Source organism: Saccharothrix luteola (genome assembly GCF_020859565.1).
GTDB lineage: Bacteria > Actinomycetota > Actinomycetes > Mycobacteriales > Pseudonocardiaceae > Actinosynnema > Actinosynnema luteola.
This window is the reverse complement of sequence record NZ_JAJHUO010000023.1, coordinates 1-56,324: the sequence shown is the minus strand read 5'-3', so window position 1 is coordinate 56,324 and position 56,324 is coordinate 1. Positions and strand designations below refer to the sequence as shown.

At 71.4% G+C, this 56,324-nt stretch carries 56 protein-coding genes and 1 riboswitch (1 of these 57 running past the window's edge); of the genes, 36 read left to right on the top strand and 20 right to left on the bottom strand.

Features of this window, described 5'->3' with window-relative positions; genetic code table 11:
* A protein-coding gene (murD, locus tag LNK82_RS29900) for a UDP-N-acetylmuramoyl-L-alanine--D-glutamate ligase (protein ID WP_230570220.1) crosses the window boundary here: on the top strand, positions 1-896 show its 3' portion. Its footprint begins 484 nt before the window's first position; 896 of the gene's 1,380 nt are visible here — the last part of the coding sequence; the start codon falls outside the window, past its left edge; the stop codon is at positions 894-896.
* Here murD and LNK82_RS29895 read toward each other — a convergent pair.
* The gene (locus tag LNK82_RS29895; RefSeq protein WP_230570219.1) at positions 848-1,204 is read right to left on the bottom strand and encodes a hypothetical protein; all 357 of its coding nucleotides are present in this window, start codon (positions 1,202-1,204) and stop codon (positions 848-850) included. The genes murD and LNK82_RS29895 overlap by 49 nt on opposite strands.
* A 103-nt stretch (positions 1,205-1,307) precedes the next feature.
* Between LNK82_RS29895 and LNK82_RS29890 the strand changes: the two genes are divergently transcribed.
* Positions 1,308-2,153 (top strand): helix-turn-helix domain-containing protein, encoded by an 846-nt coding sequence (locus LNK82_RS29890; RefSeq protein ID WP_230570218.1) that lies wholly within the window; start codon positions 1,308-1,310, stop codon positions 2,151-2,153.
* Entirely contained in the window at positions 2,143-2,406 is a 264-nt protein-coding gene (locus LNK82_RS29885) for a DUF397 domain-containing protein (protein WP_230570217.1), read from the top strand. Before LNK82_RS29890 ends, LNK82_RS29885 begins: the two co-directional genes overlap by 11 nt.
* Positions 2,407-2,771: 365 nt before the next feature.
* On the opposite strand, the gene LNK82_RS29880 is transcribed toward LNK82_RS29885, so the two are convergent.
* Positions 2,772-3,260, bottom strand: a complete 489-nt coding sequence (locus LNK82_RS29880) for a hypothetical protein (protein WP_230570216.1) — start codon at positions 3,258-3,260, stop codon at positions 2,772-2,774.
* A 125-nt stretch (positions 3,261-3,385) separates the two neighbouring features.
* Between LNK82_RS29880 and ftsW the strand changes: the two genes are divergently transcribed.
* The 13 genes from ftsW (at position 3,386) to ileS (ending at position 17,774) form a co-directional block, all read left to right on the top strand.
* Positions 3,386-4,837, top strand: a complete 1,452-nt coding sequence (gene ftsW / locus LNK82_RS29875; protein ID WP_230570215.1) for a putative lipid II flippase FtsW — start codon at positions 3,386-3,388, stop codon at positions 4,835-4,837.
* Between the two features lie 42 nt (positions 4,838-4,879).
* Complete coding sequence (gene murG / locus LNK82_RS29870; protein WP_372470684.1) at positions 4,880-5,983, top strand: undecaprenyldiphospho-muramoylpentapeptide beta-N-acetylglucosaminyltransferase; 1,104 nt, start codon at positions 4,880-4,882, stop codon at positions 5,981-5,983.
* Positions 5,980-7,377 (top strand): UDP-N-acetylmuramate--L-alanine ligase, encoded by a 1,398-nt coding sequence (gene murC, locus LNK82_RS29865; protein ID WP_308257311.1) that lies wholly within the window; start codon positions 5,980-5,982, stop codon positions 7,375-7,377. Before murG ends, murC begins: the two co-directional genes overlap by 4 nt.
* A 75-nt stretch (positions 7,378-7,452) precedes the next feature.
* Positions 7,453-8,214, top strand: a complete 762-nt coding sequence (locus tag LNK82_RS29860; RefSeq protein WP_230570214.1) for a cell division protein FtsQ/DivIB — start codon at positions 7,453-7,455, stop codon at positions 8,212-8,214.
* Positions 8,215-8,298: 84 nt separating this feature from the next.
* Entirely contained in the window at positions 8,299-8,811 is a 513-nt protein-coding gene (locus LNK82_RS29855; RefSeq protein ID WP_230570213.1) for a DinB family protein, read from the top strand.
* Between the two features lie 209 nt (positions 8,812-9,020).
* Positions 9,021-10,364 carry a cell division protein FtsZ gene (ftsZ, locus tag LNK82_RS29850; protein ID WP_230570212.1) on the top strand — a complete coding sequence of 448 codons (1,344 nt, stop codon included), beginning with the start codon at positions 9,021-9,023 and terminating at the stop codon, positions 10,362-10,364.
* 231 nt (positions 10,365-10,595) lie between these two features.
* A complete protein-coding gene (gene pgeF / locus LNK82_RS29845) occupies positions 10,596-11,300 on the top strand; it encodes a peptidoglycan editing factor PgeF (RefSeq protein WP_230570211.1) in 705 nt (234 codons plus the stop codon).
* The gene (locus tag LNK82_RS29840; RefSeq protein WP_230570210.1) at positions 11,297-11,995 is read left to right on the top strand and encodes a YggS family pyridoxal phosphate-dependent enzyme; all 699 of its coding nucleotides are present in this window, start codon (positions 11,297-11,299) and stop codon (positions 11,993-11,995) included. Before pgeF ends, LNK82_RS29840 begins: the two co-directional genes overlap by 4 nt.
* 70 nt (positions 11,996-12,065) lie before the next feature.
* Positions 12,066-12,683, top strand: coding sequence for a cell division protein SepF (locus LNK82_RS29835; protein ID WP_230570209.1), 618 nt, complete (start codon positions 12,066-12,068; stop codon positions 12,681-12,683).
* 20 nt (positions 12,684-12,703) lie between these two features.
* The gene (locus LNK82_RS29830) at positions 12,704-12,988 is read left to right on the top strand and encodes a YggT family protein (RefSeq protein ID WP_033437765.1); all 285 of its coding nucleotides are present in this window, start codon (positions 12,704-12,706) and stop codon (positions 12,986-12,988) included.
* A gap of 45 nt (positions 12,989-13,033) precedes the next feature.
* A complete protein-coding gene (gene wag31, locus LNK82_RS29825; protein ID WP_106613404.1) occupies positions 13,034-13,849 on the top strand; it encodes a DivIVA-like cell division protein Wag31 in 816 nt (271 codons plus the stop codon).
* A 52-nt stretch (positions 13,850-13,901) separates the two neighbouring features.
* Positions 13,902-14,402, top strand: coding sequence for a hypothetical protein (locus LNK82_RS29820; RefSeq protein WP_308257333.1), 501 nt, complete (start codon positions 13,902-13,904; stop codon positions 14,400-14,402).
* A 264-nt stretch (positions 14,403-14,666) separates the two neighbouring features.
* Positions 14,667-17,774 carry an isoleucine--tRNA ligase gene (ileS, locus tag LNK82_RS29815; RefSeq protein ID WP_230570207.1) on the top strand — a complete coding sequence of 1,036 codons (3,108 nt, stop codon included), beginning with the start codon at positions 14,667-14,669 and terminating at the stop codon, positions 17,772-17,774.
* A 781-nt stretch (positions 17,775-18,555) separates the two neighbouring features.
* Here the strand turns inward: ileS and LNK82_RS29810 are convergent.
* From LNK82_RS29810 to LNK82_RS29800, 3 genes are all read right to left on the bottom strand, one after another.
* A complete protein-coding gene (locus LNK82_RS29810) occupies positions 18,556-19,122 on the bottom strand; it encodes an RNA polymerase sigma factor (RefSeq protein WP_230570348.1) in 567 nt (188 codons plus the stop codon).
* A 98-nt stretch (positions 19,123-19,220) separates the two neighbouring features.
* Positions 19,221-19,781, bottom strand: coding sequence for an RNA polymerase sigma factor (locus LNK82_RS29805; protein ID WP_230570206.1), 561 nt, complete (start codon positions 19,779-19,781; stop codon positions 19,221-19,223).
* Positions 19,782-19,849: 68 nt separating this feature from the next.
* Complete coding sequence (locus LNK82_RS29800; protein ID WP_230570205.1) at positions 19,850-20,311, bottom strand: SRPBCC family protein; 462 nt, start codon at positions 20,309-20,311, stop codon at positions 19,850-19,852.
* A gap of 58 nt (positions 20,312-20,369) precedes the next feature.
* Between LNK82_RS29800 and LNK82_RS29795 the strand changes: the two genes are divergently transcribed.
* Positions 20,370-20,918 (top strand): TetR/AcrR family transcriptional regulator, encoded by a 549-nt coding sequence (locus LNK82_RS29795; RefSeq protein WP_230570204.1) that lies wholly within the window; start codon positions 20,370-20,372, stop codon positions 20,916-20,918.
* On the top strand, positions 20,911-21,192 hold the full coding sequence (locus LNK82_RS29790) for a DUF167 domain-containing protein (protein WP_230570203.1): 282 nt from the start codon (positions 20,911-20,913) through the stop codon (positions 21,190-21,192). Before LNK82_RS29795 ends, LNK82_RS29790 begins: the two co-directional genes overlap by 8 nt.
* Here LNK82_RS29790 and LNK82_RS29785 read toward each other — a convergent pair.
* The gene (locus tag LNK82_RS29785; RefSeq protein ID WP_230570202.1) at positions 21,189-22,136 is read right to left on the bottom strand and encodes a M28 family metallopeptidase; all 948 of its coding nucleotides are present in this window, start codon (positions 22,134-22,136) and stop codon (positions 21,189-21,191) included. The two genes, LNK82_RS29790 and LNK82_RS29785, sit on opposite strands and share 4 nt — an antisense overlap.
* Positions 22,137-22,334: 198 nt before the next feature.
* On the opposite strand from LNK82_RS29785, the gene LNK82_RS29780 reads away from it, so the two are divergent.
* The 5 genes from LNK82_RS29780 to LNK82_RS29760 all read left to right on the top strand — a co-directional run bounded on the left by LNK82_RS29780 (position 22,335) and on the right by LNK82_RS29760 (position 28,240).
* On the top strand, positions 22,335-23,816 hold the full coding sequence (locus tag LNK82_RS29780) for a potassium/proton antiporter (protein WP_230570201.1): 1,482 nt from the start codon (positions 22,335-22,337) through the stop codon (positions 23,814-23,816).
* Between the two features lie 86 nt (positions 23,817-23,902).
* Positions 23,903-24,017: riboswitch (SAM riboswitch) on the top strand.
* Positions 24,018-24,057: 40 nt separating this feature from the next.
* The gene (locus LNK82_RS29775; RefSeq protein WP_230570200.1) at positions 24,058-25,377 is read left to right on the top strand and encodes an aminotransferase class V-fold PLP-dependent enzyme; all 1,320 of its coding nucleotides are present in this window, start codon (positions 24,058-24,060) and stop codon (positions 25,375-25,377) included.
* 23 nt (positions 25,378-25,400) lie between these two features.
* Positions 25,401-25,985 carry a signal peptidase II gene (lspA, locus tag LNK82_RS29770; protein ID WP_230570199.1) on the top strand — a complete coding sequence of 195 codons (585 nt, stop codon included), beginning with the start codon at positions 25,401-25,403 and terminating at the stop codon, positions 25,983-25,985.
* Positions 25,982-26,917, top strand: coding sequence for an RluA family pseudouridine synthase (locus tag LNK82_RS29765; RefSeq protein ID WP_230570198.1), 936 nt, complete (start codon positions 25,982-25,984; stop codon positions 26,915-26,917). Before lspA ends, LNK82_RS29765 begins: the two co-directional genes overlap by 4 nt.
* 108 nt (positions 26,918-27,025) lie before the next feature.
* Positions 27,026-28,240: a multidrug effflux MFS transporter gene (locus LNK82_RS29760; protein WP_230570197.1), complete on the top strand. Its 1,215-nt coding sequence runs from the start codon at positions 27,026-27,028 to the stop codon at positions 28,238-28,240.
* A gap of 64 nt (positions 28,241-28,304) precedes the next feature.
* On the opposite strand, the gene LNK82_RS29755 is transcribed toward LNK82_RS29760, so the two are convergent.
* Positions 28,305-29,177, bottom strand: coding sequence for an oxidoreductase (locus LNK82_RS29755; RefSeq protein WP_230570196.1), 873 nt, complete (start codon positions 29,175-29,177; stop codon positions 28,305-28,307).
* Between the two features lie 97 nt (positions 29,178-29,274).
* Between LNK82_RS29755 and LNK82_RS29750 the strand changes: the two genes are divergently transcribed.
* Positions 29,275-29,838, top strand: coding sequence for a TetR family transcriptional regulator (locus tag LNK82_RS29750; protein ID WP_230570195.1), 564 nt, complete (start codon positions 29,275-29,277; stop codon positions 29,836-29,838).
* A gap of 6 nt (positions 29,839-29,844) precedes the next feature.
* On the opposite strand, the gene LNK82_RS29745 is transcribed toward LNK82_RS29750, so the two are convergent.
* Complete coding sequence (locus LNK82_RS29745) at positions 29,845-30,756, bottom strand: AsnC family protein (protein ID WP_230570194.1); 912 nt, start codon at positions 30,754-30,756, stop codon at positions 29,845-29,847.
* Positions 30,757-30,911: 155 nt separating this feature from the next.
* Between LNK82_RS29745 and dnaE the strand changes: the two genes are divergently transcribed.
* The 3 genes from dnaE (at position 30,912) to LNK82_RS29730 (ending at position 37,016) form a co-directional block, all read left to right on the top strand.
* The gene (gene dnaE / locus LNK82_RS29740) at positions 30,912-34,442 is read left to right on the top strand and encodes a DNA polymerase III subunit alpha (RefSeq protein WP_230570193.1); all 3,531 of its coding nucleotides are present in this window, start codon (positions 30,912-30,914) and stop codon (positions 34,440-34,442) included.
* Positions 34,443-34,531: 89 nt separating this feature from the next.
* Positions 34,532-35,761: a cytochrome P450 family protein gene (locus LNK82_RS29735; RefSeq protein ID WP_230570192.1), complete on the top strand. Its 1,230-nt coding sequence runs from the start codon at positions 34,532-34,534 to the stop codon at positions 35,759-35,761.
* Positions 35,748-37,016 carry an adenosylmethionine--8-amino-7-oxononanoate transaminase gene (locus LNK82_RS29730; RefSeq protein WP_230570191.1) on the top strand — a complete coding sequence of 423 codons (1,269 nt, stop codon included), beginning with the start codon at positions 35,748-35,750 and terminating at the stop codon, positions 37,014-37,016. Before LNK82_RS29735 ends, LNK82_RS29730 begins: the two co-directional genes overlap by 14 nt.
* Here LNK82_RS29730 and LNK82_RS29725 read toward each other — a convergent pair.
* On the bottom strand, positions 36,996-37,613 hold the full coding sequence (locus LNK82_RS29725) for a hypothetical protein (protein ID WP_230570190.1): 618 nt from the start codon (positions 37,611-37,613) through the stop codon (positions 36,996-36,998). The two genes, LNK82_RS29730 and LNK82_RS29725, sit on opposite strands and share 21 nt — an antisense overlap.
* A complete protein-coding gene (locus LNK82_RS29720; RefSeq protein ID WP_230570189.1) occupies positions 37,614-37,859 on the bottom strand; it encodes a glutaredoxin family protein in 246 nt (81 codons plus the stop codon).
* 60 nt (positions 37,860-37,919) lie between these two features.
* On the opposite strand from LNK82_RS29720, the gene bioD reads away from it, so the two are divergent.
* The 4 genes from bioD to LNK82_RS29700 all read left to right on the top strand — a co-directional run bounded on the left by bioD (position 37,920) and on the right by LNK82_RS29700 (position 40,601).
* Positions 37,920-38,636: a dethiobiotin synthase gene (bioD, locus tag LNK82_RS29715; protein WP_230570188.1), complete on the top strand. Its 717-nt coding sequence runs from the start codon at positions 37,920-37,922 to the stop codon at positions 38,634-38,636.
* A gap of 105 nt (positions 38,637-38,741) precedes the next feature.
* Complete coding sequence (gene bioB / locus LNK82_RS29710) at positions 38,742-39,758, top strand: biotin synthase BioB (protein ID WP_230570187.1); 1,017 nt, start codon at positions 38,742-38,744, stop codon at positions 39,756-39,758.
* Positions 39,755-39,964 (top strand): biotin synthase auxiliary protein BsaP, encoded by a 210-nt coding sequence (gene bsaP / locus LNK82_RS29705; RefSeq protein WP_230570186.1) that lies wholly within the window; start codon positions 39,755-39,757, stop codon positions 39,962-39,964. The genes bioB and bsaP overlap by 4 nt, the downstream gene beginning before the upstream one ends.
* 40 nt (positions 39,965-40,004) lie before the next feature.
* On the top strand, positions 40,005-40,601 hold the full coding sequence (locus tag LNK82_RS29700; RefSeq protein WP_230570185.1) for a DUF2567 domain-containing protein: 597 nt from the start codon (positions 40,005-40,007) through the stop codon (positions 40,599-40,601).
* A 6-nt stretch (positions 40,602-40,607) separates the two neighbouring features.
* On the opposite strand, the gene LNK82_RS29695 is transcribed toward LNK82_RS29700, so the two are convergent.
* The 6 genes from LNK82_RS29695 to LNK82_RS29670 all read right to left on the bottom strand — a co-directional run bounded on the left by LNK82_RS29695 (position 40,608) and on the right by LNK82_RS29670 (position 46,374).
* Complete coding sequence (locus LNK82_RS29695) at positions 40,608-41,360, bottom strand: putative hydro-lyase (RefSeq protein ID WP_230570347.1); 753 nt, start codon at positions 41,358-41,360, stop codon at positions 40,608-40,610.
* A gap of 2 nt (positions 41,361-41,362) precedes the next feature.
* On the bottom strand, positions 41,363-42,622 hold the full coding sequence (locus tag LNK82_RS29690) for an MFS transporter (protein ID WP_230570184.1): 1,260 nt from the start codon (positions 42,620-42,622) through the stop codon (positions 41,363-41,365).
* A 196-nt stretch (positions 42,623-42,818) separates the two neighbouring features.
* Entirely contained in the window at positions 42,819-44,138 is a 1,320-nt protein-coding gene (locus LNK82_RS29685; RefSeq protein WP_308257308.1) for a cation:proton antiporter, read from the bottom strand.
* A 136-nt stretch (positions 44,139-44,274) separates the two neighbouring features.
* Positions 44,275-44,961: a type I 3-dehydroquinate dehydratase gene (gene aroD / locus LNK82_RS29680; RefSeq protein ID WP_230570183.1), complete on the bottom strand. Its 687-nt coding sequence runs from the start codon at positions 44,959-44,961 to the stop codon at positions 44,275-44,277.
* Between the two features lie 79 nt (positions 44,962-45,040).
* Positions 45,041-45,721 carry an LON peptidase substrate-binding domain-containing protein gene (locus tag LNK82_RS29675; protein WP_230570182.1) on the bottom strand — a complete coding sequence of 227 codons (681 nt, stop codon included), beginning with the start codon at positions 45,719-45,721 and terminating at the stop codon, positions 45,041-45,043.
* On the bottom strand, positions 45,718-46,374 hold the full coding sequence (locus LNK82_RS29670; RefSeq protein WP_308257306.1) for an NUDIX hydrolase: 657 nt from the start codon (positions 46,372-46,374) through the stop codon (positions 45,718-45,720). The genes LNK82_RS29675 and LNK82_RS29670 overlap by 4 nt, the downstream gene beginning before the upstream one ends.
* 97 nt (positions 46,375-46,471) lie before the next feature.
* Here LNK82_RS29670 and nadA point away from each other — a divergent pair, with 97 nt between their 5' ends.
* The 3 genes from nadA to nadC are packed head-to-tail and all read left to right on the top strand — an operon-like array spanning position 46,472 to position 49,970.
* Entirely contained in the window at positions 46,472-47,491 is a 1,020-nt protein-coding gene (gene nadA / locus LNK82_RS29665; RefSeq protein ID WP_230570181.1) for a quinolinate synthase NadA, read from the top strand.
* On the top strand, positions 47,488-49,110 hold the full coding sequence (locus LNK82_RS29660; RefSeq protein ID WP_230570180.1) for an L-aspartate oxidase: 1,623 nt from the start codon (positions 47,488-47,490) through the stop codon (positions 49,108-49,110). The genes nadA and LNK82_RS29660 overlap by 4 nt, the downstream gene beginning before the upstream one ends.
* Positions 49,107-49,970 (top strand): carboxylating nicotinate-nucleotide diphosphorylase, encoded by an 864-nt coding sequence (gene nadC, locus LNK82_RS29655; RefSeq protein WP_230570179.1) that lies wholly within the window; start codon positions 49,107-49,109, stop codon positions 49,968-49,970. The genes LNK82_RS29660 and nadC overlap by 4 nt, the downstream gene beginning before the upstream one ends.
* A 59-nt stretch (positions 49,971-50,029) precedes the next feature.
* On the opposite strand, the gene LNK82_RS29650 is transcribed toward nadC, so the two are convergent.
* Positions 50,030-50,965, bottom strand: a complete 936-nt coding sequence (locus tag LNK82_RS29650; RefSeq protein WP_230570178.1) for a DUF2382 domain-containing protein — start codon at positions 50,963-50,965, stop codon at positions 50,030-50,032.
* Between the two features lie 113 nt (positions 50,966-51,078).
* Positions 51,079-51,858 (bottom strand): carbon-nitrogen hydrolase family protein, encoded by a 780-nt coding sequence (locus LNK82_RS29645; protein WP_230570177.1) that lies wholly within the window; start codon positions 51,856-51,858, stop codon positions 51,079-51,081.
* A gap of 29 nt (positions 51,859-51,887) precedes the next feature.
* On the opposite strand from LNK82_RS29645, the gene LNK82_RS29640 reads away from it, so the two are divergent.
* A complete protein-coding gene (locus LNK82_RS29640; protein ID WP_230570176.1) occupies positions 51,888-53,432 on the top strand; it encodes an ABC transporter substrate-binding protein in 1,545 nt (514 codons plus the stop codon).
* Between the two features lie 64 nt (positions 53,433-53,496).
* Positions 53,497-54,627 (top strand): aminotransferase class V-fold PLP-dependent enzyme, encoded by a 1,131-nt coding sequence (locus LNK82_RS29635; protein ID WP_230570175.1) that lies wholly within the window; start codon positions 53,497-53,499, stop codon positions 54,625-54,627.
* Positions 54,628-54,669: 42 nt separating this feature from the next.
* On the opposite strand, the gene LNK82_RS29630 is transcribed toward LNK82_RS29635, so the two are convergent.
* Both LNK82_RS29630 and LNK82_RS29625 read right to left on the bottom strand, forming a co-directional pair.
* Entirely contained in the window at positions 54,670-55,665 is a 996-nt protein-coding gene (locus LNK82_RS29630) for a hypothetical protein (RefSeq protein WP_230570174.1), read from the bottom strand.
* Positions 55,662-56,270 carry an RNA polymerase sigma factor gene (locus tag LNK82_RS29625; RefSeq protein WP_230570173.1) on the bottom strand — a complete coding sequence of 203 codons (609 nt, stop codon included), beginning with the start codon at positions 56,268-56,270 and terminating at the stop codon, positions 55,662-55,664. The genes LNK82_RS29630 and LNK82_RS29625 overlap by 4 nt, the downstream gene beginning before the upstream one ends.
* Between the last annotated feature and the right edge of the window lie 54 nt (positions 56,271-56,324).

Below are 56,324 nucleotides of genomic sequence, written 5' to 3'. Positions count from 1 at the left end.
AGCTGTCGAGCTTCCAGCTGCACTGGTCGCCGTCCGTGCGGCCGTTCGCCGGGGTGCTGTTGAACCTGGCCGAGGACCACTTGGACTGGCACGGCACGTTCGAGGCGTACGCGTCGGCGAAGGCCGGTGTGCTGACCGGTGAGGTCGCCGTCGGCGGGGTGGACGACCCCGTGGTGGCGCGGCTCCTGGCCTCGTCGCCGGCCGCCGCGCACGTCGGGTTCACGCTCGGGTCGCCGGAGGAAGGGCAGCTCGGCGTCCACGACGGGCAGTTGGTCGACCGGGCGTTCGGGCCTGCCGACGAGGTGTTGTTGCCGGTCGCCGACGTCCACCCCGGTGGGCCTCCCGGGATCGCCGACGCTCTGGCGGCGGCGGCGCTGGCCCGTGCGCACGGCGTGTCCGCGGCGGCGGTGGCTCAGGGTCTGCGCGACTTCACGCCGGGGGCGCACCGGGCCGTGCTGGTGACGACGGTCGACGGGATCGCCTACGTCAACGACTCCAAGGCCACGAACCCCCACGCGGCGGCGGCGTCGTTGCGGTCGCACGAGAGCGTGGTGTGGGTGGCCGGCGGGTTGCTCAAGGGCGCGTCGGTGGACGAGCTGGTGCGCGAGGAGGCGCACCGGCTGCGCGGGGCGGTGGTGATCGGGGCCGACCGCGAGGTGATCGCTTCGGCGTTGGCCCGGCACGCGCCGTCGGTGCCCGTGACGGTGTTGGACCCTGGCGAGGACGCCGCCGCGTCCATGGAGGACGCCGTGCGCGCCGCGCGTTCGATGGCGCGGCCGGGTGATGCCGTCGTGCTGGCGCCGGCGGCGGCGTCGATGGACATGTTCAGCGACTACGCGCACCGTGGTCAGGCGTTCGCCGACGCGGTGGTGGGGTTGGTCGGCCAGCGCGGGTAGATGCTGTCCGGGTCCTTCAGGTAGGTGTGGGCGGCGTCGACCACCGGGCACGGCCACGGCGTGCGCGTGAAGCGGCCGTCGTGCCAGGTCGGCGCGCAGCCGAGGCAGAGCCCGAAGGCGTCGGCCTGGTGGTTGCCGAGCGTGCCGCGCAGGGCCGCGACCAGGCGCGGGACTTCCGTGCGTGCGATGGCGCGGACGGTTTCGTCGTCGGTTTCGTGCTCGTTGGTCAGGAGTTCGACGGCGTCCAGGTAGCCGAGCATGTCCTGGTCGAGCAGGTGGAAGGCGCGGGCGAGCGCATCGGAGATCATGGGCCCAAAGGTGCACTTCAGGCGCTTTTGATGCAACACGGCATAGTGCGTATCGGCAGAAGTTCACCCGATCAGTGGTCCGGTTTCCCGCTAATGTCGCACCATGCCGCAGAACCAAGGCCCGGGAGTCCGGCGGCGCGTCCTGGCGAGCGCGCTGACCCGACTCCGCGAGGAGGCAGGGCTCGACTTCGACGACGTGGTCGAGAACCTTGGCTACTCGAAGTCGAAGATCAGTCGCATCGAGTCGGCGTACACCGGTGTGTCCATAGTAGACACCCGGGCGCTGGCCGAACTGTACGGGGCCGCACCCGATAAGACGGCCTGGTTGCTGCGGTTGGCGAAGGTCGCCAAGAAGCGCGGCTGGTGGCACGTGTACGGCGATGTCCTGTTCGACTGGTTCTCCGAGTACGTGGTCCTGGAGTCCGAGGCCACGGCGGTCAACATCTTCGAGATCGACCTCATCCCCGGCCTGTTCCAAACCCCGGCCTACTCGTATTGGTCGATGCGCGCGTATGCGCCGGATGCGTCGGATGAGGTGATCAACAAACGCGCTGAGCTGCGTCAGACCCGGCAGCGCCGAGTGGAGGACGGGTCGCTGTCGGTGTGGGCGATCGTCGACGAGGCTGCCCTGCGCCGGGCGGTCGGCGGCCGAGAGGTGCATCTGGAACAGTTGAACCACCTGTCGAAGGTGGTCGAGCGGCCCAATGTGACACTCCAGGTGTTGCCCTTCGGCAAGGGTCAGCACATGGCGATGGGCACCGCGTTCCGCCTGTTGAAGTTCTTGGACTTCCCGAGCGTGGTCTACATGGAGAACCTGACCGGCGGCCTGTATTTGGATGAAGAGGCAGAGGTCGAGCGGTATAGCCTGGTGTTGGATCACCTGCGAGCCACAGCGCTGGACCCGCAGGAATCGATCGCGCTGATCAGGCGGGTGATCGGTGACCTCTAGCTCGGCCGAGGAGAACGCGATGTGGTCGGAGTGGCGTAAGAGCAGTCGCAGTAACGGCGGTGGCGAGTGCATCGAGCTGTCGGTCTGGCGCAAGAGCAGTCGCAGCGACGGCACCGGCGCGTGCGTCGAGGTGGCCGTGTCGGCTGACGCGTTCCGGGTCCGGGACAGCAAGAACACCGCCGGCCCGACCTTGGAGTTCGGTGGCCGGGCCATGGCGATCTTCCTCGCCGGTGTCAAGCGGGACGCCGTCTAGCGTTCAGGGTCTAGTCGGTGGCCTTGGGGTGGCCGCCGCCGTACTCGACCCACACCGTGTGCCTGTCCACGTCCAGCAGGTACCAGATGCGATCTCCGCCGGTCACATCGATCTGCCAGCGGGGCATGAGGTGTCCGCCCTGTGTGCCGTTGGCCAGACCGCCCTTGAGTTGGTGGTGGCGGTTGGTGGGTTTGCCGGGTCCCGGGCCGGGGGTCGTTGCGCATGACCTCCCAGGCCTTGCGCAAGTTCTCCGCCGCCCGCGTCTCCAGGTCCCTGCCAACCCTTGATCGCCTCGTTGGTGCAGTACCGAACGCGCCACTCCGCGCCCACGGCCGGTGGTGCGACCGGGTCGCCCTTCTTCGGGCTCACGCGGTGGTCGCTCCAGGTTCGGGGACGTCACCCAGGTCCTCGCCGTCCTGCTGGAGGATCGCGAGGAGCCGTGGATCAGCGTGGACCTCGGCTGTGCGCTGCCACTCGCTGATGAGCTGCGTGACCGGGGCCGGCGTGCCCAGGGAGTCGGCGGCCTCCAACGTCTCCACGAGTTCCACGACGAACGCCTGCATGTCCTCGCGCGGCAGGAACCGGACCCACGGGAGCGCCTTGGGCATCACGGCGGTCACCAGGTCCCGGACGCTTTCGCTGTGCTGCATCAGAGCCACCAAGAGGGCGGTCGTGGTCGAGATGACCTCGCGCACCTCCTCGGCTCTGCTCACGGTGGTGAGCACCAGGTCTTCCTCGTCGCCGCGCCGGTGCACGAGCAGCGTCCGGCTCGGCGACTCCTGGAGCTTGCGGACCGAGTCGGCCGGCTTGTTCGACAGGTCGCTGAAGTTGATCTCGGACGCCGAGATGCCCATAGTTGCAAAGTAACTTGAAACTCGCGGGAGTGTCATCCGGGCCACCGGGCAGTGATCGCGGTCGCGTCGCGCGACACGCGGCCGATTGGCGGCGTTCGCCGGGCCGCGCGGGAGACGATGGGCGCATGACTGCGGTGGACCGGAAGCCGGTGGGGGAGCGACCGCCCAGAGCCCCGCGCGCCAAGCGCGTGGTCGCGGTGCGGACGTCGTTGACCGCTTGGCTCGGCCGTCCCCTGGCGGACTTCCACCTGCTGCTCGCGATCTTCGGCATGCTCACCGTGCTCGGGCTGATCATGGTGCTGTCCGCGTCCGCGCCGGGCGAGGTCGCCGAGGGCGCGTCGGCCTACAGCGTGTTCAAGAAGCAACTGCTGTACGTGGGCGTCGGCGCCATCGTCTTCCTGATCGTCCTGCGCATACCGCTGCGCACGATCCGGCACGGCAGCACGATGGCGATGCTCGTCTGCGTGATCCTGCTCGTCCTCGTGCTGACCCCGCTCGGCTCGGTGCTGGGCGGCGCGCAGTCGTGGTTCACCATCGGACCCGTCTCGTTCCAGCCGATCGAACCCGCGAAGCTCGCCCTGGCGCTGTGGGGAGCGCACGTCCTGGTGACCAAGCGCGCCCTCCTCGACCAGTACCGGCACCTGCTGGTCCCGGTCGTCCCCGTGGCGATGCTGGTGTTCGCGCTGGTGATGCTGCAACCCGACCTCGGCGGCACGATCACGCTGGGTGTCGTGCTGATGAGCCTGCTCTGGTTCGTCGGCGCGCCCATGCGGATCTTCGGGATCATCGCGATCGGCGCGGTGACCGGCGCGTTGGTGCTCGCGCTCGGCTCGGACTACCGGTTCAAGCGCGTGCAGACGTTCCTGAACCCCGCCGCCGACCCGCAGGGCGACGGGCTCCAGGCGTTGCAGGCGCTGTACGCGTTGGCGGAGGGCGGGTTCCTCGGCAAGGGCCTCACCAACGGCAGCTCGAAGTGGCGCTATTTGCCGAACGTGCACAGCGACTTCATCTTCGCCGTGATCGGCGAGGAGCTGGGCTTCATCGGCTGCGTGCTGGTGCTCGGCCTGTTCGTCCTGCTCGCGGTGGTCGGCCTGCGGATCGCGGCGCGCAACACCGACCCGTGGATCCGCATGGTGTCCGCGACGCTGACGGTGTGGCTGGTCGCGCAGGCCGCGATCAACATCGGCTACGTCGTGCAGCTGCTGCCGGTCACCGGCATCACGCTGCCGATGATCTCCTCCGGCGGCACGTCGGTCGTCACGACGATGTTCGTGTTCGGCATCCTCGCCAACTGCGCACGTCACGAGCCCGACGCGGTCTCGGCGTTGCGGTCGCTGGGCCCCGGCCGGGTCGGCGGTGTGCTGAAGCTGCCCGCGCCCGTGGTCTACAAGCCGCCGCCGAAGCGCCGCCCCGTGCGGCCGTCGCCGCCTCCCCGCGGTCGCAAGGCCGCGCCGCCTCCCGTGGACGAGCGGAGGATGGCCGGTCGTCACGCTCCGCCGTCGGAGTACCGTCGTCGCGAATCCCGAAAGGCCGGCCAGGACCGGGACGCGCGGTCCAGGCGGCGTGACGGGCGTTAGCGGTACCGGACACAGCGGTACACCGACGCGAGGAGGATATGCGTGACCGGGGTTCCCCAGCAGGCCGGACCGTGCGTGGTGGTCGCCGGAGGCGGCACCGCCGGGCACATCGAGCCAGCCCTGGCCCTGGCCGACGCGGTCATGCGGCTTCGGCCCGACGCGCGGGTCGTCGCGCTCGGCACAGAGCGCGGTCTGGAGAGCAGACTCGTGCCGGCCCGCGGCTACCCGCTGGAGCTGATCCCGCCGGTGCCGATGCCGCGCAAGCCGACGCCCGACCTGCTCAAGCTGCCCCTGCGCGTGCGCGGCGCCGTGAAGCACACCCGTGAGGTGCTCGAACGGGTCGGCGCCGACGTCGTGGTGGGTTTCGGCGGCTACGTCGCGCTGCCCGCCTACCTCGCCGCGCGCGGCCGGGTGCCGATCGTCGTGCACGAGGCCAACGCCAAGGCGGGCCTGGCCAACAAGGTCGGCGCGAAGTTCGCCGAACGGGTCGCCGCCGCGGTGCCCGACTCGGGCCTGACCGACGCCGAGATCATCGGCATCCCGCTGCGCTACTCGATCACCTCCCTCAAGCGCGCCGAGCTGCGGCAGCAGGCCCGCGCCCACTTCGGCCTGCACCCGACCGCGCCGACGCTGCTGGTGTTCGGCGGCTCGCAGGGCGCGCGGTCGATCAACAACGCGGTGTCCGGCGCGGCGTCCGCGTTCGCGCAGGCCGGTATCGGGGTGCTGCACGCGCACGGCCCCAAGAACACCGTCGCGGTGCAGTCGGTGCCGGGCGCGCCGCCGTACGTGCCGGTGCCGTACCTGGACCGGATGGACCTCGCCTACGCGGCGGCGGACGCGGTGCTGTGCCGGTCCGGCGCGATGACGGTGGCAGAGGTGTCCGCCGTGGGTCTGCCCGCGGTGTTCGTGCCCCTGCCGATCGGCAACGGCGAGCAGTCGCTCAACGCGGGCGCGGTCGTCGCCGCCGGCGGCGGCCTGCTGGTGCCCGACGACCAGCTGACGCCGGAGTGGATCGCGGCGAACGTGGTCCCGCTGGTCTCCGACCGCGCCCGGCTGGCCGCGATGACCACGGCCACGCTGAGCACCGGACACCGCGAGGCGGACGAGGTGCTGGCCCGCATCGTGCTCGAGGTGATCAAGAAGTGAGCGACGTCCTGGACCGCGTGCACCTCGTCGGCATCGGCGGGGCGGGCATGAGCGGCATCGCCCGGATCCTCCTCGCCCGCGGGGCCCAGGTGTCCGGCTCGGACGCCAAGGACTCGCGCACCGTGCTGGCGCTGCGCGCGCAGGGCGCGGCGATCGCGGTCGGCCACGCCGGCGCGAACCTCGACCAGCTGCCCGACGGGCCCACGGCGGTCGTGGTGTCCACCGCGATCCGCGAGGACAACCCGGAGCTGGTGGAAGCCCGCGCCCGCGGCACGGTCGTGCTGCGGCGGGCCGAGGCGCTGGCCGCGCTGATGCTCGACCACCGGGTGGCGTGCGTCGCCGGCACGCACGGCAAGACGTCGACCACGTCCATGCTCACGGTCGCCCTGCAGCACTGCCGGATGGACCCGTCGTTCGCGATCGGCGGCGACCTCAACGAGTCCGGCGCGAACGCGCACCAGGGCACGGGCGGCGTGTTCGTCGCCGAGGCCGACGAGAGCGACGGCTCGTTCCTCTACTTCTCGCCGTCGGTCGCGGTCGTGACCAACGTCGAGGCCGACCACCTCGACCACCACGGCACCGTCGAGGCGTACGTCGCGGTGTTCGACTCGTTCCTGGAGCGCATCCAGCCCGACGGCGTGCTGATCGCGTGCGCGGACGACCCGGGTTCGGCGGCGTTGGCGGAACGGGCCGCGAAGCTCGGCATCCGGGTCCGCACGTACGGCCGCACGGCCACCGGCGACGGCTCGGTCCGCGTGGTCGACTACCGGCCCGCCGACTCCGGCGGCGTCGCCCGGGTCGAGCTGGACGGCGACGTCGTGGACGTGCGCGTGGCCGTGCCGGGCGAGCACATGGCGGGCAACGCCATCGCCGCCCTGATCGCCGCGCTGGAGCTGGGCGCGGACCGCCAGGGCGTGCTGATCGGGCTGGCCGCGTTCGGCGGGGTCCGGCGGCGGTTCGAGTTCAAGGGCCAGGCCAGGGGGGTGCGGGTCTACGACGACTACGCCCACCACCCCACCGAGGTCGCCGCCCAGATCGCCGCCGCCCGGCCGGTCGCCGGCGACGGCAAGCTGGTCGTGGTGTTCCAGCCGCACCTGTACTCGCGGACGCGGTTGTTCGCCGAGGAGTTCGCCGCCGCGCTCGGCACGGCCGACGGCGTCGTCGTGCTCGACGTCTACGGCGCGCGGGAGGAGCCGGAGCCCGGCGTCACCGGCGCGCTGGTCTCCGGCCTGGTGCCGCTCGACGTCGGCAAGGTGGTCTACGAGCCGTCGTTCGACCGGGTGCCCGCGCTGGTCGCGAGCATGGTCGGCGAGGGCGACCTGGTGGTGACCATGGGCGCCGGTGACGTGACCATGCTCGGGCCGGAGATCGTCGGCGAGCTGGACCGGGCATGAGCGGGCTCGCGAGCGCGTCGTGCGCCGGGGTGCCCGGCGCCCTGGCCACGTCGTCGAGCGCCGGCGAGGCGTGACATGAGCACACAGGCGGCGCGTCGTCGGCCGGGCGCTTCCCCCGGCCCGGGTTCCCGGCCGTCGGCGCGCCGTCGTCCCAACCGACGTCCGACGCGGGCGCAGCTGTACCGGCGCAAGGTGGTCCGCCGCCGGGTCGGCGCGATCCTCGCGATGCTCGTGGTGACCGTCGTCGTCTGCACGGTCTGGTTCACGCCCGCGCTCGGCGTCCGCGAGGTCGAGGTGCGCGGCATCGCCAACCTGACCGGTGACGAGGTCCGCACGGCCGCCGCGATCGAGCCGGGCACGCCGCTGGTGCGGCTGGACGTCGACGCGGTCGCCGCGCGGGTCCGGGAACTGCCGCGCGTCGCCGGCGTCGAGGTCGAGCGGGTCGTGCCCGGCACCGTGCGGCTGACCGTGGACGAGCGGGAGCCGGTCGCGGTGATCATCGCGCCCGACGGCGCGCACCTGGTCGACGTGACCGGCAAGGACTACGCGACCGTCGTGCAGCCGCCGGCCGGCCTGCCGGAGCTGAAGGTGTCGTCGGACGCGGTCGCCGCGGCGGTGTCCGTGCTCACGCAGGTGCCCGGGGCGTTGCGGGAGGACGTGCTCAGCGTCGCCGCGGACTCGCCGTCGGACATCCGGCTGATGCTGAGCGGCGGCCGTGAGGCCCGCTGGGGCTCACCCGTCGACACCGTGCGCAAGGCCGCCGTGCTCGACGTGCTGATGACCCGCAAGGGCACCGTGTTCGACGTGTCCAGCCCCGAGCTGCCGACCGTCTCCTAAACACCGCGACGTGGTGAAACCCGCCACAGGGCGGATCCGCGGAAGTCGATCGTCCGGTGGTCGTCGTCCAGTGATACTTCGGGTATGACGCAGACGCCGGTGGACAACCGGATCGAACTCCCGTACACCGGCGACGAACGCGCCCTGCTGTCCGGTTTCCTCGACTTCCTGCGCGGGACGATCGAGTTCAAGTGCGCCGGGCTGTCCGACGAAGACGCGGCCCGCTCGGTGCTCCCGTCGCAGCTCAACACGGCCGCGGGCATCGTCAAGCACCTGCGGTGGGTGGAGCACTACTGGTTCGAGGTGGCGCTGTCCGGCCGGCCTTCGCGCGCGCCCTACACCCGTGAGGACCCGGACGCCGATTGGCGCGTCGAGCCGGGCGAGACGATCTCGGGATTGATCGCCGACTACGCTGAGCAGTGCACGGTGAGCCGGGAAGTGCTCGCGGGCCTCGACCTCGACCACGAGGTGGCGTTCCGCGGGGACAAGCGGCTTTCCGCGCGCTGGGTGCTGATCCACATGATCGAGGAAACGGGTCGGCACGCGGGGCACCTGGACGTGGTGCGGGAGCTGCTCGACGGGATGACCGGCGAGTAGGGACCGCTCACCCGGTCAGGACACAACACGGCGTGGCTGCTGGACCGAGGCATTCGCGATGCATAACGTCCAGCAGGAACATACGGGGTTGACATAACTCTGAACCTCTGGTTGAGAGTTTCAATCCGGGTGGAGATCCGTCCGGGCTGTGACACCGGTGGTCATCCACTCCAGCACATGAGCACGGACACGATCAGGAAGGCGGACCGATGACGCCCCCGCACAACTACCTCGCGGTGATAAAGGTCGTCGGCATCGGCGGTGGCGGTGTCAACGCCGTCAACCGCATGATCGAGGTCGGGCTCAAGGGCGTCGAGTTCATCGCGGTGAACACCGACGCCCAGGCGCTGCTCATGTCGGATGCCGACGTGAAGCTCGACATCGGCCGCGAACTCACCCGCGGCCTCGGTGCAGGCGCCAACCCGGAAGTCGGCCACAAGGCCGCCGAAGACCACCGCGAAGAGATCGAAGAAGTCCTCAAGGGCGCGGACATGGTGTTCGTGACCGCCGGCGAGGGCGGTGGCACGGGCACCGGAGGCGCGCCCGTGGTCGCCTCGATCGCCCGCAAGCTCGGCGCGCTGACCATCGGTGTGGTCACGCGACCGTTCTCGTTCGAGGGCAAGCGCCGCGCCAAGCAGGCCGAGGAGGGCATCCAGGCCCTGCGCAACGAGTGCGACACCCTCATCGTGATCCCGAACGACCGGCTGCTGCAGCTCGGCGACATCGGCGTCTCGCTGATGGACGCGTTCCGCTCCGCGGACGAGGTGCTGCTGTCCGGTGTCCAGGGCATCACCGACCTGATCACCACGCCCGGTCTGATCAACCTCGACTTCGCCGACGTCAAGTCGGTCATGTCCGGCGCGGGCAGCGCGTTGATGGGCATCGGCTCCGCGCGAGGCGAGGGCAGAGCGGTCCAAGCGGCCCAGAAGGCGATCAACTCGCCGTTGCTGGAAGCCTCGATGGAGGGTGCGCACGGCGTGCTGCTCTCGATCGCCGGTGGCAGCGACCTCGGGCTGTTCGAGATCAACGAGTCGGCTTCGCTGGTGCAGGAAGCCGCGCACCCCGACGCGAACATCATCTTCGGCACGGTCATCGACGACTCGCTCGGTGACGAGGTCCGGGTGACGGTGATCGCGGCGGGTTTTGACAGTGGCGGGCCGACGCACAAGAAGCTGGAGCCGCAGGCTCTGTCCAGCCCGCCGCGTGGCACGCCCGTGGCCTCGGCCACCGCGGGTCAGGTGAACCACAACCCGCAGCCGGTGCAGCAGGTGCAGCAGCCTCCGCCCGTGCAGCACCAACCGCAGCACCAACCGCAGCCCCAGCCCGTGCAGCAGGTGGAGCAGCCGGTCCCGCCGCGGCCGACCGTGCCGCAGCAGCCGCAGCCCGGCCAGGGCAACGGCCAGTCCCCGTACGCCACGCCGCAGCCGACCATGCCGAGGTCGCTGTCGCCGGGCGTGCCGGGGAACACCAGCGGTTCGTTGCCGAACCGGGCCGTGCCGGTGACGGACGACCCCGACGACGAGGTGGACGTCCCTCCCTTCATGCGCCGCTAACCCGCGAGAGTCCTACCTTCAGCACGCGAGAGTCCTACGTTCACAGCGCGAGAGTCCTACGTTCAGGACCCCCGAGTTCAACACTCAGCAGCCGACCGGTCGGCCTGAGGACCGAGCTCGGGGGTCCTGAGCGTTGAATTCAGGTGTTCTGAACGTAGGACACGCGCGTTCCGAACGTAGGACTCTCGCGGCGTGAACGTAGGACTCTCGCGGGTCTGGGAAGCTTGGGGGGTGCGCATCCGTCGTGTCCTGACCACCCGCGAAGGCGGAGTGTCGAAGCCTCCCTACGACTCCTTCAACCTCGGCGACCACGTCGGGGACGACCCGGCGGCCGTCGAGGCCAACCGGAAGCGGCTCGCCGAGGGCATCGGGCTCGAACCCGAACGGCTGGTCTGGATGGAACAGGTGCACGGCCGGACGGTCGGGGTGGTCGACGGGCCGGTGAGCGAGCCGCTGGAGGCCACGGACGCCGTGGTGACGAAGCAGGAACGGCTCGGGCTCGTCGTGCTCACGGCGGACTGCGTGCCGGTGCTGCTGGGCGACCCGGAAGCCGGGGTGATCGCCGCGGTCCACGCCGGACGCGTCGGCGCACGGGTCGGCGTCATCCCGGCCACCCTGGACCGCATGGTCGAACTGGGTGCGCACGAGGAGCACGTCGAGGTACTGCTCGGCCCGGCCGTCTGCGGCCAGTGCTACGAGGTGCCCGCCGCGATGCGCGACGACGTCGAGAAGCACCTGCCCGGCAGCGCGTCCAAGACCCGCGCCGGCAAGCCCGCCCTCGACCTGCGCGCCGGCATCTGGCAGCAGCTCGCCGACGCGGGCGTCGGCAGGATCGGGGTCGACCCCCGCTGCACGGTCGAGGAGAAGTCCCTGTTCAGCCACCGCCGCGACCCGGGAACGGGACGGCTGGCGGGCGTCGTCTGGATGGAGCCGTGAACCGGCGCGACGAGCTGGCCCTGTCACTCGCCGAGGTGAGGGAACGCATCGCCAAGGCGTGCGCGGCCGTCGGAAGATCACCCGATGAGGTCGACTTGCTGGCCGTCACCAAGACCTTCCCGGCGGAGGACGTGGCCATCCTCAGCGACCTCGGCCTCACCGCCTTCGCCGAGAACCGCGACCAGGAGGCGAGCCGCAAGACCGCCGAGTTCGCCGAACTGCGCCCGGACGCCGAGGCGAAGTGGCACATGGTCGGCTCGCTCCAGCGGAACAAGGCCAAGTCCGTCCTCCGCTGGGCCGACCGGATCGACACCGTCGACTCGGTCCGGCTCGCCGACGCCATCGCCAAGGCCGCGACCGAGCCGACCGAGGTCCTGGTCCAGGTCAGCATCGACGGTGACGTGGCACGCGGCGGTCACCCGATCGGTGACCTACCGCGACTGGCCGATCACGTAGCACGTTCAGGTGAACTTATTTTTAGGGGTGTGATGACCGTCGCACCCCTTGGGATGTCTCCACAGCAGGCGTTTGCCGCTCTATACGAAGCGGTAACCCGCTTGCGGGTCGATCATCCCGATGCCACCGTGATCTCGGCGGGGATGAGCGGTGACCTGGAGGATGCGATAGCGCACGGATCCACGTGCGTGCGTGTCGGAACAGCGTTGCTGGGCAGCCGGAGACTAGCCTCGCCGTAACTGTCTGGAACCTCTGGGACGGCCGCGACGTCCTTCGGGTAGGGATCTCGGCGGAGGAAGGGCTCGAGCCATGAGCGGGTTTCACAAGCTGAAGGCCTACTTCGGGATGGTTCCCGCCGAGTACGCCGACGACCCGGCCGCCTACGACGACGACCGGCGCTACGCGGACTACCGGTCCGAGTACGCCGACCCGGAAGAGTACGAGGCCTACCCGGAGCAGCGCACCGCCCGTCGCCGCTCGTTCAACGGCTACCGGGCCGAACTGGACGATTCGGACGACTTCGAGCCCGATCGCGGAGCCCGCCCGCGTCGGCCGTGGAGCCCGGACACACACGGTGCACTGGCCGTGGAGCCGCAGCGCGAGCCCGTCGGCAGGCTGCGGCCCGCCCCGGAGCCCGCGGTCAACCCGCTCGCCCGCATCACCACGCTGCACCCGCGCAGCTACAACGAGGCGCGGACGATCGGGGAGCACTACCGCGACGGCACGCCGGTGATCATGAACCTCACCGACATGAACGACGCGGACGCCAAGCGGCTGGTCGACTTCGCGGCCGGGTTGGCGTTCGCGCTGCGCGGCTCGATCGACAAGGTCACCAACAAGGTGTTCCTTCTCTCACCCCCGAACATCGACGTCACGGCGGAGGACCGTAGGCGACTCGCGGAGGGCGGGTTCCTCAACCAGGGCTGAGTGGTGGCACAGTTGAGCATGTGGATGCCCTCTGGCTCGTGGTCTACTACGTGTTGTTCTCGTTCTGGCTGCTGCTCACGGCGCGTGTCGTCGTGGAGCTCGTCCGTAGTTTCGCCAGGGGATGGCGGCCTGCGGGCGGGGTCGCGGTGGCGCTCGAGACCGTCTACACCGTGACCGATCCTCCGGTCCGCTTGCTGCGTCGGATCATCCCGACCGTGCGGATCGGCGGCATCGGTCTGGACTTGTCCATTATTGTGCTGTTGCTGGTCGTTATCATTCTGATGCGAGTAGCCGATCCCAGGTGAGGGGACCAGGGATGTCCACAGCCCAGGAGTGCGTGAGGTGATCTGATGCCGTTGACCCCCGCGGACGTGCACAACGTCGCGTTCAGCAAGCCGCCGATTGGCAAGCGGGGCTACAACGAGGACGAGGTGGACGCGTTCCTCGACCTGGTTGAGGGCGAACTGGCCCGCCTGATCGAGGAGAACAACGACCTGCGCCAGCAGGTCGAGCAGCTCGACCAGCAGGTCGAGACCGCGCGTGCCGACCTCGAAGACGCCCGGGCGAAGGTTGCCGCGGGTGTCGGCCCGAGCCGCGTCGTGGACGAGCCCCGCAGGCTCGCTCCGGTGCCGCCCCCTTCGGCGCTGGAGCAGACATCGCCCGGCGGTGGTGGTGACCACCACGTCCAGGCGGCCAAGGTGCTCGGCCTGGCCCAGGAGATGGCCGACCGGCTCACCGGCGAGGCCAAGGCCGAAGCCGACGGGATGCTGTCGGAGGCCAGGACCAAGTCGGAGCAGTTGTTGTCCGAGGCGCGGTCCAAGGCCGACACGATGGTCAACGAGGCGCGCACGCGTGCCGAGACCATGCTGAACGACGCGCGGACCCGCGCCGAGACGTTGGAGCGGCAGGCCCGTGAGAAGGCCAGCGCGCTCGACCGGGACGCGCAGCGCAAGCACGCCGAGGTGATGGGCAACATCACCCAGGAGAAGAACACGCTCGAGAAGCAGATCGACAAGCTGCAGACCTTCGAGCGCGAGTACCGGACGAGGCTCAAGACGATGCTCGAGTCGTCGCTGCGCGACCTGCAGGACCGCGGCCCCGCCGCGCCGTCCGACGGCCGTCAGCAGGGTGGGTACTCGTTCGGGGCGCGCGCCGAAGCCGGCTGATCGGCGTTGCTGATCTAGTCTGCTGGACGTGCTCTACACAGTCCTGCTGTTGGTGCTGGCAGCCCTGGGGTTGCTCGTGCCCGCGCTCACCAGCGCCCAGACGCACTGGGCCTGGTTGTCCGTGGGTGCGAGCGGGGCCGCTGCCGTGGTCCTGGTGCTCGACTGGTGGCTTCGCCGCCGGTCGGGCACCCAGGCTGCCGGCACCGCGGTTGTTGATCACCAGGTTAGCGCCGGCGATCAACGGTCGGTGCCCGGGGGCGCCGGGGACGAAGCTCCCGAAAGTCCACCCGATCAGGCACATCTCGAACCTGGCGAGGAGGACACGGACGCGGCCGACGCCTTGATCGTGAGCGAACTCACGGACGAGGTTCGGGTGCTGGACGAGCGTCCTCGCTACCACCTCGCCGACTGCTCCTGGCTCGCCGCACGGGCGTCGCTGGGCCTGCCGGTCGACGAGGCGCGCCAACTGGGCTTCACGCCGTGCGCGGTGTGCCGCCCGGACGCCGGCCTCGCGGACCGCAAGCGGACCGCGGACCGGTCGGAAGCCGACTGAGCCCTCGCCGCCCGGAGGGAACCGGTCAAAGTGGTTTGCGCGGTTCGGCTACCCTGGGTGGTAGCACGGCGTTGATCCGGCCATCACCGGGGAGCCTCCGGAAGAACGGGCGCGAGCCCCAGTAGAACCGGACGGGAGCGGCCCGTCACAGCCGTCGAAGAGAGGCCAGTGCCTTCGCGCCCTGGCAAGCGGGGTGGTACCGCGGTGCGCCTGACCGGCGCGTCGTCCCCGTGAGCCGGTTGGACGCACGCGAGGAGCAGCACGATGGCCTACCCGAAGGCAGGCGAGGGTTCCGTTCCCTCCCAGCCGTCCTTCCCCGCCCTCGAGGAGGGTGTCCTCGACTTCTGGAAGTCCGACCGGACGTTCCAGGCCTCGATCGACGCCCGCCCGGCCGGGGACAACGGGGCGAACGAGTTCGTCTTCTACGACGGCCCGCCGTTCGCCAACGGCCTGCCGCACTACGGCCACCTGCTCACCGGCTACGTCAAGGACGTCGTCCCGCGCTACCAGACCATGCGCGGCAAGCACGTCGAGCGCCGCTTCGGCTGGGACACCCACGGCCTGCCCGCCGAGGTCGAGGCGGAGAAGCAGCTCGGGTTCTCGTCCAAGAGCGAGATCGAGGCGTTCGGGATCGAGAAGTTCAACGAGGCCTGCCGCACCTCGGTGCTGCGCTACACCGACCAGTGGCGCGAGTACGTGACCCGGCAGGCCCGCTGGGTGGACTTCGACAACGACTACAAGACCCTCGACCTGGACTACATGGAAAGCGTCATGTGGGCCTTCAAGACCCTGTGGGACAAGGGCCTGGTCTACGAGGGCTTCCGGGTGCTCTGGTACTGCTGGCGCTGCGAGACGCCGCTGTCCAACACCGAGACCAAGATGGACGACACCTACCGGGACCGGCAGGACCCGGCGGTGACCGTCGGCCTGCGCCTGGAGACCGGCGAGCTGGCCCTGGTCTGGACGACGACGCCGTGGACGCTGCCGTCCAACCTGGCCGCCGCCGTGCACCCGGACGTGGACTACGTGACGGTCGAGGCGAACGGCGAGCGCTACCTGCTCGCCGAGGCGCGCGTGCCCGCCTACGCCCGCGAGCTGGGCGAGGAGCCGCCGGTCGTGGCCCGGTGCAAGGGCGCCGACCTGGTGGGCCGCAAGTACGCGCCGCCGTTCGACTTCTTCGTCGGCCGGGAGAACGCGCACCAGGTGCTGGCCGCCGACTACGTCACCACCGAGGACGGCACGGGCATGGTGCACATCGCGCCCGCCTTCGGTGAGGAGGACAAGCTCGTCACGGACGCGGCCGGCATCGAGGTCGTCGTGCCGGTCGACGCGCACGGCCGGTTCACCGCCGAGGTGCCGCCGTACGAGGGGTTGCAGGTCTTCGAGGCCAACAAGCCGATCATCCGCGACCTGAAGGAAGCGGGCCTGCTGCTGCGCCACGAGACCTACGACCACCCGTACCCGCACTGCTGGCGGTGCGACAACGCGCTGATCCAGCGCGCCGTGTCGTCGTGGTTCGTCGCGGTCTCGCAGTTCAAGGACCGGATGGTCGAGCTGAACCAGCAGATCAACTGGGTGCCCGAGCACATCAAGGACGGCCAGTTCGGCAAGTGGCTGGAGAACGCCCGCGACTGGAACATCTCCCGCAACCGGTTCTGGGGCTCGCCGATCCCGGTGTGGGTGTCGGACGACCCGGCGTACCCGCGGGTGGACGTCTACGGCTCGCTGGACGAGCTGGAGCGCGACTTCGGCGTGCGCCCGACCGACCTGCACCGGCCCACGATCGACGACCTGACCCGGCCGAACCCCGACGACCCGACCGGGCAGTCGGTGATGCGGCGCGTGCCCGAGGTGCTGGACTGCTGGTTCGAGTCCGGCTCGATGTCGTTCGCCCAGGTCCACTACCCGTTCGAGAACGCCCAGTGGTTCGAGGACCACTACCCGGGCGACTTCATCGTCGAGTACAACGGCCAGACGCGCGGCTGGTTCTACACCATGCACGTGCTGGCCACGGCGCTGTTCGACCGGCCCGCGTTCCGCAACTGCGTGGCGCACGGGATCGTGCTGGGCGACGACGGGCAGAAGATGTCCAAGTCGCGCCAGAACTACCCGGACGTCAACGAGGTGTTCCACCGCGACGGCTCGGACGCCATGCGCTGGTTCCTGATGGCCTCGCCGATCCTGCGCGGCGGCGACCTGGTGGTGACCGAGCGCGGCATCCGCGACGCGGTGCGCCAGGCCGTGCTGCCGCTGTGGAACTCCTGGTACTTCCTGGCCCTGTACGCCAACGCGGACGGGGTCGAGGGGCACTGGCGGACGTCGTCGCAGCACGTGCTGGACCGGTACGTGCTGGCGAAGACGCACGACCTGGTGGCCGGGGTGACCGCGCAGCTGGACCTGTACGACATCTCGGGCGCGTGCGCGTCGATCCGCGAGTTCCTGGAGGTGCTGACCAACTGGTACGTGCGGCGTTCGCGCGACCGGTTCTGGTCCGGCGACCAGGACGCGATCGACACGCTGCACACCGTGCTGGAGGTCGTGTGCCGGGTGGCCGCGCCGTTGCTGCCGCTGACCACCGAGTCGGTGTGGCGCGGGTTGACCGGTGGCCGGTCGGTGCACCTGGCCGACTACCCGGTGGCCTCCGACCTGCCCGCGGACGACGCCCTGGTGGCCGCGATGGACCAGGTGCGGCAGGTGGCGTCCACGGCGTTGTCGCTGCGGAAGTCGAACAAGCTGCGGGTGAGGTTGCCGTTGGCGAAGCTCGTGATCGCTTCCGGTGAGGTGGCGCAGCTGGAGTCGTTCACCGGGATCCTGCGGGACGAGGTGAACGTCAAGGAGGTCGAGCTCACCACGGACGTGGACGCGCACGGCCACTTCCAGCTGGCGGTCAACGCGCGTGCCGCCGGTCCCCGGCTCGGGCCGGACGTGCAGAAGGTCATCAAGGCCGTGAAGGCGGGTGACTGGCAGGAGGTGGACGGTCGCGTCGTGGCCGCCGGGATCGAGCTGTTCCCGGAGGAGTACGAGCAGCGGCTGGTCGCCACCGACCAGGGCGCGACGGCGGCGCTGCCGAACAGCGGCGGGCTGGTCGTGCTGGACACCGCGGTGACGGAGGAGCTGGCCGCCGAGGGCGTGGCCCGCGACCTCGTGCGTGTCGTGCAGCAGGCGCGCAAGGACGCCGGGCTGGACGTGTCGGACCGGATCGCGTTGACGGTGCAGGTGCCGCCGGCGGTGGAGGACGCGGTGCGCCGGTTCGAGGCGTTCGTGAAGGAGGAGACGTTGGCCGGGTCGGTCGAGTACGGCGAGGTCGCCGAGGGCTCGGACGGCGTGGTCGGCGAGGGTCAGAAGGTCCGGGTCGCGGTGGTCAAGGTCTGAGGGTTCAGGCCCGGGCGTTTGGCGCTCGCCTCGGCCGGTCGGCCGGTCGGTCGGTCGGTCGGTCGGGGGCACGATGCCTGGTTATGTGTGGGGCAGCGGTTGGAGTAGAAGCTTCAAAAGCTGTCCTCGCCGGACGGGCAGATCAGCAGGATGACCCGGGGTTAGGTGGTTCTGTGCCGGGTCCGTTGTTGGTCCGGGTTTCGTGTCATCCCACCGACCTCCCTCCGGGCTACCGCACGGGTCAAGGGGGCGGTTCCAGCCCATCGTTCCTGTTGGGGTGGAAAGTGCCCCCTTGACCCGTGCGGTAGGGCAAAGCCAGGTCGGCGGGATGACACGAAGCCCTCCCTTTGGGGAGGTGAGGGCATCAGCGGCCGCACACGCCCCGGCCCGACCCGACCCCGGGCCCGCCGGCGACCCCCGGACCGTCCACTGGCATGCCCTTCCCCTAGAAGGAGGGCTTCGTGTCATCCCGCCGACCTGGCGCAGCCCTACCGCGCGTGTCAAGGGGGGCGTAGTTCACCGATACCCGCGGCTTCGACTGTGGGCGCCCCCCTTGATACGTGTGGTAGCCCTTGTGGAGGTCGGTGGGATGACACGAAACCCGGACCAACGACGGACCCGCAGCATCCAGGGGTAGTTGGGGTCATCCTGCTGATCTGCCCGTCCGGCGAGGACATGCTTTTCCAGCTTCTACCCGAACAACCTGGCGAAGCTGTCCGGAAACAACCCGGCGGCGCCCCACGAGATCGTCGCCGCCGGCGGACGTTGTCGGCGAACGTCGTCAGCGGACGTCGTCCTGTTCCAACCGGGCCTTCAGCTGGTGCAGGCAGCGGCCCCTGGTCGGGCCGATCGAGCCGCGCGGCATGGACAGGGCCTCGGCCACGGCCCGGTACTCGGCCCGGCCCGCCAGGACGGTCAGGCGCAGCAACTCCTGGCAGCGCCGGGGCATGGCGTTGAACGCGTGCCAAAGGCGGCGGTCGCGATCGTCGCGCAGGGCTTCAGGCTCCGGAAGCCAGCGGTCGTCGGGCATGTCGACGGCCGAGTCCGTGGACAGGGCGGGGCGGCCGTTGCGGTCGCGCCAGGCACGTTGGGCCTCGCGCCGCGTCGCCACGATCAGCCAGCCGGCGACGGCCCGCGGCTCGGTCAGGCGGTCCAGGTGGCGCAGCAGGCTCAGCCACACGGTCTGCACGACGTCCTCGGCGGTGGCCTGGTCGAGGCCGTTGCCCCTGGCCACGTGCCACACGAGCGGGGTCAGCTCGGCGACCAGGGAGTCCAGCGCCACCCGTGAACCGGCCCGCGCGGCCTCGACCAGCGCCGCCTGCCGCTCGTGCCTCGTCGCCTGCGCCATGATCGCCGCCACGCCGAGGTGGTCCGTGCCGGGGTCCTCCGGGATGGCCTCGACCAGTTCGGCGCGCAGGTGGTCGAGTCGGGGATCCAGCTCGTCGGTCATGACGTCTCCTTCCCGCGCTGGGAGCCGCGCACCCGTCGTTCCTCGTTGCCGACCCGCTCGCTGACCCACGCCCGCGCCTGCGACACGTACCGCCGCACGGACGCGCGCCGGCAGCCCAGCACGTCGGCGATCTCGTCGTCGTCGAAGTCCCAGAACCGCAGGACCAGCGCGGTGCGCAGGTGGTCCGGCAGGTTCGCGACCGCCGCCAGCGTGCTGACCAGCTCGTGCCACGTCTCGGCGTCCCGCTGCTTGGGCACCAGGATCCGGTACGTGCCGCGCTGCCGGGCGACCACCTCGTCGGTGAGGTCACCCGGCCGCTCCCGCCGACGGGCCTGGTCCACCAGCAGGTTGCGGATCGTCTTCACCAGCCAAGCACGTCTGGAACCGGGAGCGATCACCGGCCAGTTCCGCCACGCGCCGACGAACGCCTCCTGCACCGCGGACTCGTGGTCCAGGTGCGGCGACATCACCGCCGCGAAGCGGAACAGCCGGGTGCGTTCCCGGTGGTAGAAGTCGCTGAAGGTGGCCGCGTGGTCGTCGGGATCCTCCGGCGTCACGAACCCTCCCCCCTCTGGTCCCGGTAACGGGTAGACGGACGAGACCGGGGGTTGTGGAGGAAATCCGGTCAAGCGGGCTGCCGGGCCGCCCTCTTCCCGACCGCGCGCAGCAACCGGACCCAGGCCGACCACTTGGCCGGCCGCACGGGCGGGTGGCCGGCGGCGCGGGCGGCGTCGTCGAACAGGTCCTCGATCAGGGCGTCGTGCAACCACCGCACGGCCAGCGGCCAGGCCAGCCGCATCAGGCCGCGCGGCCGACCGGTGAGAGTGTGCCGCAACCCTCCCGGGACCGCTTCCAGGACGTGCCCGCCGATCATGCCGATGCGCGGGTCGAAGGCGAACTCGGCGCGCTGACCTGGCACGTGGGCGGTGCAGCGGTAGCGCACGAACGCGTGCCCGCCGTCCGCGCCGACGCCGAGCGGCCGGTCCAGCACCAGGGGCGGCCACCGGTCGGACGGCCACAGCTCGACGACCCGGTCGACCAGCCCCGCGCTGTCGGGGAACAACCGGGTGTGCACGTTCTCGATCATCACGACCCCACCTCCGTACGGAACCGTATGGTTTGTCCATACGGTAGCGTACGGAGTCATGGCACGGCGGACGCGCGACGACTGGACCCGGGTGGCCCTGCAAGCGCTGGTCGAGGGTGGGGTCGCGGCCGTGGCGGTGGAACCGCTCGCGGCGCGCATGGGTGCGACCAAGGGCAGCGCCTACTGGCACTTCCCCAACCGGGAAGCCCTGCTCAAGGCCACCCTCGAACGCTGGGAACGCGCGCACACCGAGGCCGTGATCGAGCTCGTGGAGTCGGCGTCGGGGCCGTTGGAGAGGCTGCGGCTGCTGTTCTCCACCGTGCTGGAGGACGTCGAGCACAGCGCGGTCGAGCTGGCCATGCTCGCGGCCAAGGACGACCCGGCGGTGGCGCCGGTGCTCGGCCGCGTCACGGAGCGCCGCATCGGCTACATGGAGGAGCTGTTCGCCGAACTGGGCTTCGCCGCCGACGTCGCGCGCCGGCGGGCCGTGCTCGCCTACTCGGTCTACCTGGGGCAGGCCCAGCTGCTGTCGTCCACCCCGCACCTGGTCACGGCGCGGCGGGCCTTGTTGGAGGAGACGCTGACCCTGGTGCTGTGCCGTGGCTGACGCCTTCCGGTTCGCGATCAGGGTCAAGCCGGGCGCGAAGCGCGAGGCCGTCGGCGGCCGGTGGGGTGACGGCGCGCTGGTCGTCGCGGTCGCCGCGCCCGCCGTGGAGGGCAAGGCGAACGAAGCCGTCCGCAAGGCGCTGGCCAGGGCGTTCGGCGTGCGCAAGCAGGACGTCGAGGTGGTCGCGGGCGAGCGCGGCCGGGACAAGGTCGTGCGGGTCGACCCCGCCCCGGCCGGCGTCGCCGAGGTGCTGGCGCGGCTGCTGGACGGCTAGGCCGCCAGCGTCCACAGGGCGTGCGCGATGGCGTCGGTGTTGCGGTCGAGCGCGGTCGCGTTCACGTTCGACGAGGTGTCGCACGAGCGGTGGTAGCAGCGGTCGTACGCGACACCGGCCGAGCCGCCCCACTTCTGCGCCTGGGCGGAGGTCTTGATGCCCTCGGCGCCGGTGAACGTGCCGCCGACCGGGATGCCCGCCCGCGCGAACGCCGCGTGGTCGGACCGCCCGCCCACGCTGGTCAGCTCGGTCGGCACGCCGATCGAGCTGAAGTAGCCCTGGAGCGCCTGCTGGAGCAGCAGGGAGCCCGACGGCTGACCGGACGCGCTGTAGACGAAGTAACCCGGGTTCGGCGAGCCGATCATGTCGAAGTTGAGGTACGCGTCGATCCGCGAGCGGTCCGTCGTGGACAGCGAGTTCACGTAGTACGTCGAGCCGATCAGGCCCAGCTCCTCCGCGCCCCACCAGGCGAAGCGCAGGTGCTTGGTCGGCTGGAAGCCGCTGGACCGCACGGCCAGCGCGACCTCCAGCAGCCCGGCCGAACCGGTGCCGTTGTCGTTGATGCCCGGGCCCGCCGACACGCTGTCGAGGTGGCCGCCGAGCATGACCACGTTGTTCAGGTCGCCGCCGGGCCAGTCGGCGATCAGGTTGTAGCCGGTGGCGCCGTTGCTGGTGAACGACTGCACCCTGGTGGTGAACCCGGCGGCGTCCAACTTGGACTTCACCCAGTTCACCGAGGCCAGGTAACCGGGACGGCCGTGCGCCCGGTTGCCGCCGTTCGCGGTGGCGATGCTCTGGAGCTGGGCCAGGTCGGCCTGCACGGCGGAGACCGGGATGTTCGGCCCGGCCAGTGCGGTGGGCGGCGCGGCGGTGGCAGGGCCTGCGCCTGAGCCGAGGAGCGCGCCGGTGGTGACCAGCGCGATGGAGATCGTTCGCAGCTTCACGGTGACTCCAGCAGGGAGGTACGGGGACGTGGAGGTGACCGGGGGCGGCGGACCCTGTCGTCGAACATGCACGGTTCTGCATGGTTCGCGCTAGCGACGTTCGGCTGGTGACGCTGCGTGCGGTGCCGGATTCGTCCATTTCGGTATCACCAGGGAGAATGACCCTGTCGGGTGACGGAGCGGCGGCGTGGAGGTCGAGTGGGCGATGTGACGGGCTACTTGGGCATTGCCGCCGCGGTCCTGCTGCTCTCCGTGATCGCGGTCAGGGTGTCGATCCGGCTCGGTCTGCCGTCCCTCCTGCTCTACCTCGGCATCGGGGTGCTGCTCGGCGAAGCCGTGGTGGGCATCCAGTTCGAGGACGCCGACCTGACCCGCTCCCTCGGCACGGTCGCGCTCGTGCTGATCCTCACCGAGGGCGGTCTCACCACCCGGTGGAGCGCGGTGAAGCCCGCGCTCGGCCTCGGCATCACGCTGTCGACGGTCGCCGTCGGCGTGAGCATCGCGGTCACCGGGTTCGCGCTGCACTTCCTGCTGGACATGGACTGGCGCACGGCGCTGCTGTGGGGCGCGGTGCTGTCGTCCACCGACGCCGCGGCCGTGTTCAGCGTGTTGCGCGGGGTGGGCGTCGGCAAGCGGCTCATCGGCGCGCTGGAGCTGGAGTCCGGCATCAACGACGCGCCGGTCTACATCGCCGTGGTGCTGCTCGCCTCGCCCGACCCGATCACGTGGACCGCGCCGCTGCTGATGGGCTACGAGCTGATCGCGGGCGGGGTGATCGGGATCGTGCTCGGCTGGCTCGGCGGGATCGGGCTGCGCCGCGCCGCGCTGCCCGCCACCGGCCTGTACCCGCTGGCCACGGTCGCGGTCTGCCTGCTCGCCTACACCGTCGGAGACCTCGCGCACGCGTCCGGCTTCCTGGCCGTCTACACCGCCGCCCTCGTGCTCGGCAACGCCCGCCTGCCGCACCGGGCGGACACCCTGTCGTTCGCCGAAGGGCTGGGCTGGATCGCGCAGATCGGGCTGTTCGTGCTGCTCGGCCTGTACGCCTCGCCCGGCCGGCTGCTCGACGCGCTGGTGCCCGCGCTGGTGGCGGGCGCGGTGCTGGTGCTGCTGGCCCGGCCGCTGTCGGTGCTGTTCGCCGCGCTGCCGTTCCGCGTGCCGTGGCGGGAACAGGTGTTCGTCTCGTGGTCCGGGCTGCGCGGCGCCGTGCCGATCGTGTTCGCCCTGATCCCGCTGATCCAGGGCGTGCGCGGGGCGCAGCAGCTCGTGGACGCGGTGTTCGTGCTGGTCGTGGTGCTGACCTTGGTGCAGGGCACGACCCTGCCGTGGCTGGCCAAGTGGCTGGGGCTGGTCAAGTCCGGCGAGGCGCACGAGGTGCAGGTCGACTCGTCGGCGTTGGACGACCTCGGCGCGGAGCTGCTCCAGGTCCGCATCCAGCCCGGCTCCAAGCTGCACGGCGTGTACCTGTCCGAGCTGCGGCTGCCGCCGGGCTCGTCGGTGAGCCTCGTGGTGCGGGACGCGAACGGCTTCACGCCGCAGCCGACCACCCGCTTGCAGGAGCACGACCAGCTGCTGGTGGTGTGCACCGAGGCCATGCGCACGGCGACCGAGCACCGCATCCGCGCCGTCGACCGGGCGGGTCGGTTCGCGCGCTGGAAGGGCGACGTCGGCCTGCCGTGACGCGCCCGCTCGGCCCCGCCGTGGCGCTCCCAGGATGTGAACGCCCCTCGACGGGGACGCGCGGGCCGGGTTAACTTCGAGCCGAAGGTCATGAGTGCCAGCGCTAAGCCCAGGCTTGCTGGCCGGCAACCCTCCTACCGCGGTGGGGTGCCCCTGGTGAGGACCTGGCCTGGCGCGCAGGGCGCCCGGCAAGCGCGGGCTCCCTCTCAGGTGGGGTGTCCCCGGACCCCCGGAGGGCGTCATGACGATCGCAGTTCCCCTCACCACCGTCGCCGCACTGCCCCGTGTCGTCGGCGCGTCGCTGCGCGTGCCGCTGGTCACCGGCGAGCGCGTCGAGTACGCCAACCTCGACCACGCGGCCAGCGCGCCGTGCCTGGAGCAGGTCCGCGACGCCGTGGACGAGGTGCTGCCCTGGTACGCCAGCGTGCACCGGGGCGCGGGCTTCGCCTCGCAGGTCAGCACCAAGGTCTACGAGCAGGCCCGCTCGTCGGTCCGGCGGTTCCTCAACGCCCGCGACAGCGACGCCGTCGTGTTCGCCCGCAACACCACCGACGCGCTGAACCTGCTGGCCAGGAGCCTGCCCAGGCACACCGCCGTGATCCTGTTCGACACCGAGCACCACGCCGCGCTGCTGCCCTGGCGCGGCCCGAACGTGCGCCGCCTGCGCACGCCCGACTCGCCCGCGCGCGCCGTGCTCGAGCTGGACCGGGCGCTGCGCGAGGCGCCGGTCGGCCCGCGGCTGGTCGTGGTGACGGGCGCGTCCAACGTGACCGGCGAGATCTGGCCGGTGGCCGAGCTGGCCAGGGTGGCCCGCAGGCACGGCGCCCGGATCGCCCTGGACGCCGCCCAGCTCGCGCCGCACCGGCCGGTGGACGTGCGCGCGCTGGACGTCGACTACACCGTGCTGTCGGGGCACAAGGTCTACGCCCCGTTCGGCGCGGGTGTGCTGGTCGGCCGGTCGGACTGGTTGCAGGCCGCCGAGCCGTACCTGGTGGGCGGCGGTGCGACGGCCCGCGTCACCGACCACGGCGACCGGCTGGGCGTGGCCTGGTCGGCGGTGCCCGAGCGGCACGAGGCGGGCACGCCGAACGTGGTGGGGGTGCACGCGCTGGCCGTGGCGTGCGACGTGCTGGGCAGGCACTGGGAGCAGACCACCGAGCACGAGCGCGTGCTGCTGGCGCGGCTGCGCGCGGGCCTGAAGACCGTTCCCGGTGTGCACGAGCTGACGCTGTTCGGCTCGGACCAGGACCGGGTGGGTGTGGTGAGCTTCACCGTCGGCGGTCAGGACGCCGGCTACCTGGCCGCCGCGCTGTCCGCCGAGCACGGCATCGGCGTGCGTGACGGCGCGTTCTGCGCGCACGTGGCCGTGCACCGGCTCGCCCACGGCGAACGTGCGCTGCGTGCGTCGATCGGGCTGGGCACCACCGAGGAGCACGTGGACCGGTTCGTGGCCGCGTTGCGCGCGCTCGTGGTCGAGGGCTCGCGGTGGGAGTACGAGGTCCGGGACGGCCGTTGGGCACCGCTGGACGACCAGCGCGCGCTCCCGCCGTTCCTGCGTTGACCCCGATACTGGACAATGGCCCGGTGAGCACCGATCCCAACACCGAGCCGGACACGCCGGACCAGCCGGACGCACCGCTGCCCAAGCGACGGGTCCTGCTGCTGGCCGTCATCGCGCCGCTCGTGTTGGCGCTCGACCTGGTCACCAAGATCATCGCGGTGGAGAACCTGGAGGGGCGCGAGCCGATCGAGCTGTTCGGCGGCCTGCTCTACCTGCCGCTGATCCGCAACACCGGCGCCGCGTTCGGCCTGGCCGAGGGCTGGACGGTGATCCTCGCCCTGATCGCGTCCGGCGTGGTGGTGTTCATCCTGTGGATCGCGCGCCGGTTGCGGTCGGTCGGCTGGGCCATCGGCCTCGGCCTGGTCCTGGGCGGCGCGATGGGCAACCTGGTCGACCGGATCTTCCGCGGCCCCGGCCCGCTGCGCGGCGGCGTGGTCGACTTCATCTCGGTGCTCGACCCGTGGGGCAACTTCTTCCCCGTGTTCAACCTGGCGGACTCCGCCATCTGCGTGGGCGGTGGCGTGATCGTGCTGATGGCGTTGCTCCAGCGCGACTACGACGGCACCCGCGTGGAGAAGAAGTCCAGCGAGAAGAAGGCGGGCGCATGAGCGGCGATTATCGGTCCCTTCCCGTTCCGGACGGTTTGGACGGGATGCGGGTCGACGCCGGTCTGGCCAAGCTCCTCGGCCTGTCCCGGACCGTGGTGGCGGCGTTGACGGAATCGGGTGACGTCGTGCTCGACGGGCAGCCCGCCGGCAAGTCGGACCGCCTGGTCGCGGGCTCCGTGCTGGAGGTCACCCTCCCCGAGCCCGAACGCCCCGTGCAGGTGCAGGCCGTGCCCGTGGAGGGCCTGGTGGTCCTGCACGAGGACGACGACGTGATCGTGGTCGACAAGCCGGTCGGCGTGGCCGTGCACCCCAGCCCCGGCTGGACCGGTCCGACCGTGGTCGGCGGCTTGGCCGCGGCGGGCATCCGGATCTCCACGTCGGGCGCCGCCGAGCGCCAGGGCGTCGTGCACCGGTTGGACGTCGGCACGACCGGCGTCATGGTCGTGGCCAAGAGCGAGCACGCCTACTCGGCGTTGAAGCACGCGTTCAAGGAGCGCACGGTCGACAAGCTCTACCACGCGCTCGTGCAGGGCCACCCGGACCCGATCAAGGGCACCATCGACGCGCCGATCGACCGGCACCCCAAGCACGACTACAAGTTCGCCGTGATGGCCAACGGCAAGCCGAGCATCACGCACTACGAGGTGGTGGAGGCGTTCCGCGCCGCGTCACTGCTCGACGTGCACCTGGAAACCGGCCGCACGCACCAGATCCGCGTGCACTTCTCCGCGTTGCGGCACCCGTGCGTCGGCGACATCACCTACGGCGCGGACCCCGTGCTGGCCAAGCGCCTCGGCGTCACGCGGCAGTGGCTGCACGCGCGGACGCTCGGCTTCCACCACCCGGCCGACAACCAGTGGGTGTCGTTCACCAGCGAGTACCCCGACGACCTCGCCGCCGCGCTGGAATTCCTGCGCGCAGAAGGTTATTGAGCCATCGGGGCGAAACACTTGCGCCCCGCGCGTGACCTCGGACATATCGCTTTCCCCGGATCGTTTGGCTTGCGAAGCTTTTGCCAGACGAGCGTGTGGGGGTTGGCGATGGACAACAGGTCCCGACTGGTGGCGTTGCTGGGCACCCTGTGCCTGCTCGGACCGCTCTCGATCGACACCTACCTGCCCGCGTTCCCGGGCATCGCCGCGGAGTTCGGCTCGACCGAGTCGCAGATCCAGCTGTCGCTGACCACGTTCATCATCGGCCTGTCGGTAGGGCAGTTGTTCGTGGGCCCGCTGTCGGACTCGTGGGGCAGGCGGCGCCCGCTGCTGGTCGGGATCGGCAGCTACGTCGTGATCTCGCTGTTCTGCGCCGTGGCGCCCAGCGCGCTCGCGCTCTCCGGCCTGCGGCTGCTGCAAGGGCTCGGCGTGGCGGCCGGGTTCGTGGTCGCGATGGCGGTGGCGCGCGACCGGTTCGAGGGTCTCGCGATGGCGCGGTTCATGTCGTTGATGATGCTGGTCAACAGCCTGGGGCCGGTGGTGGCTCCCGTGCTGGGCGGTCAGCTGCTGAGGTTCACGAGCTGGCGCGGCACGTTCATCGCGCTCGCGTTGATCGGGTTGGCCCTGCTGATCGCCCTGGCCGTCGGCCTGCCGGAGACGTTGCCGCGGAACAAGAGGCGGCCGGCGAACCTGCTGCTCACGATCAAGGTGTTCGGCGGGCTGCTGGCCGACCGCAAGTTCGTCGGCTACGCGCTGGCGTCGGCGCTGGCGCTGGGCTCGCTGTTCGGCTACGTCGCGGGGGCGTCGTTCGTGCTCCAGGGCGTGTACGGGTTGAGCCCGCAGCAGTTCAGCCTGGTGTTCGGCGCGAACTCGGTGGCGATCGTCCTGGCCGGCCTGCTCAACACCAGGCTGACGGGCCGGATCATGCCGCGTCCGCTGCTCAAGATCGGGCTGGCGGGTGCGGCGACCGGTGGGGTCGGGTTGCTGGTCGGCGGGCTCGTCGGCGGTGGGTTGGCGACGTTCCTGCCACCGCTGTTCGTGCTCACGATGAGCGTCGGCCTGCTCATGCCGAACGCCGGTGCGCTGGCGATGGCGCGGCACCCAGAGGCGGCGGGCAGCGCGTCGGCCGTGCTGGGCGTGACGACGTTCATGGTCGGTGGCCTGATGGCGCCGCTGGTCGGCGCGGGCGGTTCGGCGAGCGTGCTGCCGATGGTGACCGTGATGGCGGGCGCGACGATCCTGGCCGTGGTCCTGTTCGCCACCATGACCAAGGGTGACATCGGCATCACCAGGGACACCGAACCGGCGGCCTCCCCGGCCTGACCGGCGAACGCCCCGGGCGCCCACGGCCCGCGAACGCCCGGCGCCCGCCACCCGTGAACCGCCCTCAGCCCCGCAGCGTGGCGAGCGGGTCGGTGTTGGCCTCGGTGAGGTCGGCGTAGTCGGTGGACAGCGACAGCTCGCTCCACTTCGCGTCCGACTCGGCGCGGGCCTGCTCGACCTGCGCGGCGAACCGGACCGCGTCGCTGCCCAGCAGCAGCCGGACCGGCGGCTCGTCCAGGTCGGCGACCCGCAGGACGACGTCCGCGACCTTCGCCGGGTCGCTCGCCGCCCGGGCCATGAGCGTGGTCCGCAGCTCGTTCACGGCGCCGACCGTCGGCGCGTAGGCGGGCGAGACCGGGTGGACCTCCATGGACGAGCCCGCCCAGTCGGTCCGCATGCCGCCCGGCTCCAGCACGGTCACCTTGACGCCCAGCGGCGCGACCTCCTTCGCGAGCACCTCCGAGAAGCCGCCGACCGCGAACTTGGCCGCCTGGTAGGCGGACAGGCCCGGCGTGGTCACCCGGCCGCCGACCGACGAGACCTGGATGACGTGGCCCGCGCCCTGTTCGCGCAGCACGGGCAACGCCGCCTTGGTGACGTTGACGACGCCGAACAGGTTGGCGTCCACCTGCGCGCGGAAGTCCTCGGCCGGCGTGTCCTCGACCGAGCCCGAGTTGGCGTAACCGGCGTTGTTGACCACCACGTCGAGCCGGCCGAACGCCGCGACCGCGATGTCGACGGCGGCCCGTGCGGCTGCCGGATCGGTGACGTCCAGCGCCACCGCGCGCACCCGGTCGCCGTGCCGCTCGACCAGGTCGGCCAGCTGCTCCGGCCGACGCGCGGTCGCGACCAGCGAGTGGCCGGCGGCCAACACCTTCTCGGCGATCTGGCGGCCGAGGCCCCGCGAACTGCCCGTGACGAGGAAGACCTTGCTCATGGCGATTCCTAACTGACTAGTTGGTTAGCTGCTCCTCCAGGTAAGCACTCCGGGGCGGAGCTGTCAACTAGACGGTTAGTCAGGTACCGTGTCCGGCATGGTTGGTGACGCGGAGGCGACCCGGCGACGGCTGCTGGACGCGGCGGCCGAGGAGTTCGCCGAGCACGGGATCGCGGGCGCCCGCGTCGACCGGATCGCGGCGGCGGCGAAGAGCAACAAAGCGCAGATCTACCACTACTTCACCAACAAGGACGGCCTGTTCGACGCGGTGCTGAGCGAGCTCGCGCGGGACACGCTGCGCGAGGCGCCGATCGACCCGGCGAACCTGCCGGAGTACGCGGGCCGGCTGTTCGACCGCTTCGCCGACCACCCGGTCAAGGAGCGGCTCGCCAAGTGGTACCGCCTGGAGGGCGCCGGCTACGCGGCGGTCGAGGTGGTGGTGGCGAGCACGAACGACAAGCTCGCGGCGATCGCGAAGGCGCAGGACGAGGGCGTGCTCCCGACCCGCTTCACGCCCGTGGAGCTGCTGGCGGTGGTCGTGCACACCGCCGCGCTGTGGGGTTCGATGACGCCGGAGATGGCCGCGCACGCCGCCGGGATCACCCGGGACCGCCGCCGCCGGGTCGTGGTCGACGCGGTGGCCGCGATCCTCCGGGAGTGACGACCCTCAGTCGTCGATGGTCCAGACCAGGGTGTTCAGGTCCGTCTCGGGGCGGGAGCTCCAGCGCACCGAGAAGATCACGGTGTCCTCGGGCAGCACGTAGACGGTGTGCCCGCCGGCCGTCTCGCCCGGCTGCACGCCGATCTTGTGCGGCGGCCGGGACGACAGCGACACCGGCGCCTTGCCGACCGTCTCGCCCTTGTTGGTCATCAGCACCAGGTACATGTCGGGCAGGGCGTTGAACGGCACCTGGCCGATGTTCGCCAGCTCCGTGTGCACGACCACGGCGCGCTCGCCGGCGGCCAGCTTGTACCCGGCCGCGGTGAACAGGAAGTCCGCCGGGTCGACCACCTCGACCAGCTGGATGGTGAACCGGGCGCCCTCCAGGCCCTCGGTCTCCAACGTGCTGCCGATCTTGCCGGTGCGCGCGCGGGGCGCGGGTGCCTGGTCGCCGCGCGCCCAGCCGGACGTGCCCGGCACGCCCCACGTGCTGACCGGCTCGGGCACCCGCACCGGACCGGACGCCACGGGCTGCGGACCGGTCTGCGGCTGCGCCGGGAACGGCGTGCTCGGCGGCCCCTGCGGGCCGGGGTAGCCGGGGTAGGAGCCGGACGGCGTGCCGTGCACCGTGCCCGGCACGGGCGGGTACGGTCCGCTCGGCGTGCCGCGGGCGGCCTGGCCGCCGGGCCCCGAGTAGTTGCCCCACGCCACGCTGTTGGCCAGCGCCTTGCGGATGCCGTTCGGGTCGCACTCCACGCCGACGAGCAGCGGCAAACCGCTGCCGGACAACGTGATCAGCCGGGTGGCGGCCTCCCGGGGGTCCATGCCCAGCCGTGCGGCCACCTCGTGCACGGCGGCACGGCCCATCTCGGCGATCATGGCCAGGAGACGGGCGTCGACGGGGTCCGGCGCTACCACACCTCGAACGCTACCCGCCTGGGGAGATCTTCGCGCCATCGCCCCGGGCGACACGCAGACCCCTTCTCCCGACCACGGAGAGTTTTCGGGATAGGCTCGCCGACGTCTCGCCCGCGCTTCGTCCCGGGCCCGCTGCGATCTTCAGGGGGGTTTGGGTGTCCGACTCGTTTGTGCACCTCCACGTGCACACCGAGTACTCGATGCTCGACGGCGCGGCGAAGCTGAAGGACATGTTCGCCGAGTGCGAGCGGATGGGCATGCCCGCCGCCGCGATCACCGACCACGGCAACATGTACGGCGCCTACGACTTCTACAAGCAGGCGACCGCCGCCGGCATCAAGCCGGTGGTCGGCATCGAGGCGTACCTGGCGCCGGAGTCCCGCTTCAACAAGAAGCGCGTGCTGTGGGGCGACCCCGGGCAGAAGGCCGACGACGTCTCCGCGAGCGGCGCGTACACGCACCAGACGATCTGGGCCCGCAACAACGAGGGCCTGCACAACCTCATGAAGATGTCCAGCCGCGCCTCCACCGAGGGTCAGCTGGGCAAGTGGCCCCGGATGGACGTCGAGCTGATCGCCGAGCACTCGGCGGGGCTGATGGCGACGACCGGCTGCCCGTCCGGCGAGGTGCAGACCAGGCTCCGCCTCGGCCACGAGAAGGAGGCCCTGGAGGCCGCCGCGAAGTGGCGCGACATCTACGGCGCGGACAACTTCTTCGTCGAGCTGATGGACCACGGCATCGAGATCGAGAGCCGGGTCCGGGGCGGGCTGCTGGACATCGCCAAGAAGCTCAGCATCCCGTTCGTGGTGACCAACGACTCGCACTACACCTACTCCGAGGACCGCGACGCGCACGCGGCGCTGCTGTGCGTGCAGACCGGCAAGACGCTCGCGGACCCGAACCGGTTCAAGTTCGACGGCACGGGCTACCACCTGAAGTCGCCGGACGAGATGCGCGCGATCGACTCCTCCGACGCCTGGCAGGAGGGGTGCCGCAACACCCTGCTGGTGGCCGAGAAGGTCGACACCACCGGCATGTTCGCCTTCCAGAACCTGATGCCGCGCTACCCGACCCCCGAGGGCAAGACCGAGGCGGACTACTTCCGCGACGAGGTCTGGGAGGGCATGCGCCGCCGGTTCCCGGACGGCGTCGACGAGGTCCACCGCAAGCAGGTCGAGTTCGAGATCGACGTGATCCTGCAGATGGGCTTCCCGTCGTACTTCCTGGTGGTCGCCGACTTCATCAACTGGGCCAAGGCCAACGGCATCCGCGTCGGTCCCGGCCGCGGTTCCGCCGCGGGCGCGCTGATCGCGTACGCGATGGGCATCACCGACCTCGACCCGCTGGCGCACGGCCTGATCTTCGAGCGGTTCCTCAACCCCGACCGCGTCAGCCCGCCCGACATCGACATCGACTTCGACGAGCGCCGGCGCGGCGACGTGATCCGGTACGTCACCGAGAAGTGGGGCGTCGACAAGGTCGCCCAGGTGATCACGTTCGGCACGATCAAGGCGAAGGCGGCGATCAAGGACTCCGCCCGCGTGCTGTACGGGCAGCCGGGCTACGCGGTGGCCGACCGCATCTCCAAGGCCATGCCGCCCGCCGTGATGGGCAAGGACATCCCGCTGGCCGGCGTCTTCGACCCGTCGCACAAGCGGTACTCCGAGGCCGCCGAGGTGCGCGCGCTGTACGAGACCGACCCGCAGGTCAAGGAGATCATCGACACCGGCCGCGGGCTGGAGGGCCTGATCCGCAACGCGGGCGTGCACGCCTGCGCGGTGATCATGTCCGCGGAGCCGCTGACCGACCACATCCCGGTCTGGATGCGCCCGCAGGACGGGTCGATCATCACCCAGTTCGACTACCCGACGTGCGAGACGCTCGGCCTGCTGAAGATGGACTTCCTCGGCCTGAGCAACCTGACCACGATCGACGACGCGCTGAAGAACATCGCGCTCAACGGCAAGGGCGACGTCGACATCTCGACCGTCCCCCTGGACGACCGCAAGACCTACGAGCTGCTGGGCCGCGGCGACACCCTGGGCGTGTTCCAGCTCGACGGTGGCGCCCTGCGCGACCTGCTGCGCCTGATGCGGCCCGACAACTTCGAGGACGTCTCGGCCGTCATCGCGCTGTACCGGCCGGGCCCGATGGGCGCGAACTCGCACACGAACTACGCGCTGCGCAAGAACAAGCAGCAGGAGATCGTGCCGATCCACGAGGAGCTGCGCGAGCCGCTGGCCGAGATCCTGGACACGACGTACGGCCTGATCGTGTACCAGGAGCAGGTCATGGCGATCGCGCGGAAGGTGGCGGGCTACTCGCTGGCCCAAGCGGACCTGCTCCGCCGCGCGATGGGCAAGAAGAAGAAGGAGATCCTCGACAAGGAGTACGAGGGCTTCGAGGCGGGCATGATCGCCAACGGCTACTCGCCCGAGGCGATCAAGACGCTGTGGGACATCCTGGTCCCGTTCGCGGACTACGCGTTCAACAAGGCGCACTCCGCCGCGTACGGCCTGATCGCGTACTGGACGGCGTACCTCAAGGCCAACTACCCCGGCGAGTACATGGCCGCGCTGCTCACCACGAACTCGGACAACAAGGACAAGTCGGCCATCTACCTGGCCGAGTGCCGGCGGATGGGCATCACCGTGCTGCCGCCGGACGTCAACGAGTCCGAGCGCGAGTTCGTCGCGGTCGGCAACGACATCCGGTTCGGCCTGGGCGCGATCCGCAACGTCGGCGCGAACGTGGTCGACGCCATCATCAAGACCCGCAAGGAGAAGGGGAAGTTCGGCGACTTCTCCGACTTCCTGCGCAAGGTCGACGTGCAGGCGTGCAACAAGAAGGTCGTCGAATCGCTGATCAAGGCGGGCGCGTTCGACTCGCTCGGCCACCCGCGCAAGGGCCTGCACATGGTGCACGTCGAGGCGGTCGACGCGATCATGCTGACCAAGAAGGAAGAGGCGCGCGGCCAGTTCGACCTGTTCGGCGACGGCGGTGGCGACGACGGCGCGAGCGTGTTCGACGTCAAGATCCCCGACGAGCACTGGGAGTCCAAGCACCAGCTCACGCTGGAGCGGGAGATGCTGGGCCTGTACGTGTCCGGTCACCCGCTCAACGGTGTGGAGCAGGTGCTCAGCTCCTACTCCGACACCACGATCCCGCGCATCCTGGAAGGCGACGTGCCGGACGGCACGCAGGTCACGCTGGGCGGCATCCTCGCGACGGTCACCCGCCGGGTGAACAAGAACGGCGAGCCGTGGGCGTCGGCGATGCTCGAAGACCTCGCCGGCGGCATCGAGGTGCTGTTCTTCCCCAAGAGCTACATGGTGCACGGCATGTCGGTGGCCGAGGACGCGATCGTGCTGGTCAAGGCGCGGGTGGCCAAGCGGGAGGACCGGATCTCGCTGATCGCCAACGACCTGGTCGTGCCGGACCTGTCGGAGCTGGGCGCGCAGGCGCTCAAGCTGAAGGTGGCGGCGTCGCGCTGCGACCCGAAGCTGGTGACGTCGCTGAAGGAAGTCCTCTCCGCGCACCCCGGCACCACCGAGGTGCACCTGAACCTGGTCATCAACAGCAGCCGCAACACGTTGCTGAAGCTGGACGACGCCCTCCGGGTTACGCCCACCCCGTCCCTTATGGGGGATTTGAAGGCTCTGCTCGGACCGGGGTGCTTGGGCTGATCGGGTGATTAACTCCGCAATCGGGGACAAGAGGAAGCCTCGGATCGTTTGAGTGAACAGGGTTAACTCAAACGAGGAGGGGGATCCCTGTGGGGGAGAAGATCGCCGGTCTCGACGTGCTCGGCGAGGACTACTTCGCCGATCCGCACGCCTACCACGCCCGGCTGCGCGAGCAGGCGGCGGCGTCGGAGATCGTGCTGCCGCGAGGCACGAAGGCGTGGCTGGTCACCCGGTACGAGGAGGCGCGGTCGGCGCTGGCCGACCCGCGGTTCAGCAAGCACTTCGAGCGCTTCCCGGAGGTCATGGAGCGCAACCGGGTCGACGGCGGTGACGCGCCCGCGTTCGACGAGTCCCTGGTGCAGCACATGCTGAACATGGACCCGCCGCACCACACCCGGCTGCGCAAGCTGGTCACCAAGGCGTTCACCGCCCGGCGGGTCGAGCAGTTGAGGCCGCGCATCCAGGAGATCACCGACCGGCTGCTGGACGAGGCGGGGGAGCAGGGCGACGTCGACCTGGTGGACGCGCTGGCGTTCCCGCTGCCCATCACGGTGATCTGCGAGATGCTCGACGTGCCGATGGACGAGCGCGACGAGTTCCGCGTGTGGTCCAACGTGCTGGTCGCCGGCAACGGTGAGCCGGAGGAGCTGAAGCAGGCGGGCGCCCAGATGGCGGGCTACCTGGCGAAGCTGGTCGAGCACAAGCGGACCGCGCCGGGTGACGACTTCTTCTCGGCGCTCGTGCAGGCCGACGAGGACGGCGACCGGCTCGACCCGATGGAGCTGATCGCCATGGCGTTCCTGCTCCTGGTCGCCGGGCACGAGACGACGGTCAACCTGATCGCCAACGGCGTGTACCACCTGCTGCGCAACCCGGAGCAGCTGGACAAGCTGCGCGCCGACCGCTCGTTGCTGCCCGGCGCGGTGGAGGAGTTCCTGCGCTTCGAGAGCCCGGTCAACCAGGCCACGTTCCGCTACACCAACGAGGACGTGGAACTGGGTGACGTGGTCATCCCGAAGGACAGCGTGGTGGTGGTGTCGCTGTCCGGCGGCAACCGCGACGCCTCCCGGTTCCCGGACCCCGACCGGCTCGACATCACCCGGCAGGCCACCGGGCACCTGGCGTTCGGCCACGGCGTCCACTACTGCCTGGGCGCGCCGCTGGCCCGGATGGAGGGCGAGATCGCGATCGGGACGCTGCTGGACCGGTTCGAGGTCGCCCTCGCCGCGGACCCGGACGCGATGAAGTGGCGGCCGGGGACGCTCATCCGAGGGCTCCAGTCGCTGCCGGTTAGCCTGACCCCTCGTGGAGCGCGATGAGCTGCTGAAGCTGGACCAGGCGCACGTCTGGCACCCGTACGGCCCGATGCCGGGCACCCACGAGCCGCTGGTGGTCTCCTCGGCCGAGGGTGTCCGGCTCCGGCTGGACGACGGGCGCGAGCTGGTCGACGGCATGTCGTCGTGGTGGGCGGCGATCCACGGCTACCGGCACCCCGTGCTCGACGCGGCCGTGCGCGACCAGCTCGGCCGGATGAGCCACGTGATGTTCGGCGGCCTGACCCACGAGCCCGCGGTGGCGCTGGCGGCACGGCTGGTGGAGATCACGCCCGAGCCGTTGCAGCACGTGTTCCTGTGCGACTCGGGGTCGGTGTCGGTCGAGGTCGCGATCAAGATGGCGTTGCAGCACTGGCGCTCGCGGGGCCGGCCCGAGAAGCGGCGGCTGCTGACGTGGCGCGGCGGATACCACGGCGACACGTTCCAGCCGATGGCGGTGTGCGACCCGGAGGGCGGGATGCACTCGCTGTGGCGGGGCGTGCTGCCGGAGCAGGTGTTCGCGTCCGCGCCGCCGAGCGACCTCGAGACCGCGTACGTGCAGGAGCTGGCGGACCTGATCGAGGCGCACGCCGGTGAGCTGGCCGCGGTCATCGTGGAGCCGGTGGTGCAGGGCGCGGGCGGGATGCGGTTCCACGACCCGCGCTACCTGCACGTGCTGCGCGAGCTGACGCTGGCGCACGACGTGCTGTTGATCTTCGACGAGATCGCCACCGGCTTCGGCCGCACCGGCGAGCTGTTCGCCGCCGACCACGCCGGGATCAGCCCGGACATCATGTGCCTCGGCAAGGCGCTGACCGGCGGCTACCTGTCGATGGCCGCGACCCTGTGCACGTCACGGGTCGCGGACGGCATCTCCCGGGGTGAGGTGCCGGTGCTCGCGCACGGGCCGACCTTCATGGGCAACCCGCTCGCCTCGGCGGTGGCGCTGGCGTCGACCGACCTGCTGCTGGCGCAGGACTGGCGGTCGTCGGTGCGGCGGATCGAGGCCGGCCTGCGGTCGGGCCTCGCGGACGCGCCCGGTGACGTGCGGGTGCTCGGCGCGATCGGCGTCGTGCAGCTGGACCACCCGGTGGACGTGGCCGCCGCCACCGCCGCGGCCGTCGACCACGGCGTGTGGTTGCGGCCGTTCCGCGACCTGATCTACACCATGCCGCCGTTCATCAGCACGGACGACGACGTGGCGACGATCGCCGCCGCCGTCGTCGCCGCGGCCGAGGCGTCACATGCGCAGCAGCGTTGAGCCCCAGACCAGCAGCAGCACGCCGTAGCCGATCGACGCCCACCCGATGGTCTGGTCGGCCTTGTCGCGCAACGGCTTCACCACCCGCGACAACGGGTACAGGACGAGCGCCATCACCGGGAACACCACCAGTGAGCCCACCAGGCCCCAGGCGCCCGCGAACACGCCCGCCCAGTAGTCCGTCGGGAGGAGGACGTCCTCAGCCCACCCGACAGGCAGGCACAGGACGGCCACGCACATCCAGACGATCGCGAGCCGCACGAGGCGCAGTCCCGCGACCTTCCCCGCGGTCTTCTCGTTCAGCACGGCCACGCCGAGCGCGACCCACGCGCCGCCCCCGAACAACCAGCCCACCACGGTCGACACCACGGGGATCGGGCCCACCACCACCCCGACCGGTGGGATCACCCAGTGCCACAACGCGTAGTGCGCGCCGATCACACCGATCACGACACCCACGACGAGCCCGGTCCACCCCCACCCGCCCAGCTCGTCCAACCAGTGGGGTGGCTTCGGCTTGGGCCGGGGGTCGCGCGGGCGCCTCCGCGTGCTGACGTCCGCGCCGTCGCGGCCCTGTCTTCGCTTCTTCCGGCCCACTCAGGCCTGTCCCTGCACGGCCTCGGCCAGCTCGGTGTTCGTCGGCTCCACCAGGACGCGCCCGTCCGGGAGCGCGATGACCGGGATGTTCTTGCGCCCGCCCGCGAGTTCGATCGCGCGGTCGCGGGCCGCGTCGTCCTGCTCGACGTCGATGTCGGTGAACGGCACTTCGTGCTCCCGCAGCCATGCCTTGGCCCGCCGGCAGTCGCCGCACCAGTTCGCCCCGTAGAGAACGATCTCACTCATAGCGGTGACTGTAGAACGCGGAGGACCGCAACGCTCCGTATAGGCCTAGGGTGAGTCGCCGTGAGCGTCCTCGTGATCACCGGCACGGGCACCGAGGTCGGCAAGACCGTGGTCGTCGCCGCCTTGGCGGCCCTGGCCGCGGCCGACGGTCGACGGGTCGCCGTGCTCAAGCCCGCGCAGACCGGCATCGCCGACGGCGAGCCGGGCGACCTCGCCGAGGTGGCCCGCCTCGCCGGTTCCGTCACCACCCGTGAACTGCGCCGATACCCGGAACCACTGGCTCCGGCCACGGCCGCGCGCCGCTCCGGGCGGCCCACGCTGCACCCCAGCGAGGTCGCCTCGGCGGCCGTGGCGCTGGACGAGACGCACGACCTCGTGCTGGTGGAGGGCGCGGGCGGGCTGCTGGTCCGGTTCGACGACGCGGGCTCGACCATCGCCGACGCGGCGTGGGCGCTCAACGCGCCGGTGCTCATCGTGGCGCACGCGGGCCTGGGCACGTTGAACATGACCGCGCTGACCGCCGAGGCCCTGCTGCGCCGCGGCCTGGAGTCGGTCGGCGTGGTGGTGGGCCGCTGGCCGGCCGTGCCCGACCTGGCCACCCGCACCAACCTGGTCGACCTGCCCGAGGCGGCGGGCGCGCCGCTGCTCGGCGTGCTGCCCGACGGCATGGCGGCGCTGGGGCGGTCCGAGTTCGCGGACCGGGCGAGGGAAGGCCTGTCGCCGTGGTTCGGCGGTACGTTCGACCCGGAGAAGTTCGCCGCGCCGCACACCTGCTGACGGTCCGCCCGTGTGGAACGAACCAGTGACGCACGTCGCTGGGGCGGGCCGGGTCCCGTGCGGCAGACTGCACGGCGGACCACCGCCGGATGCAGAGGAGAAGTCGTGACCGCAGCCCCTGAACAGGTCGATGTCCTCGGCGTTGCCCGCGAGCAGGTGCTTCAGCGGGGTGTCGGGCTGACCGAGGAGCAGGTGCTCGAAGTCCTCCGACTGCCCGACGAGCGCATCCCGGAGCTGCTGGAGCTGGCGCACGAGGTGCGGATGCGCTGGTGCGGCCCGGAGGTCGAGGTCGAGGGCATCGTGTCGCTCAAGACCGGCGGCTGCCCCGAGGACTGCCACTTCTGCTCGCAGTCCGGCCAGTTCCCCTCACCGGTGCGGTCGGCGTGGCTGGACATCCCCGGCCTCGTCCGGGCGGCCCGGCAGACCGCGGAGACCGGCGCGTCCGAGTTCTGCATCGTCGCCGCCGTGCGCGGGCCGGACAAGCGGCTGCTGTCGCAGGTGCGCGACGGCATCAAGGCCATCCGCGAGGACGGCAACGACATCCAGATCGCGTGCTCGCTCGGCATGCTCACCCAGGAGCAGGTGGACGAGCTGGTGGACATGGGCGTCCACCGCTACAACCACAACCTGGAGACCGCCCGCTCGCACTTCCCGAACGTGGTCACCACGCACTCGTGGGAGGAGCGCTGGGACACGCTGAAGATGATCCGCACGGCGGGCATGGAGGTCTGCTGCGGCGGCATCATCGGCATGGGGGAGACGCTCGCGCAGCGCGCGGAGTTCGCCGTGCAGCTGGCGGAGCTGGAGCCCGACGAGGTGCCGCTGAACTTCCTGATCCCCAACCCGGGCACCCCGTACGAGAACTACCCGGTGGTCGAGGGCCCCGAGGCGCTGCGGACCGTGGGCGCGTTCCGGCTCGCCCTGCCGCGCACGATCCTGCGCTTCGCCGGCGGCCGTGAGCTGACCTTCGGCGACCTCGGCGCCAAGCAGGGCATGCTCGGCGGCGTCAACGCCATCATCGTCGGCAACTACCTGACCAACCTCGGCAGGCCCGCTCAGCAGGACCTCGACATGCTGACCGAGCTGTCCATGCCGATCAAGGAACTGAGCAAGACCCTGTGACGAGTGGGCTGGGTGCGGTGGCGTACTGCGGTTTTTGCGGCAAGGCGAGCGCGGAGGCCGACCACTCCGCATGCGCGTCGCGGCTGGGCGTGATCGATCCGCCGCGGTTCTGCGCGGAGTGCGCGCGCCGGATGGTCGTGCAGGTGACACCCGCCGGGTGGACGGCCACGTGCAGCCGTCACGGCGAGATCACCTCCGCGCGGTAACCTGCCCTGCATCTGGTCACGGGTGCAGGGAGGTCGTCGGGTGGCGGAGCAACCGGTGGACGAGCGGGCGACGCCCGTTCGGGTGCCACCCGCGCCGGCGTTCGAGTACTACTACGTGGTGCGACGGCCGCGGGTCGTGGTGAAGCGCGACCTGCTGCCCTCGTTCTCCGTGCTGTCCGTGATCTCGCTGTTCGGGCTGCCCGCGGGGTGGCTGTGGGCGAGGCTCGCGCCGCCGCAGAACGTGGTAGCGCAGCAGGACGGCTCGCTGATCCCGGTGACCGGCGAGAGCTACCACCGGCTCGACGGGCTGATGCTGTTCGTGCTGATCGGGCTGGGCGCCGGGCTCGTCACGGGCATCGCGGTGTGGCTGCTGCGGGAGCGCCGCGGTCCGGTGGTGATGCTCGCCGCCACGCTCGGCGCGGCCGTGGCGGCCTACCTGGCGCAGCTGACCGGGATCGGCTCGGCGGGCAGCCGGTACGCCGTCGACGCCGCGCCCGCGGTGGGTGACGTGATCGCCCTGGCCCCGGTGCTGGAGACGTGGTGGGGCTTGCTGGCGTGGCCCTTGGGCACGGCGCTGGCGTACGGCTGCCTGGCCGCGTGGAACGGTCTGGACGACCTCGGCCGTCGGCTGGGGTAGCGCCGGTCAGAGCTGGTAGGCCAGGTCGGGCACGTCGGTGACGAACATGTGCCCCGGCGCGTGGGTGATCGCGAACGGCGGTTTCGACGCCATCACGGCCGCCTGCGGCGTCACGCCGCACGCCCAGAACACCGGCACGTCGCCCTCGTGCGGCGCGGTGCGGTCGCCGAAGTCCGGTTGGTCCAGGTCGTCGATGCCGAGCGCACCCGGATCGCCCACGTGCACCGGCGCGCCGTGGACGGCGGGCATCCGGGCGGTGACCCGCTTCGCGGTGTCGACCAGGTCGGCGGGGATGTAGCGCATCGAGACCACCGTCGGCCCGTGCAGGCGGCCCGCCGGGCGGCACTCGCGGTCGGTCACGTACATCGGCACGTTGCGCCGCTGCTCGACGTGCCGCAGCGGGACGTCGGCCTGCTTGAGCGCGGACTCGAACGTGAAGCTGCACCCGATGAGGAAGGCGACCAGGTCGTCGCGCCAGTAGCCGGAGGCGTCGGTGGGCTCGTCGACCAGGTCGCCGTGCTCCCAGATCCGGTAGCGGGGCACGTCGCGCATCAGGTCGGCGTTGCCCGCGAGGAACGTCGTGGTGCTGCCCGGGTCGGTGACGTCGAGGACCGGGCACGGCCGGGGGTTGCGCTGGGTGAACAGCAGCACGTCGTAGGCCCAGTCCTCCGGGACCGCGATGAGGTTGGCCTGCGCGTAGCCGTCCGCGAGCCCGGCCGTCGGCCCTTGGTGCTCCCGGCGCACCTGTTCCGGTGTCATCGTCATCGCAGTTCGACCCCTTTCGTCTCGGGGAGGCCGAGCAGGGCGAGGACGGCGATGCCGTAGGCGATCGCGCCGAAGACCATCGCGCCGCCGACGCCCATGCCCTGCGCCAGGAAGCCCACCAGGGCGGGGAAGAACGCGCCGACCGCGCGGCCGAAGTTGTAGGTGAAGCCCTGGCCGGTGCCGCGCAGCTCGGTCGGGTACAGCTCGGCGAGGAACGAGCCGAAGCCGCTGAAGATCGCCGACGTGGTGAACCCGAGCGGGAACGTGACCAGCAGGATCAGGCCGTTCGCGCCCGGCGGGATGTTCGTGAACAGCACGATGAGGATCGCGCTGAGCACGGCGAACAGGGTGAACGTCCGCTTGCGGCCCAGCAGGTCGGTCAGGTAGCCGCCGGTGATGTAGCCCGCGAACGCGCCGCTGATGAGCAGCGCCAGGTACCCGCCGGTGCCGACCACGCTGAGGCCGCGTTCGGTCTTGAGGAACGTCGGCACCCAGCTCGCCAGCGTGTAGTAGCCGCCTTGGACGCCGGTGGCGAGGATCGCGGCGAACACGGTGGTGCGGCCGAGCTTGCCCTGGAAGACGGCCTTGAAGCTGCCCTTGGCGGGGCTGGTCTTGAGCGCCTGCTCGGCCTTGGGCGCGTCCTTGACGTTGCGGCGGACGTAGAACACCAGGATCGCGGGGATCGCGCCGGTCCAGAACAGCACCCGCCAGGCCACGTCCTGCGGCAGGAAGCTGAACACGGCGGTGTAGACGATGACGCTCAGGCCCCAGCCGACGGCCCACGAGCTCTGGATGAACGCCACCGTCCGGCCCCGGTACTGCGGCTTGCAGTACTCGGCGACGAGGATCGCGCCCGCCGCCCACTCGCCGCCGAAGCCGAGGCCCTGCAGGGCGCGGAACACCATCAGCATCTCGTAGCTGGTGGCGAAGCCGCACAGGACCGTGAAGACGGCGTAGGTGATGACCGTGATCATCAGGGTGCGGACGCGGCCGATGCGGTCCGCGAGGATGCCCGCGATCGCGCCACCGAGGGCGGAGACGACCAGGGTGACGGTGTTGAGCAGGCCCGCTTCGCCCGTGGTGAGGCCGAAGTAGGCGGTGATGGCGAACAGGCTCAGGGGCAGGACCTGGAAGTCGTAGGCGTCCAGGCCGAAGCCGCCGAACGCGCCGACGAACGCCCGCTTGCCGTTGCGGCCCAGGGTGTGGAACCAGGCGAACGGGCCGTCCTTGGTGGTGTCTACGTCCGTGGTGCTCATGAGGGTCACCTCGCAGCCGTGAGGGTGTGCCGTGGCCCACACGGTAGGGGATTGTTGAACAATCCCACTAGAGGGCAATAGGACGAATCAACACTCGTTCGGGTAGTCCGCGCGACCACGCCCACCCGGCGCACGACGACGGGGGCCCGCCGCGATGGCGAGCCCCCGTCGTCGTGGGTGGTTCGGTGTGGGTGTTTCAGCCGGGCTGCGAGGAGGCCGCGTACAGCTTCTCCCGCTCGCGCTCGTCGTCGGTGGTCTCGATCCGCTTCACGGCGTAGCGCAGCATCGGCGGCGCCATCAGCGACGTCACGACCGCGACGAGCACGATGATCGTGTACCCGGCCGTGGTGAGCACGCCCAGGCGCAGGCCCACCATCGCCACGATCACCTCGATCACGCCGCGCGCGTTCAGCCCGGCGCCCAGGGCCAGCCCTTCCCAGTGGTTGAGCTTGCCCAGTCGCGCGCCAAGGTACGCGCCGACGAACTTGCCCACGATGGCGATGACCAGCACCACCGCCGCGGACAGCAGCACCTGCGGTTCGGCGAGCAGGGTCAGGTCCATCCGCAGACCCGCCGTGGCGAAGAAGATGGGTGCGAGGACGCCCATCACGAACGTCCGCAGCGGCGCGATCTTCGTCCGGTCGAGGATGCCCGAGGTGCTGATCAGGATGCCGCACAGGAACGTGCCGAAGATCGGCTCCAAGCCCAGCGCGTGGGTGCCCGCGGCGCACGCCAGCAGCATCACGACCACGATCGCGATCGTCACCGCCGGGTCGGAGGACTTGTTGGCCATCGTCAGACCGGCCTTGACCACCGGGCGGCCGACCAGCAGCGTCAGCAGCAGCACGGCGACCAGGCTGCCGATCGTCAGCGCCAGGTGCCCGGCGCGCAGGCCGGTGGTGGCCATCGCGGACACCACGGACAGCAGCGACCAGCCCACGATGTCGTCCACGGCCGCCGCGCCGATGGTCAGCTGGCCGATGTTGCGGTGGAGGATCTTGAGCTCCACCAACGTCTTGGCGATCACCGGGATGGCGCTCACGCACATCGCCACGCCGAGGAACAGCGCGAACGCCAGGTCCCCCTTGTCGCCCGACAGCAGGGTCGTGGGCAGCAGCACGCCGACGCCGACGCCCAGGACCAGCGGGATGAGCAGGCCGCCGAGGCTCACGTAGACCGCGGTCCTGCCCTTGCGGCGCACCAGCTTCATGTCGATGTGCATGCCGGTGAAGCCGACCAGAAGCAGCACGCCGAGCTGCCCGACCGCGTCGAGCAGGTGGATCTGCTCGGCGTCGGACGGGAACAGCCAGTTCGACAGGCCGGGCAGCGCGTGGGCCAGCAGCGACGGGCCGAGGATCACGCCCGCGGTCAGCTCGCCGACCACGGCGGGCATGTTCAGCCGGGTCGCCAGTTTGCCGAGCGCGAACGCCACCCCCAGCAGGACGGTCAGCTGGAGCAGGAAGACCAGCATGGGGTGGGCACCGATCGGACTTGGTGGTGCGGCCAGCAGAATCATCAGCTCTCCTCCGGGCTTGACCGTCCCGAAGAGATACTCGGCGAACCTGCCGGTGGGGAAGGGCGTCCACGTTCGTGGTGCCGTATAGATCGGTTCGCCGTCAGCGGCCGGTCAGCGGCGTCCGGCCCGGGGGAGTTCAGGCGTCGACCGCGCTCCTGCGGTCGTACCCCGGGTAGAACTGACGGATGAGCCGGGACGTCTCGGCGTAATCGAGTTGACCCGACGTCGGCTGGTGGCCGATGAACGTGTAGGTCAACCGCGAACCGAGCGCGGGGAAGAAGATGCGGGACGCGGTGCCGACCGCGCCCATGGCGATCACGATCATTTCCGTGTCACTGTCCGAATTCACCAACAACGACGCCAGCGTCTTCACGTCGGCACCGCTGTTCGCCATCGTGGAAATCTTCACGATATCCGCACCGACGTCTTTCGCCGCACGCACGATCGCGTCCAGCTCACCGATATCGGGTGTGCGGTCGAAATCGTGGAACGACACGATCGCCAACGCATCGCGCGCGTGCGCGGCGGCGATCACCTCCGCCACGACCTCCCGCGACGACAGCTCCACGTCCACGGCGTCAACCAGCGGCGCGACCTCGCGGAACAGCTCGAGCCGCGCCGCCTCGCCACCGCTCCACCCGCCGCCCTCCGCCGCCGAGCGCACGGTCGCCAGCACGGGCAGCCCTTCGAACGCGCGCACCTGCTCGACCACGTGCCCGACATCGGTCCGCGAGAACCGGTCGATGCGCAATTCGGCCACGTCGACCCCGAGGGAACGCGCTTCCGCCGCCGCCCCGGCACTGTCGTCGTCGGCGAAGCTCACCGCGATCAACGGGAGGTCGAGTCCGAGCAGCGCGCGCATGGTGTTCATTCGCTGCATCTTACACCGCCCGCTTGACGGGTCAGTTGCGATGAGGTAGTTGGCCCAATTCCGACAACGGCGCGGGCACGGCGCTCAACGCGTCCAGAATGCCCGCCTCCCGGTGCAGGACTTTCCGCACCATCCGCAGCCGCCGGGCGGGCGAGGTCTCCTCCAGCAGCCGCTGCCGGTCCTCGAACGTCAGCAGGCAGTCGCCGGCCAACGCGTACGCCAGGTCGGCCAACGCCGTGTCCGGACCGGGCGGCCGACGCCCCACGCTCTGGTACGCCGCCTGCCGGTACCGGCCGTGCGCCGCCCGCGCGCTCTCCGCCAGCAGCGGCAGCACGGCCTCGACCTCCGGCGGAGCGGCGGTGTCCGGCAGCCACTGCACCGACGCGACCAGGTACGGCGCGCTGTCCTCGTCCACGTCGAGCAGCCGGAACCGCCGACCGCCCTTCGTGGTCAGGTCGTACCGCCCGTCCGGTAGCCGCCGCGCCTCCTCCAGCACCGCCGTGCAGCCGACGTCGGACAACGCCTCCACGTTCTCCGCGCCGACCTCCCACCCCTGCTTGATCGACACCACGCCGAACGTCCGCTCCGGCACCGCGCCCGTCACCAGGTCGACGGTCAGCTGCCGGTAGCGCGGCTCGAACACGTGCAACGGCAGTGACGCCCCGGGCAGCAGCACGGTGCCCAGCGGGAACAGCGGGAGGGTCGTCGTCACGAACCCAAGCTACGGGCGGACGGTGGCCGCAGCACGGCGAACGGGTCAGTGATCCGCATTTCCCCCGACACGAACCGGAACAGCGCCGCCGGCCTGCCACCGGACGGCCCCGGCTGCACGGTCCCGCCGGTCGGCTCCAGCAGCCCCCGCCGCGCCAGCACGCGTTGCAGGTTGGTCGCCGACACCTTGTAGCCCAGGGCCGCCGAGTACAGCGAGCGCAACGCGGAGATGGTGAACTCCGGCGGGGCCAACGCGAACCCCAGGTTCGTGTACGACAGCTTCGAGGCGAGCCGGTTGCGGGCACGGCGGCAGATCGCCTCGTGGTCGAACGCGGTCGCGGGCAGCGCGTCCACCGGGTGCCACGTCGTGTCCGACGGCACCACGGGGTCGATGTGCGACGGCACCAGGCCGAGGAACGCGGTCGCCACCACCCGCGGTCCGGGCACCCGCGAGGGGTTGCTGAACACGGCCAGCTGCTCGACGTGTGACAACTGTCGCACGTCGACTTTCTCGGCCAGCTGACGGCGGATCGAGGCCTCGACGTCCTCGTCGTCGCCGAGCCCGCCACCGGGCAGTGACCAGCGGTGAGCGTGCGGTTCCCGGGCGCGCTCCCACAGCATGACCTGGAGTGATCCGGCTCTCACCTGGAGCACCGCGGCCAACACCTCATGTCCCGCCAGTCCCACTCGGCTGATACTATCGGCCACGTTTTCGACCGATAGGCGAAAACCTGGCTCAAGGGAGGAACCCATGGTCGCTACCGCCTATGTGGAGCGAACCTCGGACGGCGCCTACGACGGCATCGCGCCGGACGCCGCCTGGCGTGACGAGGTGCTGGAGCTGGCGCGCGAGCGGGACGCGGTCATCCTCGCGCACAACTACCAGCTGCCCGAGATCCAGGACATCGCCCACCACACCGGCGACTCGCTGGCGCTCAGCCGCATCGCGGCGGCGAGCGAGGCGTCCACCATCGTGTTCTGCGGCGTGCACTTCATGGCCGAGACCGCCAAGATCCTCGCGCCGCACAAGACCGTGCTGATCCCGGACGAGCGGGCGGGCTGCTCGCTGGCCGACTCGATCACCGGCGAGCAGCTGCGCGCGTGGAAGGCCGAGCACCCCGGCGCGGTCGTCGTCTCCTACGTCAACACCACGGCCGAGGTGAAGGCGGAGACCGACATCTGCTGCACCTCGTCGAACGCGGTGGACGTGGTGAAGTCGATCCCGGCCGACCGGGAGGTGCTGTTCCTGCCGGACCAGTTCCTCGGCGCGCACGTCAAGCGCGAGACCGGCCGGGAGAACCTGCACATCTGGGCGGGCGAGTGCCACGTGCACGCGGGCATCAACGGCCCCGAGCTGGCCGAGCGCGCGGCGGCGAACCCGGACGCCGACCTGTTCATCCACCCCGAGTGCGGGTGCGCCACGTCGGCGCTCTACCTCGCGGGCGAGGGCACCGTCCCGGCGGAGAAGGTCAAGATCCTCTCGACCGGCGACATGATCACCGCGGCCCGGCGGACGAGCGCGAAGACGGTGCTGGTCGCGACCGAGATCGGCATGCTGCACCAGCTGCGCCGCGCCGCGCCGGAGATCGACTTCCGCGCGGTGAACGACCGGGCGTCGTGCCGGTACATGAAGATGATCACCCCGGCCGCGCTGCTGCGGGCCCTGCGGGAGAACAAGGACGAGGTGCACGTGGACCTGGAGACCGCGAAGCGGGCTCAGGGCGCGGTGCAGCGCATGATCGAGATCGGGCAGCCCGGCGGCGGAGAATGAACACCCCCTTGTGGGAGGCTCGCGCCGACCTGGTCGTGGTCGGCACCGGGGTGGCCGGTCTGACGGCGGCGCTGCGCGCGCGTGAGCTGGGGCTCCGGGTCCTGGTGGTGACGAAGGCCGCCGGCGAGGACGGCAACACCCGGTGGGCGCAGGGCGGCGTGGCCGTCGTGCTGCCCGGCGAGCACGACGAGGGCGACACGGTCGACGCGCACGTCCGCGACACGCTGGTCGCCGGCGCCGGGCTGTGCGACGAGGCCGCGGTCGAGGCGATCATCGCCGGCGGACCGGCGGCGGTGGCGCGGTTGCGCGAGCGGGGCGCGGTGTTCGACGCCGCGCCGACCGGTGGCCTGGCCCGCACGCGGGAGGGCGGGCACAGCGCGTTCCGCGTGGTGCACGCGGGCGGTGACGCGACCGGCGCGGAGGTGGAGCGCGCGCTGTTGGCGGCGGCCTCCGACGGCCGGGTGCCGGTGCTGGAGAACCACGTCGCGGTGGACGCGGTGCGCACGCCGCTCGGCCAGGTGTGCGGCCTGCTGGTGCTGGACGGCAACGGCGTGCCCGGCGTGCTCGGCGCGCCCGCCGTGCTGCTGGCCAGCGGCGGCCTCGGCCAGCTCTACCAGGCCACGTCCAACCCGGAGGTGGCCACCGGCGACGGCCTCGCGCTGGCGTTGCGCGCGGGCGCGGTGGCGGCGGACGTCGAGTTCGTCCAGTTCCACCCGACCGTGCTCTACACCGGGCGCGGCGCGCGTGGCCGCTGCCCGCTGGTCACGGAGGCGGTGCGCGGCGAGGGCGCGGTGCTGGTCGACGCGACCGGCGCGCGGGTCATGCGCGGCGTGCACCCGTTGGCGGACCTGGCGCCGCGCGACGTGGTGGCCGCGGCGATCACCCGGCACATGGCGGGCGGCCCCGGCGGCGTCGACGACCACGTGTTCCTCGACGCCACGGGCATCTCCGACTTCGCGCGCCGGTTCCCGACGGTGCACGCGGCCTGTCTCGCGGCGGGCGTCGACCCGGCGGGCGAGCCGATCCCGGTGACGCCCGCGGCGCACTTCGCCTGCGGCGGCGTGGTGTCCGATGTGGACGGACGAACGGGCGTGACCGGCCTGTACGCGGCGGGCGAGGTGGCCCGGACCGGGCTGCACGGCGCGAACCGGCTGGCGTCCAACAGCCTGCTCGAAGGCCTGGTCGTCGGCACGCGGGCGGCCGAGGCGGTCGCGGCGGACCTGGCGCTGGGCGTGCTGGCCCGCCCGTCGGCCGCGGTCGTGGCGGAGCTGCCGACGGCGCCGGTCGCCGACCGGGACTCGTTGCAGCGGGTCATGTCCCGGTACGCGGCGATCGGCCGTGACGCCGAGGGCCTGGCCGTGGTCGGGTCGGTGCTGGACCTGTCCACTGTGGACCGTCGGCTGGACAGCCGGGAACTGGTCGAGGACGCGGCGCTCACCGTGGCCGCGCGGGCGTTGATCGCGGCGGCGGCGGAACGCGAGGAGACGCGCGGCTGCCACGTGCGCACCGACTTCACCGAGCGGGACGACGTGCGGTGGCAGCGCAGCCAGGTGGTCCGGCTCAACCCGTCCGGCCAGCCGGTGCTGGCCGATCCGGTGGTGGCGAGAGGAGTGGCATGAGTGCCGAAGACCTGCTTGCGGGGTCGGGCATCGGGCTCGACCTGGACGACGCGCGGCGCGTGATCGCGACGGCGTTGGCGGAAGACCTGCGGTACGGACCCGACGCGACGACCGAGGCGACCGTGCCCGCGGACGCGGTGGCCGTGGCGGAGCTGACGCCGCGCGCGGCCGGTGTGCTCGCGGGCATCCCGGTGGCGCTGGAGGTGTTCCGCCAGGTCGCGGACGTGGAAGTGCTGGAAGGGCGGCGGGACGGCGACAAGGCCGTGCCCGGCGAGCCCGCGCTGGTGCTGCGCGGGCCGGTGCGCGGCCTGCTCACCGCCGAGCGCACGGCGTTGAACCTGCTGTGCCACCTGTCCGGCGTCGCCACGCTCACCGCCGCGTGGGTGGACGAGGTCGCGGGCACCAAGGCGCGCGTGCGCGACTCCCGCAAGACCCTGCCGGGCCTGCGGCTGCTGGAGAAGTACGCGGTGCGGTGCGGCGGCGGCGTCAACCACCGCCTCGGGCTCGGCGACGCGGTGCTGATCAAGGACAACCACGTGCGGGCCGCGGGCTCGGTTCGGGCGGCGTTGGCCGCGGTGCGCGCGCACGCGCCGCACCTGGCGTGCGAGGTCGAGGTCGACTCGCTCGACCAGCTCGACGAGGCCGTCGCCGAGGGCGCGGAACTCGTGCTGCTGGACAACTTCACCGCCGCCGAGTGCGCGGAGGCGGTGCGCCGGGCGGGCGGTGTCGCGCTGGAGGCGTCCGGCGGGCTCACGCTCGACGTGGCCAGGGCCTACGCCGAGACCGGCGTGGACTACCTGGCGGTCGGCGGCCTGACGCACTCCGCCGCGGCGCTCGACCTCGGGCTGGACCTGCGGTGAGCCGCTGAACGGGCAGGGAACCGCCCGCGCCCGGGGCACAGGCGCGGGCGCGGCCCTGATCAGGAGTCGCGTCGCTTGGTCGTGTCGTCGCGCTCCACGTCGACCCGTTCCTTGCGCACCTCGCCGCGGACGTGCTCCTGCTCGGTCACGGCCTGCTTCTCCAGCCGGACCTTCTCCACCGCCTTGGCCTTCTTCTCCACCACCGGCTCCTGCCGGCGGAGGGTGACCTCGGCCTCCTCGTCGACGAACGCGCGGTCGGTCGACGTGCCGTCGGCGGGTTCGCTCACCACGCGGACCTCTTCGTGCGTCACCGGCACCGTCACGTCCTTCTGCTCGGTCACGGTGTGCTTGACCAGGCGCACGCGGCCTGCCTCGACGTCGCGGGTGCCGACGTCCAGCTCTTCCTCGTAGCGGGTGACCGAGTCGCCGGTGCGGGCCTCGTGCCGGGCGCGCTTCCCCGCGGCCGGCTGACCCGTGGCCGCCTGCCCCATCGCGGCCTGTCCCGTGGCGGTGGTCTTCTCGCCGCGCGCCACGCCGCGTCCCTCGGGACGGGTCTCGCCGGGCATCCCGCCACCGCGCATCTCGCCGCGGCTCAGCCCGGACGTGTGGCCGGCGGCCGGCATGGGCCTGGTCTCCGAGCGCCCGCCCGGCAGCCGGTCGTGGTCGCCGGAGCGGTGCGACGGGATCATGCCGTAGTACTCGTACAGCTCGTCCTGCTGCTTGTCGGACATGTGCTGGTCGGACACGTCGATCCGGGGCGCGTCCTTGACCTGCTGCTTGTCCACGGGCACGGTGACGACGCCGTTGCCCATGGTCGCGTCCTGGATCGGCACGAACGACTCCTTGAGGCCGAACAAGCCGGTGTGCACCGAGGCCCACATCGGCCGTCCGTCCCGATCATCGAGCCACACCTGTTTGACCGAGCCGATGCGCTCACCGTGCTCATCGATCACTTCGCAGTCGTACAGGCGGTCCACTTCGGCCTGGTTGATCATGGCCAGCGTCCCCTTCGCGTGTCGTGATACGTCCCGCAAAGGGCTTCCCGGCGCCAAGGGCCACCTATTCGGCTGCCACCCGTTCGTGTGAGGGAAGGCCACCCGAAAGAAACTCAGAGCCGACGATTCGCCAGGACGGGCAAGGTGTTCCTCGCCCGCGTGACACTCTCCGTGTCCACAGTGGTCATGATCATCCCGGGCTTGCCGGCCAACTGCTCGACCACGTCGCCCAACGGCGAGGCGACCGTGCTGTAGCCGACACCGGTGGGTGCGCCGCCGTGGTCGACCTCCGGGTCGGCCTGGCCGCACGCCAGCACCCACGACGTGCAGTCCAGCGCACGCGCGCGCACCAGCAGCTCCCACTGCTCGCGCTTGCCCGGCCCCGAGCCCCACGACGCGCACACCAGCACGGCCGTCGCGCCGCGGTCCGCCAACGCCCGGAACAGTTCGGGGAACCGCACGTCGTAGCAGGTCGCCAGGCCGAACGTGACGCCGTCGACCTCCACGACCACCGGCGCGGAGCCGGGCGCGACGGTGCGCGACTCGGTGAACCCGAACGCGTCGAACAGGTGGATCTTGTCGTAGCCGACGTGGTGGCCGCCGCCCGTGACCAGCAGGGTGTTCGTCACCCGGCCGTCCGGCGCCGGCGTGAACATGCCCGCCACGACGACCACGCCGTGCTCGTCGGCGATGTCGCGCACGGCGTCCGCCCACGGGCCGTCCAACGGCTCGGCCACCGGGCCCAGGGGCACGCCGAACCGGCACATCGTGGCCTCGGGGAACACCACCACGCGCGCGCCGTCGGCCGCGGCGCGCGCGGTCTCGGCGCGCACCAGGTCGAGGTTGGCCGCCGGGTCGCTGGACGAGGTGATCTGGCAGAGGGCGACACGCATGTGGCCCACTCTAGGTAGTGTCGGGTCTCGTGCGCGCCCTCCTTCCCCCGCTGCTCCTCGTAGCCCTTCTCGCCGCTGCGGGGTGCACGGGCGCGACGACACCGAGCGCCGAGGGCACGTCGGACAACAGCGCGCTCGTGCTGGCCGACCCGATGGAGCCGACCACGCTGAACCCGCTGCTCGGCTACGGCCGCGAGGGCGTGTCGAAGCTGTACGACGGGCTGGTGGAGCACCGCGCGGACGGCTCGGTGCGGCCCCAGCTCGCGGCGGACGCGCCGAAGCCCGCCGCGGACGGGCTGAGCTGGACCGTGACGCTGCGCGAGGGCGTGAAGTTCACCGACGGCACGTCGTTCGGGCCGGAGGACGTGGTGGCGACCTACCGGGCGCTGCTGGACCCGGCGTCCGGCTCGACCGAGCGGGCCGCGTACGCGGAGCTGACCGGCGTGGAGCAGCTGGACGTGCACACCGTCCGGTTCGCGCTGGCCAGGCCGTGGGCGGCGTTCCCGCACACGCTCGTGCTCGGCATCCTGCCCAGCGAGGCGCTCGGCGGGCCGTTGCGCGACGTGCGGGCCGTCGGCACGGGCCCGTACAAGCTGGTGGACTGGCGCAAGGGCGACCGGATGGTGCTGGAGGCCAACGCCTCCTACTTCGGCGGCGAGCCCAAGATCCGCAAGCTGACCGTGGTGTTCGTGCCGGACGACAACACGCGTGCCCAGCGGATGCAGGCGGGCGAGTTCGACGGCACCGCGCTGCCGCCCCGGCTGGCCGCGTCGTTCAGCGCCGCCAACGGCATGAGGCTGATCACGCACCGCAGCGCCGACCTGCGTGCCGTCACGCTGCCGGGTGGCGCCGTGACGGGTGACAGCGCGATCAGGATGGCGTTGAACCACGCGGTCAACCGCAAGGGCATGGTGGACAACCTGCTCGGCGGCCACGGCGCCGTGGTGAGCACGCCGGTGCCGGACACGCTGCCGGAGTTCGTGGAGACCGGCGCCCGGTTCGCCTACGACAAGGCGCTGGCCGAGCTGCTGCTGGACCAGGCGGGCTGGGTGCGGGGCGCGGACGGCGTGCGCGCGCGCGACGGCGTGGCCGCCCGGTTCACGCTGATGTACCCGATCGGCGACGTGGTGCGCGCCGACCTGGCCACCGCGTTCGCCGCGGACGCCAAGGCGGTCGGCATCGACGTGCAGCTGGCCGGGCTGAGCTGGGAGGCCCTCGCGCCGAGGCTGGGCGCGGACGCCCTGCTGCACGGCGGCGGCACCCCGTTCGACCCGGACCTGATGACCTACCAGCCGCTGCACACGCCCAACCCGTGGGGCTACTCGAACCCGCAGGTGGACGCCGCGCTGGACGCCGGGCGGACGTCGTTGGACCCGGCGCAGCGCGCGGCGGCGTACAAGCAGTTCCAGCGCGCGTACGTGGCCGCGCCGGGCATGGTGGTGCTGGCGTCGGTACGGCACACGTACGTGGTGCGGGAGAACTGGAACGGCTACCAGGAGGTCGTGGACCCGCACGCGCACGGCGCGCTGTCGTGGGGCCCGTGGTGGAACCTGGAGAAGTGGACGCCCCGCTAGCCCTCGTCTTGTTGCATGCTGTTGGCGACAGTGCACCGGAAACCCGCGGACCCCAGGGGGCGCCATGACGATCTTCCTCGACTCGGCCGGTTCGTCGCTGCCACCGCGCGAGGTTCTCGACGAGGTGATCGGGCACCTGCGGCGCGAGGCGGAGATCGGCGGGTACGTCGCCGCGCAGGAGCGCGCGGCCGACCTGGAGGCCGGGTACGGGGTGTTCGCCGAGCTGCTGGGCGCGTCGCCGGACGAGATCGCGTTCACCGACAGCGCGACGCGGTCGTGGCTGACCGCGTTCGACGCCGTGCCGCTGGCCGCGGGCGACCGGGTGCTGTTCAGCGAGGCCGAGTACGCGGGCACGGCGATCCCGATCCTGCGCCGGGCGCGCGAGGTCGGCGCCTCCGCCGAGGCGGTGCCGTCGGACGCGTTCGGGCAGATCGACGTGGACGCGTTGAAGGACATGCTGGACGAGCGGGTGAAGCTCGTCTCGCTGGTGCACGTGCCGACCAACAGCGGGCTGGTGAACCCGGCGCGCGAGGTCGCCGACGCGGCGCACGAGGTGGGCGCGCTCGTGCTGCTGGACGCGTGCCAGTCGATCGGGCAGCTGCCGGTGCGCGCCGACGAGCTGGGCGTGGACCTGATCTCGGGCACCGGCCGCAAGTGGCTGCGCGGGCCGCGCGGCACCGGTGTGCTGGTGGTGCGCCGCGAGGCCGCCGCCCGCATGAACCCGCGGCTGGTCGACCTGCACAGCGCGGAGTGGGTCGCGCCGGACGACATCCGGCTGCGGGACGACGCGCGGGTCTACGAGATCTGGGAGACGAGCGTCGCCGACCGGCTCGGGCTCATCGCGGCGGCACGGCACGCGCTGGCCAAGGGCCTGGACGTGATCGAGCGCGAGGTGGGGGAGCGCGCGCGACGGCTGCGTGACGGCCTGAGCGCGCTGCCGGGCGTGACAGTGCGCGACCCGGGCGTGCGCAAGGCGGGCATCGTCACGTTCACCGTGGACGGCGTGGCGGCCACCGACGTGCGCGACCGGCTGGCCCGCGAGGGCGTCACGGTCACCGTCAGCTGGGCGTCGTCCACGCTGCTGGACATGACCAGGCGCGGGCTCGCCGAGGTGGTGAGGGCCTCACCCCACTACTTCGTCGAGCCCGCGCAGGTCGATCAGGCCGTGGAGGCCGTCAGCAGGTGCGCCCGGTGATCCGTTCCCGGTGACCGGCGACGCCGTCCGCCGGTGTCCGGGTCAGCCGACACCCTCGGCCAGCTCGATCACCTGCTGCTCGGTGAACCCGGCCGGCACCTGGAGCTGGAACGCCCGCCCGTCGGGCAGCGGAGCCTGCAGCATCCACCGGTCGTCGGCCAGGTGGACGAGTTCGCCCGGCCGGCCGTCGACGGACACCGGGACGGCCGGCACGGGGCCGCCTCCGACGACCTCGCCGTAGTTCGGCACGAGACCGAGCATGGTGCTCACGTGGAGGACGCGGTCCGGGGCGCGTGGGTCCCGCAACGACGTGACCGCCCCGGCGCCGTCAGGGCCGGCGTCCTTGAAGGCGTACAGCTCCCACCCGGCGGGCGCGACGCTGATCGCCAGGCTCACCCTCTCGTCCGTGTCGACGAGGGTGTCGGCGAGCGAGCGCAGGGCTTGCTCGTCGGCGAAGTCACCGGTGCCGGTGATCGTGATCCACTGGCCGGAGGACCGCTCCCAGGTGAGGGACACCGAGTGGAACCCCGGCTCCGCCTGCTCGACCCGCTCGACCACGGCCGGCTTGCCGGCGTAGGTCGTGTCCCGGCCGCCGTCGGCGCTCGGCCGGTTCCGGTGGGTCTTGACGTAGATGGCGCTCGACTGCTCCCCGGGGCGCTGGTCGGCGTCGCGGTACACGGCCGCGATCCAGCCGGGTTCGGCGGTGAAGCCCGGTTCGGTCACCCCGTCCGGGATCGGGTCCAGCTCCGGGGGCAGCGTCGGCATGTCGAACCCGACGAGCACCGGCGGCTCACCGACGGCGGACGGTGGTGGCGGCGAGCCGTCACCACCGGTGGCGACGATTCCGGCGGTGACGAGCACGGCCGCGGCGGCCGCGATGAGCGCCGTGCGGCGACGCAGGCGGACCGGCCCGTCGGCCGCGGTGGGGGCGGCGGCCCGGATCTCGGTCAGCAGGTCGGCGCGGGCCTTGGCCAGCACGTCCTCGGACAGCGGGGTCGGCTCGGGGCCGTGTTCCCGGAGCACGGTGAACTCGTTCATGCGATCTCCTCGGCGGAGAGCCGTTGGTCGTCGAGCCGGGCGCGGACCTTGCGGCGGGCGCGGTGGAGCCGGGAGCGGACCGTGCCGACCGGGACGCCCAGCGCCGCGGCGATCTCGGCGTAGGACAGCTGCGGGTAGGTCCACAGCAGCAGCACGTCCAGGTCCTCGCGCGGCAGCGCGGCCAGCGCGTCGGCCAGCTCTCCCCGCAACGCCCTGGCGTCGACCCGTGCGGCCACCTCGCCGAGCTCGGTGGTCGTCTCCACGTGCCCGGCCGCGCGGCCGAACGCCCGGTACCGCCGCTCCTCGTCCCGGGCGTGCCGGCGCACCAGGTTGGTGGCGATGCCGAACAGCCAGGCCCGCACCGGCGCGCGGCCGGGGGTGTAGCCGGTGCGGCCGCGGAACGCGAGCAGGAACGTCTCGCTCATCAGGTCGTCAGCCAGCGCGCCCACCCGGCGGGACAGGTAGCCGTGCACGACCGGCGCGTACCTGTCGAAGATCACCGCGAACCGCTCGGGGGTCGTCAACGACTCGACGATCAGGTGCTCGTCGGTGACGCCGGGAGGCGATTCCGCCGGCGGCACGGGCCCGGCGGGGGGTTTTCGCATGGTCATGCTTCCTGTTGCCCGAAGTCGCGATCCGGTTCGCACCCGACAGGGTGC

Excerpts from the sequence above, each read along its gene's own strand:
- LNK82_RS29895 (WP_230570219.1), bottom strand. The coding sequence starts at position 1,204 with ATGATCTCCGATGCGCTCGCCCGCGCCTTCCACCTGCTCGACCAGGAC.
- LNK82_RS29890 (WP_230570218.1), top strand. The coding sequence starts at position 1,308 with ATGCCGCAGAACCAAGGCCCGGGAGTCCGGCGGCGCGTCCTGGCGAGC.
- LNK82_RS29880 (WP_230570216.1), bottom strand. The coding sequence starts at position 3,260 with ATGGGCATCTCGGCGTCCGAGATCAACTTCAGCGACCTGTCGAACAAG.
- ftsW (WP_230570215.1), top strand. The coding sequence starts at position 3,386 with ATGACTGCGGTGGACCGGAAGCCGGTGGGGGAGCGACCGCCCAGAGCC.
- LNK82_RS29860 (WP_230570214.1), top strand. The coding sequence starts at position 7,453 with ATGAGCACACAGGCGGCGCGTCGTCGGCCGGGCGCTTCCCCCGGCCCG.
- LNK82_RS29855 (WP_230570213.1), top strand. The coding sequence starts at position 8,299 with ATGACGCAGACGCCGGTGGACAACCGGATCGAACTCCCGTACACCGGC.
- ftsZ (WP_230570212.1), top strand. The coding sequence starts at position 9,021 with ATGACGCCCCCGCACAACTACCTCGCGGTGATAAAGGTCGTCGGCATC.
- LNK82_RS29835 (WP_230570209.1), top strand. The coding sequence starts at position 12,066 with ATGAGCGGGTTTCACAAGCTGAAGGCCTACTTCGGGATGGTTCCCGCC.
- wag31 (WP_106613404.1), top strand. The coding sequence starts at position 13,034 with ATGCCGTTGACCCCCGCGGACGTGCACAACGTCGCGTTCAGCAAGCCG.
- ileS (WP_230570207.1), top strand. The coding sequence starts at position 14,667 with ATGGCCTACCCGAAGGCAGGCGAGGGTTCCGTTCCCTCCCAGCCGTCC.
- LNK82_RS29810 (WP_230570348.1), bottom strand. The coding sequence starts at position 19,122 with ATGGCGCAGGCGACGAGGCACGAGCGGCAGGCGGCGCTGGTCGAGGCC.
- LNK82_RS29800 (WP_230570205.1), bottom strand. The coding sequence starts at position 20,311 with ATGATCGAGAACGTGCACACCCGGTTGTTCCCCGACAGCGCGGGGCTG.
- LNK82_RS29795 (WP_230570204.1), top strand. The coding sequence starts at position 20,370 with ATGGCACGGCGGACGCGCGACGACTGGACCCGGGTGGCCCTGCAAGCG.
- LNK82_RS29775 (WP_230570200.1), top strand. The coding sequence starts at position 24,058 with ATGACGATCGCAGTTCCCCTCACCACCGTCGCCGCACTGCCCCGTGTC.
- LNK82_RS29765 (WP_230570198.1), top strand. The coding sequence starts at position 25,982 with ATGAGCGGCGATTATCGGTCCCTTCCCGTTCCGGACGGTTTGGACGGG.
- LNK82_RS29760 (WP_230570197.1), top strand. The coding sequence starts at position 27,026 with ATGGACAACAGGTCCCGACTGGTGGCGTTGCTGGGCACCCTGTGCCTG.
- LNK82_RS29755 (WP_230570196.1), bottom strand. The coding sequence starts at position 29,177 with ATGAGCAAGGTCTTCCTCGTCACGGGCAGTTCGCGGGGCCTCGGCCGC.
- LNK82_RS29750 (WP_230570195.1), top strand. The coding sequence starts at position 29,275 with ATGGTTGGTGACGCGGAGGCGACCCGGCGACGGCTGCTGGACGCGGCG.
- LNK82_RS29720 (WP_230570189.1), bottom strand. The coding sequence starts at position 37,859 with ATGAGTGAGATCGTTCTCTACGGGGCGAACTGGTGCGGCGACTGCCGG.
- LNK82_RS29695 (WP_230570347.1), bottom strand. The coding sequence starts at position 41,360 with ATGACACCGGAACAGGTGCGCCGGGAGCACCAAGGGCCGACGGCCGGG.
- LNK82_RS29690 (WP_230570184.1), bottom strand. The coding sequence starts at position 42,622 with ATGAGCACCACGGACGTAGACACCACCAAGGACGGCCCGTTCGCCTGG.
- LNK82_RS29685 (WP_308257308.1), bottom strand. The coding sequence starts at position 44,138 with ATGATTCTGCTGGCCGCACCACCAAGTCCGATCGGTGCCCACCCCATG.
- nadA (WP_230570181.1), top strand. The coding sequence starts at position 46,472 with ATGGTCGCTACCGCCTATGTGGAGCGAACCTCGGACGGCGCCTACGAC.
- LNK82_RS29660 (WP_230570180.1), top strand. The coding sequence starts at position 47,488 with ATGAACACCCCCTTGTGGGAGGCTCGCGCCGACCTGGTCGTGGTCGGC.
- nadC (WP_230570179.1), top strand. The coding sequence starts at position 49,107 with ATGAGTGCCGAAGACCTGCTTGCGGGGTCGGGCATCGGGCTCGACCTG.
- LNK82_RS29650 (WP_230570178.1), bottom strand. The coding sequence starts at position 50,965 with ATGATCAACCAGGCCGAAGTGGACCGCCTGTACGACTGCGAAGTGATC.
- LNK82_RS29645 (WP_230570177.1), bottom strand. The coding sequence starts at position 51,858 with ATGCGTGTCGCCCTCTGCCAGATCACCTCGTCCAGCGACCCGGCGGCC.
- LNK82_RS29635 (WP_230570175.1), top strand. The coding sequence starts at position 53,497 with ATGACGATCTTCCTCGACTCGGCCGGTTCGTCGCTGCCACCGCGCGAG.
- LNK82_RS29630 (WP_230570174.1), bottom strand. The coding sequence starts at position 55,665 with ATGAACGAGTTCACCGTGCTCCGGGAACACGGCCCCGAGCCGACCCCG.
- LNK82_RS29625 (WP_230570173.1), bottom strand. The coding sequence starts at position 56,270 with ATGCGAAAACCCCCCGCCGGGCCCGTGCCGCCGGCGGAATCGCCTCCC.